The sequence below is a fragment of the Neokomagataea thailandica NBRC 106555 genome (assembly GCF_001598495.1).
Taxonomy (GTDB): domain Bacteria; phylum Pseudomonadota; class Alphaproteobacteria; order Acetobacterales; family Acetobacteraceae; genus Gluconobacter; species Gluconobacter thailandicus_A.
Genome location: NZ_BCZB01000001.1, coordinates 1 through 57,671 on the forward strand (window position 1 = coordinate 1; position 57,671 = coordinate 57,671).

At 52.3% G+C, this 57,671-nt stretch carries 43 protein-coding genes (1 of these 43 running past the window's edge); 26 read left to right on the forward strand and 17 right to left on the reverse strand.

Annotated elements, in window-relative coordinates; translation table 11 throughout:
• Nucleotides 1-260 precede the first annotated feature (260 nt).
• Both NTH01S_RS00010 and NTH01S_RS00015 read left to right on the forward strand, forming a co-directional pair.
• Nucleotides 261-1,130, forward strand: coding sequence for a LysR substrate-binding domain-containing protein (locus tag NTH01S_RS00010; RefSeq protein WP_068167539.1), 870 nt, complete (start codon nucleotides 261-263; stop codon nucleotides 1,128-1,130).
• Between the two features lie 314 nt (nucleotides 1,131-1,444).
• Nucleotides 1,445-2,002: a methyltransferase family protein gene (locus NTH01S_RS00015; protein WP_068167540.1), complete on the forward strand. Its 558-nt coding sequence runs from the start codon at nucleotides 1,445-1,447 to the stop codon at nucleotides 2,000-2,002.
• A gap of 145 nt (nucleotides 2,003-2,147) precedes the next feature.
• Here the strand turns inward: NTH01S_RS00015 and NTH01S_RS00020 are convergent, their stop codons facing one another.
• The gene (locus NTH01S_RS00020) at nucleotides 2,148-4,268 is read right to left on the reverse strand and encodes a M3 family metallopeptidase (RefSeq protein WP_068168075.1); all 2,121 of its coding nucleotides are present in this window, start codon (nucleotides 4,266-4,268) and stop codon (nucleotides 2,148-2,150) included.
• Nucleotides 4,269-4,500: 232 nt separating this feature from the next.
• Here NTH01S_RS00020 and ahpC point away from each other — a divergent pair, with 232 nt between their 5' ends.
• Together ahpC and ahpF are read left to right on the forward strand one after the other, a co-directional pair.
• Nucleotides 4,501-5,064: an alkyl hydroperoxide reductase subunit C gene (gene ahpC, locus NTH01S_RS00025; protein ID WP_068167542.1), complete on the forward strand. Its 564-nt coding sequence runs from the start codon at nucleotides 4,501-4,503 to the stop codon at nucleotides 5,062-5,064.
• 129 nt (nucleotides 5,065-5,193) lie between these two features.
• A complete protein-coding gene (gene ahpF, locus NTH01S_RS00030; RefSeq protein ID WP_068167543.1) occupies nucleotides 5,194-6,750 on the forward strand; it encodes an alkyl hydroperoxide reductase subunit F in 1,557 nt (518 codons plus the stop codon).
• 189 nt (nucleotides 6,751-6,939) lie between these two features.
• Here the strand turns inward: ahpF and NTH01S_RS00035 are convergent, their stop codons facing one another.
• The 8 genes from NTH01S_RS00035 to NTH01S_RS00070 form a co-directional block, all read right to left on the reverse strand.
• Nucleotides 6,940-9,435, reverse strand: coding sequence for a Hint domain-containing protein (locus NTH01S_RS00035; RefSeq protein WP_084366780.1), 2,496 nt, complete (start codon nucleotides 9,433-9,435; stop codon nucleotides 6,940-6,942).
• Nucleotides 9,436-9,644: 209 nt separating this feature from the next.
• Complete coding sequence (gene mdoH / locus NTH01S_RS00040; RefSeq protein ID WP_068167549.1) at nucleotides 9,645-11,810, reverse strand: glucans biosynthesis glucosyltransferase MdoH; 2,166 nt, start codon at nucleotides 11,808-11,810, stop codon at nucleotides 9,645-9,647.
• The gene (locus tag NTH01S_RS00045; protein WP_174523589.1) at nucleotides 11,786-13,333 is read right to left on the reverse strand and encodes a glucan biosynthesis protein; all 1,548 of its coding nucleotides are present in this window, start codon (nucleotides 13,331-13,333) and stop codon (nucleotides 11,786-11,788) included. The genes mdoH and NTH01S_RS00045 overlap by 25 nt, the downstream gene beginning before the upstream one ends.
• Nucleotides 13,334-13,511: 178 nt before the next feature.
• Complete coding sequence (gene bioD, locus NTH01S_RS00050) at nucleotides 13,512-14,150, reverse strand: dethiobiotin synthase (RefSeq protein ID WP_068167553.1); 639 nt, start codon at nucleotides 14,148-14,150, stop codon at nucleotides 13,512-13,514.
• The gene (locus NTH01S_RS00055) at nucleotides 14,147-14,923 is read right to left on the reverse strand and encodes a methyltransferase (RefSeq protein WP_068167556.1); all 777 of its coding nucleotides are present in this window, start codon (nucleotides 14,921-14,923) and stop codon (nucleotides 14,147-14,149) included. Before NTH01S_RS00055 ends, bioD begins: the two co-directional genes overlap by 4 nt.
• On the reverse strand, nucleotides 14,917-15,558 hold the full coding sequence (locus tag NTH01S_RS00060) for an alpha/beta hydrolase family protein (protein WP_068167558.1): 642 nt from the start codon (nucleotides 15,556-15,558) through the stop codon (nucleotides 14,917-14,919). Before NTH01S_RS00060 ends, NTH01S_RS00055 begins: the two co-directional genes overlap by 7 nt.
• The gene (locus NTH01S_RS00065) at nucleotides 15,555-16,727 is read right to left on the reverse strand and encodes an aminotransferase class I/II-fold pyridoxal phosphate-dependent enzyme (RefSeq protein WP_068167560.1); all 1,173 of its coding nucleotides are present in this window, start codon (nucleotides 16,725-16,727) and stop codon (nucleotides 15,555-15,557) included. The genes NTH01S_RS00060 and NTH01S_RS00065 overlap by 4 nt, the downstream gene beginning before the upstream one ends.
• Nucleotides 16,724-17,989: an adenosylmethionine--8-amino-7-oxononanoate transaminase gene (locus NTH01S_RS00070; protein WP_068167562.1), complete on the reverse strand. Its 1,266-nt coding sequence runs from the start codon at nucleotides 17,987-17,989 to the stop codon at nucleotides 16,724-16,726. Before NTH01S_RS00070 ends, NTH01S_RS00065 begins: the two co-directional genes overlap by 4 nt.
• Before the next feature lie 203 nt (nucleotides 17,990-18,192).
• Here NTH01S_RS00070 and NTH01S_RS00075 point away from each other — a divergent pair, with 203 nt between their 5' ends.
• On the forward strand, nucleotides 18,193-18,408 hold the full coding sequence (locus NTH01S_RS00075; RefSeq protein WP_068167565.1) for a hypothetical protein: 216 nt from the start codon (nucleotides 18,193-18,195) through the stop codon (nucleotides 18,406-18,408).
• A gap of 7 nt (nucleotides 18,409-18,415) precedes the next feature.
• Here the strand turns inward: NTH01S_RS00075 and NTH01S_RS00080 are convergent, their stop codons facing one another.
• Complete coding sequence (locus NTH01S_RS00080) at nucleotides 18,416-19,873, reverse strand: protein adenylyltransferase SelO (RefSeq protein WP_068167566.1); 1,458 nt, start codon at nucleotides 19,871-19,873, stop codon at nucleotides 18,416-18,418.
• Between the two features lie 337 nt (nucleotides 19,874-20,210).
• Between NTH01S_RS00080 and NTH01S_RS00085 the strand changes: the two genes are divergently transcribed.
• The 6 genes from NTH01S_RS00085 (at nucleotide 20,211) to NTH01S_RS00110 (ending at nucleotide 31,084) form a co-directional block, all read left to right on the forward strand.
• Nucleotides 20,211-22,361: a peptidase domain-containing ABC transporter gene (locus tag NTH01S_RS00085; RefSeq protein WP_068167567.1), complete on the forward strand. Its 2,151-nt coding sequence runs from the start codon at nucleotides 20,211-20,213 to the stop codon at nucleotides 22,359-22,361.
• A gap of 4 nt (nucleotides 22,362-22,365) precedes the next feature.
• Complete coding sequence (locus NTH01S_RS00090) at nucleotides 22,366-23,814, forward strand: HlyD family type I secretion periplasmic adaptor subunit (protein WP_068167569.1); 1,449 nt, start codon at nucleotides 22,366-22,368, stop codon at nucleotides 23,812-23,814.
• Nucleotides 23,815-23,882: 68 nt separating this feature from the next.
• A complete protein-coding gene (locus tag NTH01S_RS00095; RefSeq protein ID WP_068167570.1) occupies nucleotides 23,883-25,649 on the forward strand; it encodes a tetratricopeptide repeat protein in 1,767 nt (588 codons plus the stop codon).
• Between the two features lie 24 nt (nucleotides 25,650-25,673).
• Complete coding sequence (locus tag NTH01S_RS00100; RefSeq protein ID WP_157070804.1) at nucleotides 25,674-28,646, forward strand: glycosyltransferase; 2,973 nt, start codon at nucleotides 25,674-25,676, stop codon at nucleotides 28,644-28,646.
• 189 nt (nucleotides 28,647-28,835) lie between these two features.
• Nucleotides 28,836-29,744, forward strand: a complete 909-nt coding sequence (locus NTH01S_RS00105) for a hypothetical protein (protein ID WP_068167572.1) — start codon at nucleotides 28,836-28,838, stop codon at nucleotides 29,742-29,744.
• A 101-nt stretch (nucleotides 29,745-29,845) separates the two neighbouring features.
• The gene (locus NTH01S_RS00110; protein ID WP_068168077.1) at nucleotides 29,846-31,084 is read left to right on the forward strand and encodes a glycosyltransferase; all 1,239 of its coding nucleotides are present in this window, start codon (nucleotides 29,846-29,848) and stop codon (nucleotides 31,082-31,084) included.
• A gap of 59 nt (nucleotides 31,085-31,143) precedes the next feature.
• Here the strand turns inward: NTH01S_RS00110 and NTH01S_RS00115 are convergent, their stop codons facing one another.
• On the reverse strand, nucleotides 31,144-32,283 hold the full coding sequence (locus tag NTH01S_RS00115) for a glycosyltransferase family 32 protein (protein WP_068167574.1): 1,140 nt from the start codon (nucleotides 32,281-32,283) through the stop codon (nucleotides 31,144-31,146).
• A gap of 279 nt (nucleotides 32,284-32,562) precedes the next feature.
• Between NTH01S_RS00115 and NTH01S_RS00120 the strand changes: the two genes are divergently transcribed.
• Nucleotides 32,563-32,925, forward strand: a complete 363-nt coding sequence (locus NTH01S_RS00120; RefSeq protein WP_245642002.1) for a hypothetical protein — start codon at nucleotides 32,563-32,565, stop codon at nucleotides 32,923-32,925.
• Nucleotides 32,926-32,976: 51 nt separating this feature from the next.
• On the opposite strand, the gene NTH01S_RS00125 is transcribed toward NTH01S_RS00120, so the two are convergent.
• From NTH01S_RS00125 to NTH01S_RS00135, 3 genes are all read right to left on the reverse strand, one after another.
• Nucleotides 32,977-34,290, reverse strand: coding sequence for a glycosyltransferase family 32 protein (locus tag NTH01S_RS00125; RefSeq protein WP_245642004.1), 1,314 nt, complete (start codon nucleotides 34,288-34,290; stop codon nucleotides 32,977-32,979).
• A 231-nt stretch (nucleotides 34,291-34,521) separates the two neighbouring features.
• Nucleotides 34,522-35,025 (reverse strand): DNA starvation/stationary phase protection protein Dps, encoded by a 504-nt coding sequence (dps, locus tag NTH01S_RS00130; protein WP_068167578.1) that lies wholly within the window; start codon nucleotides 35,023-35,025, stop codon nucleotides 34,522-34,524.
• 31 nt (nucleotides 35,026-35,056) lie between these two features.
• Complete coding sequence (locus tag NTH01S_RS00135) at nucleotides 35,057-37,612, reverse strand: glycosyltransferase family 2 protein (protein ID WP_068167580.1); 2,556 nt, start codon at nucleotides 37,610-37,612, stop codon at nucleotides 35,057-35,059.
• A gap of 308 nt (nucleotides 37,613-37,920) precedes the next feature.
• Between NTH01S_RS00135 and pstC the strand changes: the two genes are divergently transcribed.
• Genes pstC through NTH01S_RS00165 form a run of 6 tightly spaced genes read left to right on the forward strand, consistent with a single transcriptional unit; the run spans nucleotide 37,921 to nucleotide 43,341 of the window.
• Complete coding sequence (pstC, locus tag NTH01S_RS00140) at nucleotides 37,921-38,895, forward strand: phosphate ABC transporter permease subunit PstC (RefSeq protein WP_068167583.1); 975 nt, start codon at nucleotides 37,921-37,923, stop codon at nucleotides 38,893-38,895.
• The gene (pstA, locus tag NTH01S_RS00145) at nucleotides 38,892-39,764 is read left to right on the forward strand and encodes a phosphate ABC transporter permease PstA (RefSeq protein ID WP_068167584.1); all 873 of its coding nucleotides are present in this window, start codon (nucleotides 38,892-38,894) and stop codon (nucleotides 39,762-39,764) included. Before pstC ends, pstA begins: the two co-directional genes overlap by 4 nt.
• A 17-nt stretch (nucleotides 39,765-39,781) precedes the next feature.
• The gene (gene pstB, locus NTH01S_RS00150) at nucleotides 39,782-40,564 is read left to right on the forward strand and encodes a phosphate ABC transporter ATP-binding protein PstB (RefSeq protein WP_068167585.1); all 783 of its coding nucleotides are present in this window, start codon (nucleotides 39,782-39,784) and stop codon (nucleotides 40,562-40,564) included.
• 5 nt (nucleotides 40,565-40,569) lie between these two features.
• Nucleotides 40,570-41,292 carry a phosphate signaling complex protein PhoU gene (gene phoU, locus NTH01S_RS00155; RefSeq protein ID WP_068167587.1) on the forward strand — a complete coding sequence of 241 codons (723 nt, stop codon included), beginning with the start codon at nucleotides 40,570-40,572 and terminating at the stop codon, nucleotides 41,290-41,292.
• Nucleotides 41,289-42,014 (forward strand): response regulator, encoded by a 726-nt coding sequence (locus NTH01S_RS00160; RefSeq protein ID WP_068167589.1) that lies wholly within the window; start codon nucleotides 41,289-41,291, stop codon nucleotides 42,012-42,014. The genes phoU and NTH01S_RS00160 overlap by 4 nt, the downstream gene beginning before the upstream one ends.
• Before the next feature lie 4 nt (nucleotides 42,015-42,018).
• On the forward strand, nucleotides 42,019-43,341 hold the full coding sequence (locus NTH01S_RS00165) for a sensor histidine kinase (protein ID WP_068167591.1): 1,323 nt from the start codon (nucleotides 42,019-42,021) through the stop codon (nucleotides 43,339-43,341).
• A gap of 12 nt (nucleotides 43,342-43,353) precedes the next feature.
• Here NTH01S_RS00165 and NTH01S_RS00170 read toward each other — a convergent pair whose 3' ends face one another.
• Both NTH01S_RS00170 and NTH01S_RS00175 read right to left on the reverse strand, forming a co-directional pair.
• Nucleotides 43,354-44,766 carry an amino acid permease gene (locus NTH01S_RS00170; RefSeq protein WP_068168084.1) on the reverse strand — a complete coding sequence of 471 codons (1,413 nt, stop codon included), beginning with the start codon at nucleotides 44,764-44,766 and terminating at the stop codon, nucleotides 43,354-43,356.
• A gap of 215 nt (nucleotides 44,767-44,981) precedes the next feature.
• A complete protein-coding gene (locus tag NTH01S_RS00175) occupies nucleotides 44,982-46,091 on the reverse strand; it encodes a lytic transglycosylase domain-containing protein (protein ID WP_245642006.1) in 1,110 nt (369 codons plus the stop codon).
• 93 nt (nucleotides 46,092-46,184) lie between these two features.
• Between NTH01S_RS00175 and NTH01S_RS00180 the strand changes: the two genes are divergently transcribed.
• From NTH01S_RS00180 to NTH01S_RS00200, 5 genes are read left to right on the forward strand one after another with little or no spacing between them, the layout of a single operon-like run.
• Nucleotides 46,185-46,631 carry a flagellar basal body-associated FliL family protein gene (locus NTH01S_RS00180; protein ID WP_068167593.1) on the forward strand — a complete coding sequence of 149 codons (447 nt, stop codon included), beginning with the start codon at nucleotides 46,185-46,187 and terminating at the stop codon, nucleotides 46,629-46,631.
• Nucleotides 46,628-47,749, forward strand: a complete 1,122-nt coding sequence (gene fliM / locus NTH01S_RS00185) for a flagellar motor switch protein FliM (RefSeq protein WP_245642008.1) — start codon at nucleotides 46,628-46,630, stop codon at nucleotides 47,747-47,749. Before NTH01S_RS00180 ends, fliM begins: the two co-directional genes overlap by 4 nt.
• Before the next feature lie 15 nt (nucleotides 47,750-47,764).
• Complete coding sequence (locus NTH01S_RS00190; protein ID WP_068167595.1) at nucleotides 47,765-48,229, forward strand: DUF6468 domain-containing protein; 465 nt, start codon at nucleotides 47,765-47,767, stop codon at nucleotides 48,227-48,229.
• A 6-nt stretch (nucleotides 48,230-48,235) separates the two neighbouring features.
• Nucleotides 48,236-48,910: a MotE family protein gene (locus tag NTH01S_RS00195; protein ID WP_068167597.1), complete on the forward strand. Its 675-nt coding sequence runs from the start codon at nucleotides 48,236-48,238 to the stop codon at nucleotides 48,908-48,910.
• A 35-nt stretch (nucleotides 48,911-48,945) separates the two neighbouring features.
• Nucleotides 48,946-51,390: a hypothetical protein gene (locus tag NTH01S_RS00200; RefSeq protein WP_068167599.1), complete on the forward strand. Its 2,445-nt coding sequence runs from the start codon at nucleotides 48,946-48,948 to the stop codon at nucleotides 51,388-51,390.
• Between the two features lie 2 nt (nucleotides 51,391-51,392).
• Here NTH01S_RS00200 and NTH01S_RS00205 read toward each other — a convergent pair whose 3' ends face one another.
• A complete protein-coding gene (locus NTH01S_RS00205) occupies nucleotides 51,393-52,070 on the reverse strand; it encodes a TetR/AcrR family transcriptional regulator (RefSeq protein ID WP_157070805.1) in 678 nt (225 codons plus the stop codon).
• Between the two features lie 115 nt (nucleotides 52,071-52,185).
• On the opposite strand from NTH01S_RS00205, the gene NTH01S_RS00210 reads away from it, so the two are divergent.
• The 3 genes in view from NTH01S_RS00210 to NTH01S_RS00220 are tightly spaced (at most 6 nt apart) and all read left to right on the forward strand, a layout consistent with a single transcriptional unit that may run on beyond the window.
• Nucleotides 52,186-53,394, forward strand: coding sequence for an efflux RND transporter periplasmic adaptor subunit (locus NTH01S_RS00210; RefSeq protein WP_084366782.1), 1,209 nt, complete (start codon nucleotides 52,186-52,188; stop codon nucleotides 53,392-53,394).
• A 6-nt stretch (nucleotides 53,395-53,400) separates the two neighbouring features.
• On the forward strand, nucleotides 53,401-56,577 hold the full coding sequence (locus tag NTH01S_RS00215) for an efflux RND transporter permease subunit (RefSeq protein ID WP_068167603.1): 3,177 nt from the start codon (nucleotides 53,401-53,403) through the stop codon (nucleotides 56,575-56,577).
• Nucleotides 56,574-57,671 carry the 5' portion of an efflux transporter outer membrane subunit gene (locus tag NTH01S_RS00220; RefSeq protein ID WP_068167605.1) on the forward strand. It continues 375 nt past the right edge of the window, so the window shows 1,098 of its 1,473 coding nt (coding positions 1-1,098); it begins with the start codon at nucleotides 56,574-56,576; its stop codon lies beyond the right edge, outside the window. Before NTH01S_RS00215 ends, NTH01S_RS00220 begins: the two co-directional genes overlap by 4 nt.

Sequence of the window (57,671 nt, forward strand, 5' to 3'; positions counted from 1 at the left end):
GCTATGCCCATAGGTTGGCGCGCTTCAGCGATGGAAATATCCACATTAAAACGGGCAAAGCTATCAACGAAGGCTTGCATGGGCGCGCGGGACCCGAAATCAATGAGCGTGCCGGCCCAGTCAAAAATAACAGCATCAAAAACAGACGATATCATGGCGTTTGGCTCCAAGGGCAAGGTGGTGCCAGTATCAGCTAGGTGACCTGATTAAGAAAAATCGTTAATAACGATAAAAATATCAGTTTTTTCGATGGGTCTAAGATGCAATATGTTCAACTTCGTGCCGTACACGCCGTGGCGGTACATGGCGGCTTTTCTGCCGCAGCAGAGGCTTTGGGGGTAACGCAGCCTGCGATTTCGGATCAGGTACGTAAGCTTGAGCAGGAATATGGGTGCGTGTTGTTCCATCGACGTGGCCGTGTGGTGGAGTTAACGGAGCTGGGGCGGCGGCTCTTGACCGTTATTCAGCCTATGTTTGACGCACAAAAACAGGCTGAGATGTTACTCTCCCAAGCGGAAAGTATTGAATATGGTTCGCTGTCTGTGGTGGCGGATGCGCCAGATTTGGCTGTTGGGTTAATTGCGGCCTTTCGTGCGCAACACCCCAATGTACAGGTCACGCTTTCCATTGCGAATGCCGAGATATGTTTGGAGCGCATTAATAATGCCGTTGCTGACGTGGCAATTACGGCGGCACCGTCTGTAGATTCGCGGTTGTATACACAAACATTGCGGCGTGAGCGCTTGATGGCGTTGGTGCATAAGCGTAACCCCTTGGGACAGAAAAAAAAGCTCACTTTGGGTGCGCTTGCCGCTTCGGGGCTGGTCTTTCGTGAGGCGCGGTCGGTGACGCAGCGTTTGTTAGAGGCGGAGCTTCAGCAGAACCATATTGTTTGTGAGCCAGCTTTGGTGGTGGATGGCCGTGAGGCTATGGTGGAAGCTGTTGCGGCGGGGCTGGGCGCTGGGGTTATTGCCGCGAGTGAATATGGTGGGCGGCGCGGTGTACGTGCTGTGCCGATTGCGGATTGCCGGGCGCGGATGACGGTGTCTTTGGTGTCACTCAAGCAGCAAGCAAATACGCGGCTGGTGGCTGAGGTGTTTAAAATCGCTGCTGCGGATGCGGTTGGGTAAGGGAGAGCAAGGTGTAGTATTGTTCATATGATTATCGGCCACAGTGGTATAATAATTATGTGATGGACATTAAAATTAGAGCGGAAATATCAGTTTATTACACATGGTATGGTTTTTGATCATTTGTATTTATTAAATTATCATATGGCATCGTATCTTGGTTTAGAAATTTGGTCACGTTTGGTTTGTATTGTGCAATAGTGATTTTTGTCATATTCGTGACATGATATAGGTAAATTTTTTAAAATTACTTTTTCGGTCACACTGCAATCGTTGAAAAAAATCAATGAAATGCGTTTGAAAGGTGACCGTTTATGCTCAATTTAGCGACATTTTTTGTGGTTGTTTTCTCGTTCGGGGAAATTGCTCTTCTTTTACGGCGTCGGTCAGTAGACACGACGAACCGTGATCAAAGCACGCTGCGTTTGTTTTGGAGTATATTGCCTGTTTCCATATCCGCAGCATTTCAAGCGCAGAGGTTCTTCCTTGTGTGGATGCTACCTAAAACGGAGGCTGTTGTGGCTTTCGGGGCTGTATTGGCCGTTTTAGGGCTGATATTACGCTGGTATGCTATTTATCGTTTAGGGCGCTGGTTTACGGTTGATGTTTCTCTGTCTTCCGAGCAAGTGTTGCTGCGTGAAGGGCCTTATCGCTTCATCCGTCACCCTTCTTATACAGGGGCACTTTTGACGTTGATGGGCATTGGTGTGCTGATGGGAAATGTGGGTGCGATTGCGCTGATGATGCTTCCGGCGCTGGCGGCTTTTTTATACCGTATTCGTGTTGAAGAACGTGCGTTGGCACAGGCGTTCAGAATGCAGTGGAGCGATTATTGCGCGCAAAGCTGGCGTCTGGTGCCGGGGGTTTATTGATCTTTGGTATGGGGCGCTTGCGTGTGCTTTGACGATTAATGAGCATCATTATAACAACTACATCATACTTAAATAATAAGGGTGCAGGGATCAAGATCCCTGCCGGGTCCGGGCAGCGCCCGGATGGTCCGACAGGGGGGGGTTATTATTGCGCCGTCAAACCGCGATGCGCGAGCATCGGCTCGATTTCGGGGTCTTTGCCGTAGAAGGCGCGGAACATGGGGGCGTAATCCATCGTATGGCCCTTGGACAGGATCATATCGCGGAAGCGCTGGCCGTTTTCACGGGTGAGGCCACCATGCTGCGTGAACCATGCAAAAGCGTCTTGATCCAGCATTTCGGTCCAAAGGTAAGCGTAGTACCCGGCGGAGTAGCCGTTGGACCAGATATGCAGGAAGTAGGTTGAACGATAGCGTGGGGGAACGTGTGTGACGTCTAGGCCCATGCTGTTGAGGGCGTCACTCTCGAACTTATCAACATCTTGACGTGGGGCCGAAGCGGGCAGGCTGTGCCACTTCATATCCAGTTCAGATGCTTCCACGATTTCACCCAGCGCGTAGCCTTGGTTAAAGCGTGCGGCTTTTTTGATCTTCGCGACGAGGTCCTGAGGCATGGGTGCGCCGGTTTTATAATTCCGTGCGTAATGCGCTAGAACTTTCGGGTCAAAAGCCCAGTTTTCGTTGAACTGAGATGGGAATTCGACGAAGTCACGGGCAACGCTTGTGCCGGAGAGGGACGGGTATGTCTGGCTTGCGAACAGGCCGTGCAGCGCATGTCCAAATTCATGGAACATGGTCGTTACGTCATCAGACGTGATGAGCTGTGGCTGGCCCGGTGCGGCTTTTGCGAAATTGGCCACGTTATAGATGACAGGCTTTGTGCCAAGCAGCTTGGATTGACCAACGAAGTTAGACATCCATGCGCCACCAGATTTGGTGTCACGTTTGAAGTAATCAAAATACATCAGACCAAGCTGTGAGCCGTCTTTGTCGAACACTTCAAATACCATGACATCCGGGTGGTAGACGGGGATGTCTGTGCGGGGTTTGAAGGTCAGTCCGTAAAGCTGATTTGCGGCAAAAAAGACGCCATCGGTCAGTACGGTCTTGAGTTCGAAATAGGGTTTTACGTCGTCTTGATTGAGGGCGTATTTTTCGCGGCGTACCTGCTCGGCATAGCGTTGCCAGTCCCACGGCATGAGAGAGAAGTTCTCTCCATCACGGTGAATGGCATCTTGCAGAAGGTTAACTTCGTTCTTCTGTTCTGCGGCAATGGCAGGCACCAGTTTTTGCATGAAGCCGTTGGCTTCTTCTGGTGTTTTGGCCATTTGATCATAGAGCGTGTAAGCGGCGTAATTCGGGTAGCCGAACAAGGCCGCTTTTTGGGCGCGGAGTTGTGCGAGTTCTGCGATGGTGGAGCGTGTGTCGTTCGCGTCACCACGCTCTGCGCGGTTCCAGCTATGGTCATACAAAGCTTGGCGTGTGGCGCGGTTGCTGAGGCCTTCTAGAGCCGGTTGCTGCGTGGTGTTTTGCAGTGGGAGGACCCACTTCCCTGCGAGTTTGCGGCTTTCTGCGGCTTTAGCGGCACCGGCGATGCTGCCATCATCCAGACCTGCGAGGGCGTCTTTCGAGTCGACAACCAAAGCGCCATCACGTGCGGCTGCGATCAGTTTTTGTTGATACGCGGATTCGAGATTTGCCAGCTTCGTGTTGATCGCGCGAAGTTTGATTTTATCGCCCTTGGACAGCTCTGCGCCAGAGTGGACGAATTGCTGATAATAAACATCGAGAAGCTGTGCTTGTTCAGCATCCAGATTTAATGTGGCACGTGAATCATAGAGCGCTTTGACGCGGGCAAAGAGGCGTGGGTTGAGGTTGATTTCATCTGAATGTTGGGAAAGGCGGGCCGCTTCACGGCTTTCGACCTTATCTAGAGCGGGGTTGCTGTTGGCTTGGTAAACACCAAAGAAGGTTTCTTGAACGCGGTCCAGCAAGCGGCCTGATTTTTCGAGGGCAACAATGGTGTTCTCGAATGTTGGTGCGGCTTTGTTGTTTGCAATTGCGAGGACTTCACGCATGTGATCGGCCATGCCGCGCTCAAAAGCGGGGGCGTAATCACTGTCTTTAATGAGGTCAAAGCGGGGTGCTTGATACGGTAATGTGCTGGCGGTGAAAAAGGGATTGGTCGCTGCTGCTTGCGCTTGTGTGCCTGCGAGAGCGGTAAAAGAGAGCGCATAAACGGCGCGCACCCAAGACTTTGTATTCATGACATTATCCTGATTTTGTAATGACGTATTGAGTGTAGGGGAGAAGTGTTCGAGCGTCCATGAGTGCGCTGGGAGTGTGGTATTGGTCTGATCGATAAAATTTCTCATTAAAAATATATTATTCGGTTAAACCGATTAGTCATATTGACAGTAACTGTTTCCTGTTTTTTTCATTCTGTGGGACATAGACTCCCGTCTCTAAACGTAGAGCGACAAAGCAGGAGATTTTCTGATGGTTCGCATTAACTCGACGCTGGCTCCTTTCAGCACTGATGCTTTCCGTGATGGTAAGTTTTTGACGGTTACGGATTCTGACGTTCGCGGCAAATGGTCCGTGTTCTTCTTCTATCCGGCTGACTTCACATTCGTTTGCCCGACTGAGCTTGAAGACCTCGCTGACCACCAAGCTGAGTTCGACAAGCTGGGCGTTGAAATCTACGGTGTGTCTACCGACAAGCACTTCACGCATAAGGCTTGGCACGACACGTCACCAGCAATTGGCAAGATCAAGTACACGATGCTTGGTGACCCAACAGGTGCGATCTCCAAGGCATTCGATGTGTACATCGAAGAAGCTGGCATGGCTGACCGTGGTACCTTCCTGCTCGACCCAGAAGGTAAGGTTCAGTACATCGAAATCACCTCTGGCGGCGTAGGCCGTAGCGCGACGGAACTGCTCGATAAGGTTCGTGCAGCTCAATATGTTGCGGCTCACCCAGGTGAAGTTTGCCCAGCAAAGTGGAAAGAAGGTTCAGAAACTCTGAAGCCATCTCTCGACCTGATTGGCAAGATCTGATCCCTGCGATCAGTATCGGGGTAGGGGCTTTCGGGCCTCTACTCACTCCAGTGTTTTTGTTTTAGCAATACCGGTAGAATAGCAGGCGGTTATTGCTTCTGTTTCCGATGATAAAATGGGAGAAAAACCATGCTTCAGGACGACCTGAAAACCCAGATGCGCGCCTATATGGACTATCTGCGCGAGAACGTCGTTCTGGAAGCGACGCTCGGAACAGATGCGCGTTCGAATGAGATTCGTGATGTTTTGGCAGAGGTTGCTAGCCTTTCAGACAAGGTGAGTTTTTCAGATCAAGGCACAGATGCACGCAGCCCATCCTTTGTGATCCGTCGTGCGGGTTCGCGGGAGCAGGTGGCGTTTGGTGGTCTGCCGATGGGCCATGAGTTTACATCTTTTGTGCTGGCGTTGCTGCAAGTTGGCGGGCACCCACCGAAGATTGATGCCGACCAGATTGAGCAAATTCGTGCGCTGGATGGTGATTTCCAGTTTGAAACGTATTTTTCACAATCCTGCCAAAACTGCCCAGATGTGGTGCAAGCGCTCAATGCGATGAGTGTACTGAACCCGAAGATTAAGCATATTGCGATTGATGGTACGGATTTCCAAGCTGAGGTGGAAGAGCGCGGTATTCGTACGGTGCCGCAGGTTTATCTGAATGGTGTGCCGTTCTCATCCGGTCGGATGGATGTGGCGCAGATTCTGGCGAAGCTTGATGAGTCTTCCGTTGAGCGTGCTGCGGCGAAGCTGGGTGATCTTGCGCCGTTTGATGTGCTTGTTTTGGGCGGTGGCCCTGCTGGTGCATCGGCTGCTGTGTATGCGGCGCGTAAAGGCTTGCGTACGGGTATTGTGGCGGATCGTTTTGGTGGTCAGGTCATGGATACGGCAGGGATTGAAAACTTCATTTCCGTAAAGGAAACAGAAGGCCCACATCTGGCCGCAGCGTTTGAAGCCCATGTTCGCCAGTATGATGTTGAAGTGATTGCGTCACAGCGTGCGAATAAGCTGGTGCCGAAGCAAGATGAGGTCGGGTTGCACGAGGTTGTTTTGGAGAGCGGTGCAAGCCTGCGGTCTAAGACGATTATCTTGGCCACGGGTGCGCGCTGGCGTCAGCTTGGTGTGCCGGGTGAGAAAGAATACATGACCAAGGGCGTGGCGTATTGCCCGCATTGTGATGGTCCGTTCTATAAGGGCCGTCCGGTAGTGGTTGCTGGCGGTGGTAATAGTGGCGTTGAAGCGGCCATTGATTTGGCGGGTATTGTGTCTCACGTCACGCTGTTGCAGCGCGGTGCACAACTGAAGGCGGATAAGGTTCTGCAAGATAAGCTGCATAGCTTGAAGAACGTTACGGTGCTGACCAATGCTCTGACGGTGGAGATTCAGGGCAATGGCAAGGAAGTGACCGGTCTGACTTACCGCGATGTTGATGGCGTATCCCAAGAGATTAAAGCGGATGGTGTCTTTGTGCAGATTGGTTTGTTACCAAACACGGAATGGCTGAAAGGCGCACTGGACCTGTCCCCGTATGGTGAGATCGTGATCAATGATCATTGTGCGACGTCTGTTCCGGGTGTGTTTGCAGCAGGTGACGCGACGACCGTGCCGTATAAGCAGATTGTGATTGCGACCGGTGAAGGCGCAAAGGCATCCTTGTCAGCCTTTGATTATTTGATTCGCTTACCCGTCTGACGGGTTTTATTACGCGCAAGATGGGTGCTGAATGGCCTCATTTTGTGTGATTGCAGGCGATGAGCTTCGGCTGCTGGGTGAAGGCTTGGATAGGAATACTGTGCCGAGATGGAGCCTGAGAGGAAAGCGCCTTTACAGCCATTTTTAATGGGCTGTAAAGGCGCTTATGGCTGCGTGTTAACGTGCCATTTAATGTGGAAGGATGTGTTCAGGGGTTACACGGTAAAGTGCGGTATTGATGATTTCAATGCTCAGTAATCTCTCGTGTTCGTGCATATCGGACAAAGGAAGATAGGCGTTTCCATTCGTCCAGCGCATATTGGGCGCTTCAAGGCCGTGCCATCCTGGTAAATGAGCGGCGGTTAGATGGTGGTTTAGGTGTTGAGATGTATCACCGGTCCAGATTTGGATCGCGCCAACCAGAAGTCCCAGCATACGACGGTCATCCATAAATGGGCCAATGGCTTGATCTTGCCGATCGGCCTTTGAGATAAGGTGCACGTGGCGTGTTTGAGCGGGGATTCTAAAAATAGCGTATCGGCCTGTTCTGCGTACGAAGGTCAGGGGGCGGCCATCCTCTGCGGTGATTTTAAGAGCCGTGTCGCGTGTTGTTTCGGGTTGCAGCGCCGCAGCGCCGCAGCGTGCCGCTAATATATGAAACATTGCCTCGACGAATGGTCGGTCAGTGCGCAGGCGCAGACTATCTTTGGCTTTGGTGTAGGGTTCGGGCTGAACATCCTGTCCTGCAAATAAGCGGCGTATGTTATGGGCGTCGAGATAGCTTTCGCTTAAAGCGCCGCAGGCACGAATGAGGCTGTGTTCATCGCATTGGATATGATGGTACCAATACTCTGTGATGTTCCGATCGTACCGGATTGAAGAGCCATTGACGAGCATTCTTGCGGGGACAAGGGCACCGTCAAGGTAAAGTCCATGATCGGGCGTGACGAGAAGATCTGTATAAGGAATATTATCCCCTAATGCCCCTTTGACGATACGAACTGGAGCGCGGGCGCGCTCTGGATCGGCTTCGTTCGGGTCTGTGCAGATAAAACGTGCTCCACTCCAGATGACAGGCTGGAAGATACGGCCCTCTTTTTTATAGACGGCGACTTGTGCTCCAACGGTAATTGTTTCAATGGGCACGTCGCCATCGGGTGTCTCTATGAGAGTGCCAGCGAGGAAACAGTGGTCATTATCTGTATTTAAGACCTGTTGATCTCCCGGAAGGGGGCCGACGCCGAAATGATCGATATTCACTTGACCATTACTGACGGTAATTTCTGGCGTACCAATTTTTGACGTTGGGAAAACCAGGGAGGTCATGGACAGGGCGACATTATTGAAAATGACTTCAATTCCGTTCTTATTAATCAGAGCAAAGACTGTAACTTTATTGCCAAAGTTTAGGAATGCGTTGCGGGGACTTTGCCATTCGCTGCTCATATCCGGCGTATAGCCTGATTCTGATCGCTGGAGCTGAACAGAGTTTTGTTGAGGCGAGAGAATGAGGGTAATGGGTGTGCCTGCACCGCTTTGGAGCGTGATGGTAATTGTATCCGGCCATTCATTCCCCATCCGAGAAAAAGACGCAAAGAACAGTGATGACGACGTACTATCTTCGCTCATTCGGTCCAAAAGCTGCGGTGTTGAGGGGGTTAAAGGGCGGTCAAAGACCTCGCTGCCAAAGACCTGATCAAATACAAAGGGTTTGCCATGCCATAAGACATCGTTGAAGAGCTTTTGCCCTTGGTCAGTCTGGTGAAATGTTAAAACTCGTGTACGGGTCATATCGCCGTAGTAACCGGCTCCGGTTACTTTATTGGCGTATTCCCAGTTATTTTTCCATGCCGTTGCGTAATAAGAAGTTTGTGGTGTCGAGGTTATGCCCTTCTCGGCGTAGACAGTTGCTGCGTAAAAATCTGATCCGCTATCGAGCCAAGAACCGCGTGTATCATCTGCTACGAATGTGCCATTGACCATCTCCCCGCTCCAATAATGAGCTCCGGTGGTAAATCCTGTCTGGTAGCCATTGGCGCTGCACATCAAAATCCATTTGCTACCAATGATGTTTCCATTGGCATCTTGCAGCGCGATGGGAAATAAGGTTGGGCACTCTATGGCCCCCAATGTGTTGAGGGTATCGTTTGTGAATCCTGACTGGTAGTGCCAGTTTTGTAAGTCTGTACTCGTATAAAAACTGATTTTGTGATTTTCAGCTAAGGTCATGACCCAGCTTTTGGTATCGGCCATCCAGGTTACACGCGGATCTCTGAAGGCCTGTGCATTATTGGCGTTTGACGTGTTACTGTAGGGGTTAGGCATGACGATTTTATCGAAATAAAAACTCTTGCCGTTGTCTTGAGACACCCATAACGCGGTTGATTGGCCTTCCCCTTCTTTTCCAGAAACGGTTGTAAGAGCAATAATAGCATTGCTGCCAAAGCCTGCTGTGTTCTCTGTATCGGCGATAATGGTACCGCTCCATGGGTCACCATATTCATTGGTATATTTTTGGATGGCTGTACCTTGGTTGGTCCAATGAGTGAGGTCGGTCGAGGTCCAGCGACTCCAACTGGTTCCATTTCCGTTTGGGTAGTTACAGTCGGTCAAAGCATAGAGTGTCCAGACGCCATTTTGATAAAATGCAGGCTGAGGATCATTCATAAATGTCTGATTTGTCATGTATTTTATTCTCACATAACTTTAATTTAGATTATTTTATCAAAAAGATAACAAATTTTGAAGGGGTTGTGTTAAAAAATGTAACATGACTGAAAGATCTGCAGGCCGACTGATGGTGGGGCTGACGCACTCCCAAAAGTGTTACCATTGTAAAGGACGGGTTTTTTATGGTGAGCGGTGGCAGAACCTGCCACCGTGATTAGAGCCTCCTAAGAGGGGAGGGCACAGATCAGGGAGACGCCTTCAGTGGAACCCAAAACAGCCGCTTTTTCAGCGCGGCTGAGATGTTTGAGGGCAGCGTCTAGAGTGGAGGCCTCGCGCAGTTTAACCAGCCCGACCAGTAGGTGAGCGTCAATATTGCTACCCGGTTGGCGTGGCGCTGGGAGAGCATCAAGGTGTGCTTTCAACAGCGAGGGGTTGGTTCGAAGGGCTGCAAAAGCTTCTTCTGGTGGGCGGTCAGGTGCATTTTGGGCTTGGATCCGCCGTTGTTCATTGGCACTGGCAAGTTGCAGAATGGCGGGGGGCGCTGTTTCTTCGGGAATGAGCAAAAGGCCAAGGCGTCGTAGGCCCAGCCCGACATCCCGGCTTGCCGTAAGGGCTGCAAGAGGGATGGCGAGAGCGAGGCCGACCAAAACCGGTAGCATCCACAAGAAGAGTGCTTCGGAAACGGACCATGCGGCAACGGCAAGCGCAATGCCAAAAACAGTATAGACCCAATAGCCGCGTGCGACCTCTTTCAAGGATACGCGGTCATCGTCACGGTTCTGTGCGTTCCAGCCGGAATCGCGCCCCAAGAGGATGGAAAGAATCCCGGATGTTTGGATCAGCATGGCGATGGGGGCGATCAGGCCGCCAATCAGGGTTTCGAGCACGATGGATATGGCAAGGCGGATCAGTCCACCGGCGCCACGCCGTGTTTCCCGGTCAAACAAGGCAGCGATGAAGGATAGGCCTTTGGGGGCTAGAAGGATCATCATCGTACTGATGAACACGTATTTGGCTTGAACCGGGTCAACCTGTGGCCAATGAGGATACAGGGTCAGGCCGTTACCAAAGTAATTCGGATGATAAAAATGTGCCTGAAGGGAGATAAGAATCCCTACTAGTAGGAACAGCAGCCATAAAGGAGACGTGACGTAGGAGCCAATGCCCATGAGCATGTGGACGCGGCTGACCCAATGCATGCCTTTTGTGCCCAAAAGCTTGGCGTGTTGGAGGTTCCCTTGGCACCAGCGCCGGTCACGGATTGCAACATCGGTGAGGGATGGGGGGCTTTCTTCGTATGAGCCAAACAGGCCGGGAACCATGTGAATGGCCCAGTTCCCACGCCGCATGAGGGCGGCTTCCACGAAGTCATGGCTGAGGATGTGCCCGCCAAAAGGGGGTTTGCCGGGTAAGTGCGGTAGGCCTGCTTGTTCAGCAAAGGCTCTGGTTCGGATGACCGCGTTATGCCCCCAGTAATTGCCTTCGGAACCGTGCCACCATGCGACGCCATGCGCGATGAGAGGGCCGTATAAACGCCCAGCAAATTGCTGCATGCGGGCGAATAATGTGCGGCCACCGATAATGACGGGGAGGGTTTGGATTAGGGCCACATTGGCGTGGTGTTCCATAGCGGAGACAACGCGGACAATCAGGCTCCCATCCATGACGCTATCGGCATCAAGGGTAAGCATATGGTCATAGGCACCGCCATATTGCGTGACCCATTCACCAATATTGCCTGCTTTGCGGTCTGTGTTGCGGTGGCGGCGGCGGTAGAAAATACGCTGTGCGTCGCCCGTGCTTTCACGCAGGGCGAGAAAGGCACGCTCTTCTTGCACCCAAACGTCTGGGTTGGTTGTGTCTGCGAGAATGAAGAAATCGAAAGCGTCGATCTGTCCTGTTGCGTTGAGGCTATCATAAATCGCACGCAGGCCACCCAGTACGCGTTCTGGGTCCTCATTATAGGTTGGCATGAGGACGGCGGTGCGGCTTTTAAGAGTAGGTAATGGGCCGGTACGGTGAATGCCGAGGCCTAATCCGCCACGTCTTAAGAGTGAGACGAAACCGCCAAGGCTGGAGGTGAAGGAGAGGGCAATCCAGAACCCCAGCACCACAAACAACACCATGATCATGATGCCTAAGGGGGTGACGCCCATGGCATTGAACACGCGGTTGATGTGCTCAGCCCCAAAAGCAGTCAGTGCAATGGCACCACCAAAAACAAAGACTCTACGCAGCCACAAAAGAGCGGGTGTTGTGGGCAAGCGCGGACCGGAGCGGCCATAGCGCTCTGGTGCTTTGTGGAGGTTTTGTGCCTTCATACCCAGTGGGGCGTGCTGGGGCATGAAGGGGGTGTGCGTGTCGGTTAGAGTGTCCACCGATACATCCATTTTTCAGAAATAGGGCCTTGATCATTCGCAAGTTGAACTTGAAGTTCAGCCGCTTTGGCGTCTGCGGGGTCAAATTCAAACATGGCGCGCCAGCCATGAATGGGAGGGTTGGCTTCCACGACCACGTTACGAATGGTGCCTTGCGTTGATTGCGGCAAGAGATGGAAATGCGTGTCAGGCGGGCAGTTTACGAAGGGTTCGCCTGTGAAGTCGATGACGAAAAGCTGTGCGTTCTCGCTGCCCGGCACGCTGCCAATGCGTGTGGCACCAATACGGGCGAGGTGTGTGGGGGCAGGTGTGTCCCAGCCCCATGTGATGCGATAAGTGTAATCATATTGTTGCCCAGCTTTGAGCGGGCGCTCCGAGCGCCAGAAGGTCACGATATTATCGTTGACCTCATTGGGTGTTGGAATCTCAACGAGGTCGATTGCGCCTTTCCCCCAGTGGCCGATGGGCTCGATCCATGCGGATGGGCGTTTTTCATAGTTTAGGGCAAGGTCTTGATAATCCGCGAAGGCGCGTTTGCGCTGCATGAGGCCGAAACCTTGTGGTCCGTCATCGGCAAAGGCGGAAAATTGTAGATCGGTTGGGTTGGCCAAGGGGCGGTAGAGCTGCTGGGCGGTGCCAGTCCAGATTTGTAAGGCTTCACTGTCATGGGCGGCAGGGCGCCAGTCATTGACGCGGGTATGGTCGTTCGTATCGAAGTAGAACATACCGGTCAGGGGGGCGAGGCCAGCTTCGGCCATGTCTTGACGTGGGAAGAGTGAGGATTGGACGTCAAAGACGGTGGCGTCACCCGGGCGAATGGTGAAGCGGAAGGCGCCTGTGACCGATGGGCTGTCGAGCAGGGCATGCACGACGAGTGAGTCCGCGCCGGGAGCGGGTTTTTCGAGCCAGAAGGCCCGGAAAAGAGCAAATTCTTCTCCGCGAGGGTCGCCGGTTCCGTTTGAAAAACCACGTGCAGAGAGGCCGTAGGTCTGCCCTTTTGCGATAGCGCGGAAGTACGACGCACCTAAGAAAACGGCAAATTCTTCCATGACGCCGGGTGTGTTGATGGCGTAACGCAGGCGCAACCCACCGAAGCCGACATTGTCGGTCGTACGCAGGAGGGGGTCTGCGTAGTTAAATAGGTCTGGGTCATATGGGACGGCACTTGCTTGCCCGTCGACCACTTCATGCATTTCGATACGCGGGCGGTAGAGGAATCCGCGTGGGAAGAACTCGACCTCAAAGGCAAGGTTCTGCCCTCGCCAGAGGGCTTTGTCCGTATTGTAGGTAATGCCCCGATATTGATCGAAGCTGAGAGAGGACAAAGGGGCAGGCAAGGACTGAGGAGGAGGAGAATATGCTGAGCGTGCCAAGTTCCGCGCCATATCCCGTACCGTATCTTCAGAGAAGGCGGTGGCTTTGGGCTGTTGGGGCTGTGGGGCGGTGGGTGGCGTTTGGGCGCGGGCGGTCCAGCCTGTCCCGAGAAGTGACAGGCCGGCTCCTAATTTTACCAGATCGCGGCGCAGCATAGTCATAGTTGTGTTTAGAACCTTTAAAATGCAGTGGACCCAGAATGCTCTTTTCTTGTGAGAAAAGGAAGAAAAGCATGGGTGCCTGAGGGGTTAACGTAAGATCGTCCTGTTGAGGTGCACGTTACACGGTGCAGACATGGCATTTCGATGGCGGCGTTTTGCAAATTACATTTAATGTTGGTCAGGCTTTGTGGACGAGGCTGTGAAATGTTGGAACGTTTTTGGCATGGTATGTGACGCTTTGGGGCGAAATATGCGCTATGTGAGGGACTGTAAACAGCGTTCTTACACCGCTAAAATGTTCAATCATTCGCATATTATCAGGGTTTTCCTTCCCGCTAAATACAACGCCTAAAATTTCAATCCCACGCTGTTTTAGGGCCTCAATAGTCAACAAACTGTGATTAATGGTGCCAAGGCCACTGCGGGCGACGAGAACGACCGGCAGAGCAAAGCGCACCATCAGATCAATCATCAACACGTCATCATATACCGGCACCATCACGCCCCCCGCGCCTTCTACGACGAGCGGTGCAGCAACATTCGGTAGGGTTAAACGGTCAGGATCAATGTGGATGCCCTCTAAGGCGGCGGCGGCCGATGGGGCCAATGGTTCCTGCAGTGCGTATGCGGGGGGAATGAGGCGTTCTGGTGTGAGGTTGGCCAGGCGGCTGACGGTGGGGCTATCGCCTTCTTCTTCATTAAGGCCGGTTTGGAGTGGTTTCCAGTAGGTTGCTTGCCATGCGGTGGTGAGGATGGCTGAGGTGAGGGTCTTGCCGATCCCTGTATCGGTACCGGTAACAAAAACGCCGCGTGTCATGCTGTGTGTCCTTTGTGAAAAATACCGATTCCGATGCGGTAGGTGACGCCTTTATGCTCTGCGTCAAAGCGTTTCATCGCGCGGCGTAAAGCTGCGCCCGTGGCGGGGCGAGCATCATCGCGCGGGAGGGAAGCGCCGATTTGACGTAGGCCGCGTAAGAAAGCGCTGGCGGAGGGGGTAGGGTCAATGAGGTCATGGCTTTGCCAGTGTCTCTCTCCGGGAATAGAGCTTGGCCAATCTTGCGTAAGCTGTTCTTCGGTCGGGTAATGCGGGACGCCGCAAGGCGCGTGTTCAGCCGCGCACGCATTGACCCATTCTTGCAAGCTTCCGGAAAGGAGCGTGGCGACAATCAATCGTCCATTGGGGGCAAGGCGTGCGCAGAGGCGCTCTAGCGCTTGTGGACGGTTTTGGAACCATTGCATGCAGAGGCTTGAGGCAATGAGGTCAAAAGGCCCGGAGACATCGGGGTTTTCACCATCCATCATGTGATAGCGGATGTTATTAGAGCCAAGTTGCGTCTCTGCGCGGGCAAGCATGCCGGGAGCGAGATCTGTGGCAAGGATGGAAGCATGTGGGAAAAGCTGCCGTATGTGATGCGTTAAAAACCCCGTACCGCAGCCGAATTCGAGAATATTTTTGGGCGTATGCTGGCCGGTGGCTGCGATCGTGTTTGCGGTGAGTTGTGCACAGCGTCTTTGGATATGGGCCGCTTGATCATATGTATCCGCCGCACCAAAGCGCGCCATGAGGGCTCGTTTTCGGGCATCTAGCATGATGCTTGGCCTGTGATGTGTAGGGCTTGGCGGATGAGTGCGGCGCATTCTTCTGGATATTCTTGTGGTAGGCAGTGGCCGCCGGGCAGGGATGAGCCGTTGCCAGTTTGGAAGCCAACTCGTGCTGGGGTGAGGGGGTCATGATCTCCTGTGAGCCAGAAGAGGCGTTCGCCCCACTGGGTGGCTTTCGCGCGGGCATCACGGGTTTCGAGTTGGTCGAGGCCGTGGTCAAGTCGGATGACGTTGGGTGTGTTTGGTACGGGAGTGTGATCACCGCATTGTTCACGGAAATTAAGGAGTGTCTTGGTCGGGTCTTTGGTGAGGTGGTGGCGCATACGGGTGATGATGCGGGCAGGGATGCCATGGGAATGATCGGGGGCGGCACTAAAGCGCGCAAAGCCATTAAAGGACACGATCCCAACGCAATGGGGGAGAGGGTGCGTTAGAAGGTCCAGCACACCGGCGGAATGGCCGATTGCGAGGAAGGGTGTGGTGGGTAAGCTCGGTGTGAGGTCTTCACCATAATAGCCAGAATCGGTGCATATGGCTGTGTATTCTGGAAGGTGCTTTAGCATCTTCTGCCAGAAACTATGGTCATAGCTCCAGCCATGGACGAGGTAGAGTGGCAGGGTCATGAGATGGCCTCTTGCAGAATAATATCCGCTAATGTGTTCAGGCTGTTGTGGTCCAAAGCGCTATGCAGGGCTAGGCGTAGACGGGCTGTGTCTTTGGGGACTGTGGGTGGGCGGATTGCTCCAACGAGGAAGCCGGCGTCTTCTAGCGTCTGTGCAATGGCGAGTGTGCGTTCTGGGCTGCTGAAAACAACCGGTATGATTTGGGTGCTTGAGTCGAGGGTGGATAAGCCCGCCGCGTGGAGGCGTGTGCGTAGGTGGGCTGCGTTGCTTTGGAGTGTTTCTCGGCGTTCGTTTAAGGATGGAAGCAGGTCTAGCGCGGCATCAATGGCGCCGAGAACGGCGGGTGGTAGTGCCGTGCTATAAATGAGGCCAGAGGCATGATTGATCAGATAATCGCGCAAAGCATGTGAGCCCGCGATGAAGGCCCCCATGCCGCCCATGGCTTTTGAGCATGTCCCCATAATGATGTCAGCTTGTCCGTCTGCAAGGCCGCGTCCATCTGTGCCGAGCACGCCGGTTGCATGGGCCTCATCGATATAAAGGAGCGCGTTATAGCGGTCCGCCAAGGCGCGGAGGGCAGGGATGTCAGCGCGGTCTCCATCCATGGAGAACACGCTTTCGGTCACGATCATACGCAGGCCGGGTGTGTCCGCATGGCGTATGAGAAGCTGTTCGAGATGGGCGAGGTCATTATGGGCAAAGCGTTGCTGGCGAATATCGGCGGCGGCGAAGCCATGATGCAAGCTGGCATGGTTTAGGCGATCTGTGAACGCCAGCATTTTGTGCCCTGTTTGGGCGAGAGAGAGTGCGCAAAGTGCCGGGATGACGGCGGCATTGGCCTGCCAACCACTGGCGAAGAGCAATGCGGCCTCAGCTTTTTTGAACGCGGCGATTTTGTGTTCTACGGCGTCATGCAGGTCGAGCGTGCCGGTGACGAGGCGTGAGGCACGTGCGCCGGTGCCAAAACGTTGGGCCCATTCGGCGGCACGTTCGCGCAGCAGTGGGTGGTCTGCCAAGCCGAGATAATCATTTGATGCAACATCCGCGAGGTGCCGCCCGTCACGTTGTATTGTGCCGTTATGGCGCGTGATGGGGCGCAGGGTACGGCGGGTGCCTTGAGCGGCCCGTTCTGACAAAGCGGCTTCGAAATATGTGTCAAACCGGGTCATGTGTGGCTCTGTAAAACGCTGTGGATGCTGCGTGTCAGATGGGTGAGTTCATCTGGGGTGATGGTGAAGGCGGGCGTGAGATAGACAATCGTACGGAAGGGGCGGACCCAGACCTTATGCTCTAAAAAGGCACGTTTGAGCCCTTCCGGGTCAGGGATGGCCGTGAGTTCGACCACGCCAATGGCGCCCATAACGCGGACATCGCGGACATTCGGCAAGTCTCGGCAGGGTTCGAGTTCTTTGTGGAGTTGTTCTTCGATCTGGGCGACGTGTTGGAGGCATGGCTCCTGTTCAAAAAGGTCTAAAGAGGCATTGGCGACGGCACAGGCTAGTGGGTTCGCCATGAAGGTGGGGCCGTGCATGAGGGCCTTTCTGGGGTCGTCTGAGAGAAATGCTTCAAAGACCGAGCGCCGGGCAACGGTTGCCGCTAATGCCATGGTGCCGCCGGTGAGGGCTTTGGAAAGTGCGACGATATCGGGGGTGATTTGGGCCTGCTCACAGGCAAACATGGTGCCGGTGCGCCCAAAGCCCGTAAAGACTTCATCAAGGATCAGTAGGAGGCCAAAGCGGTCACAGAGCGTGCGAAGCGTTTGTAGAACGGCGGGTTCGTGGAAGAGCATGCCGCCTGCGCCCTGCACGAGGGGTTCTGTTACAATGGCCGCGATTTCGTCACCACGCTCAGACAGCAACTGTTCGAGCTTGTGGGTGCTTTCGGCATCGGTGGGGAGGTCTGCGATGATGTGTTCTGGTAGGACACCGGCGAAGAGGCTGTGCATGCCTTCTTCGGGGTCACAGATAGCCATCATGCCGAGCGTGTCCCCGTGATAGCCCCCGCGAAAAGAAAGAATCTTGGTGCGGCCTGTGTGGTTGTTGTTGAGCTGAAATTGGATAGCCATTTTCACGGCCACTTCCATCGCGACTGAACCAGAATCGGTGAAAAAGACGCGCTCTAAGTCTCCGGGGAGGAGGGCCGCCAAACGGGCGGCGAGGCGTTTGGCGGGTTCATGGATCATCCCGCCAAACATGACATGCGGCATGGTTTCCGCTTGTGCGACCAGTGCCGCGCGCAAATGGGGGTGATTATAGCCATGGCATGCGGTCCACCATGAGGCGATACCGTCAATCAATATGCGCCCATCATCCAATGTGATGGTGCTGCCTGCGGTTTTCGCGGCGGTGACGGGCCATGCGGTCGTCTGCATTTGGCTATAGGGCAGCCAGAGATTGGGGAGGTCAGCAGCGCGGTGATGTGATGTGGTCATGAGTGGTGTGTCTCTTACCGCCTATGGCGAGGGTCATTCTTTATCGTGTGAGTGCCGGGCCAGCATACTGGATATCGGGCGATGCCATGAAATAGCCTTGCGATATCATAAAACGGTCACTCGACTGTAGGGAACATTATGGCATGACGCGTGTTCAGAAGGGAGCCCGTGCTTTTGGGCGGTTTTATCTAAGGTCGAGATCCATGTTGAGTTCCAAGGTCATTCATGTCGATGGTGTGTTTTTAGGCACTGCGATTATGGCCGACGCCGGAGCTGTGTTCCGGTTTTATGCGACCCACGACACGGTGCGGGAGTTGCATGGTATATCCATGCCTGATTTATCGCTTCTCGTGGAGCGGGCGCGACGCCTGTTTAAGAATCGTCGTCCGGTTCTGTCTCCGGTGCCAAGCGTCGCTTGAGAGGTCGTTAAGTTCCACAAAAGGTATGAAGGACGCGTTCTTCAGGGCGTGGCGGGGCGTTAAAGCTATCATCCGCGTCATGATATGGCGTACGTAATGCTTCTTGTAGGTGTTCGAACGGTTTGAAGTCCCCATCATAAGCGGCATTGATGGCGTGTTCGACTAAGTGGTTTCGCGGGATAATACGAGGATTCACTCGCTGCATAGCGTTGAAGCGATCGTCTTGAGAGATGGCCTCCTGTGCGATGCGTTCTTGCCATTGTGTGTACCAGTGTTGGCCTTCGTCGCGGTTTGAGCAAAGGGCTAAGAAAGGCTCAGGGTTTTGTGTGCGTATCGTGGTGTTGAGTGCACGGAAGCTTTGTGTGAAGTCGAGTTGTTGGCGCTGCATGATGTCGAGTAATTGGGCGATGAGCCTTGTATCGGCTGGTGCTTCGGTGAATAGGCCCAATTTTTTGCGCCACCCGGTTAGATAATGTTCTGAGAAAACACGATCGAAGTCTTTGAGGCCGGCAGTGGCCTGCTCAACCGCCATATTATCATCTGAATGAATGAGCGGCAGGAGGCATTCAGCAAAGCGCCCAAGATTCCAAAGGGCCATATCAGGCTGGTTGCCATAAGCGTAGCGCTTGCCACGGTCTATGAAGCTAAAGCAGGCTTCGGGGTCGTAAGCATCGAGGAAGGCGCAAGGGCCGTAATCAATGGTTTCTCCGGCGATAGACATATTATCGGTGTTCATGACGCCATGCACGAATCCAATATGCAGCCATTGGGCGACGAGTCGAGCGTGTTTGTGAATAACGGTTTGGAGCAATGCCAAGGCTTTATTGGGGGTATTGGCGAGGTCTGGATAGAGGCGTGTGATGACGTGATCCAGCAGGACCGCAAGTGCTTCATGGTCTTGGCGGGCGGCAAAATATTGAAAAGTGCCGATTCGAACATGACTGCGTGCCGTACGGGCGAGTACGGCACCGGGTAGAGCGGTGTCTCGTTGTACCGTTTCGCCGGTGAGTGTGGCGGCAAGGCTGCGCGTTGTGGGGATGCCGAAAGCTGCCATGGCTTCACTGATGAGCATTTCTCGTAAGACGGGGCCGAGAGCGGCTTTTCCGTCGCCATTGCGTGAGAAGGGGGTACGGCCCCAGCCCTTGAGGTGAAGGTCATGTTTCTGACCGTTTTTGGTTGTGAGTTCACCAACAAGAACGGCGCGCCCATCACCGAGAGATGGGACAAAATGTCCGAATTGATGTCCTGCATACGCCATGGCGATGGGTAAATGACCATCTGGCGTGGTGCCTTGGGAGAGAAGATTTATGCCAGCGTGTGTGCGTAACCACGCAGGCGAGAGGCCTAATGTTTCCGCCCAGTCGCTGTTGAGAGTGATGAGCTGAGGGCGCTGGGAAGACAATCTCGGGGCAATTTTTGCGGAGAAATGCTCTGGCAGGAGAGCGTAATCGTGGGAGAATTGCATCAGGTGCCCAGTTCGTAACGTGTCATGTCGTAATGATAGAGTGTTTTTTGAATGATAAAGCGCAGATTAGTGGGGAAAACCATTATTATAGGCAAAGAGTTAAATATATTGATTGAGTTGTAAAACTTTTTCTTATGTGAAGAAATATAGACATATTGATGAGAGGGAGGTGACGAAACAGTTTGTCTTGACTATTCATTAAGTATGAGTGGGTATGGCAGACTACGATGCCGCCTGTGCGGGACCGCAGCATAGAGGATTTTTCGTGGAGCAGACGCATCCTGTGTCAGGGCCGGGGATAAAAGTGACTCCGGCAGTAATCCGACTTTATGCCGCTATGGCGGCCGCCCGTTTTCACGGGGTCGAGTTGGATATTCAAGATTTTGCCGCTGAACCCGGTGAAGAATCGCCTTCTCCAGCCTCATTGGCGCGCTGGTTGAATGATCAAGGGGCCGTCGCTAAGGGGATGCGTCTACGTTGGCGCTACTTGGTGCGTATGGGGAATACGCCGCCAGTTGTTCTGATGTTCCGTGATGGATCCGCCGGTCTTATGGTCGCGAGTGACCCCGAGAAAGGTGTGGTGTGGCTCCGTGACCCAATGGGCGGTGATGGTGATGTCCCTGTTGCCGTGGATGAAGTCCGCCTTAGCCAAGTCTGGACCGGGGATGTCTTGCTCGTAAAACGCCGCAAGGATGAAAGTGAGGCCGATGCCCGCTTTGATATATTGTGGTTTGCGAAGATGGTTTTGCGCGAAAAGAAAATTTTGCGCGACATCTCTTTGGCGTCTATCGTCTTGTCAATTCTGCAAGTTTTTCCTGCTTTGATTGTGATGCAGGTTATTGACCGCGTGGTGAATTACCACTCGATGGCGACGTTGATTTCAATGGCCGCCTTCGTCGTGGTTTTGAGTTTTTATGAAATCTTGATTACCTATGGTCGGCGTGAGCTTTCACTGGTTCTGTCGTCACGTCTTGATGCGCGTATTTCTTTGCATGCGTTCAACCGTTTGCTGGCTTTGCCGCTTGAGTTTTATGAACGTGAGCAAACAGGCGAAGTTCTTGGCCGGTTTATGGCCATTTTTAAGGTGCGTGACTTCCTGACTGGGCAGCTCATGACCACGTTCCTAGACCTTTTCACGCTGCTCGTTATTTTGCCCATCTTGTTTATGCTGAGCGCGACCTTGGCGTGGATGACCTTGGCTGGTGCAGGGTGTATTGGTCTGATCGTGATTGTGTTCTTGCCGTTAGTGACGCGTGTGATGTCGCGTCAAGTGCGTGCAGAAATGAAGCGTAGCTCGGTTTTGTATGAGAGCATTGCGGGTATTCGTACCGTGAAGACGCTGGCTCTTGAGCCAACACGCCGCGAAGAATGGGACCGGGTGACCGCGAATGTGGTGCGCTGGAAATTGGCGGCTGGGCGTATGGCAGCGTGGCCCCAGACGCTGATTATGCCGTTTGATGCGTTTATTAACCGTGGTGTGATTTTGATTGGTGCTTATTTGGTGCTGACAAATCATAGCAACCTATCCGGCGGTGCGTTGGCAGGCTTTATGCTTTTGGGGGGGCGCGTTGCATCACCTCTGGTAGGTATTGCCCGATTGCTGGAATCGTTCAATGAAGTGATGGTTTCGCTTGGTGAAGCTGGTGCAGTCTTGAACCAGCCGACGGAGACGAAAGCTCTGACAACGGGTATGCGCCCGGTTGTGAAGGGGGCTTTGTCCTTCTCGAACATTAACTTCTCTTACCCTGGTTCTACGACGCGGGCCTTGAAGGATGTCAGTTTTGACATTCCTGCAGGTACGATGCTGGGGCTGGTTGGCCGCTCTGGTTCTGGTAAGTCAACGATTACGCGTCTTCTCCAAGGTGTGAGCCGTAATTATACCGGGTATTTGCGCTTGGATGGTGTTGATATTCGTGAAATTAACCTAACGCATCTACGTCGCTCTTTTGGTGTTGTTCTGCAAGATAACTTCTTGTTCCGTGGGTCGATCATGGAGAATATTACTGCAGGACGTCCAGGATTGACGATTGAAGACGCTATTCGCGCGGCTCGTTTGGCTGGTGCTGAAGAATTCATTGAACGCATGCCAGCCGGGTATGATACGTGGATTGAAGAAGGTTCGACTAACATTTCGGGCGGTCAGCGTCAGCGTCTAGCGATTGCCCGCGCGGTGATTAGCGATCCGAAATTGATGATTTTGGATGAGGCGACCTCAGCGCTTGATCCAGAATCAGAAGCATTGGTGAATGCAAATCTGAAGCGTATTAGCCACGGGCGCACGATGGTGATCGTGTCTCACCGACTATCCTCACTGGTGGATTGTCATCAAATTGCGGTTATGGATCAGGGTGGGTTGGTCGATATTGCCCCACATGATGTTCTTTTGGAGCGTTGTGAGATTTACCGTACCTTGTGGCTGCAACAGAACCGTCATTTGAACAGAGAGTCCACGTCGCATGATGTGAAGCCACTGGGTGAGGGAGAATAAGCGCATGAGTGCATCTAATATGACTCCTCATAATGGTGCGGGTGATGAAGTGCCTATGACGGGTACTCCAGAAGGTCCACGTCCTGCGACGGATCCGTTCGCTCCGGGTGATATGCCGCTAGCGCTTTTGGAGTTCCATTCTCCAACGCAAGGCTATGTTAATCTCCCCGCCACGGCGTCGGCCCGTTACATGATATGGCTGATTGCTGGGCTCTTCTTCGCGTGTTTGGCGGGAATGACGTGGTTCCCCCTTAATCGGGTTGTTTCGACGACGGGTCGGTTAACGTCTACGCAGCCGACTATCCTTATTCAGCCTTTAGAGACTTCTATTGTGAAGTCTATTGATGTGCATACTGGTGATTATGTTCATAAAGGGGACGTAATTGCGCATTTGGACCCGACATTGACAGAAGCCGATGTTGTCAATGTACGGCAGCAAATGATTGCATATCAGGCGGAAGCTGATCGTTTGCGGGCGGAAGCTGACGGGCGTGATTATAAGCCTGATATGCATATTCTGGCGTCGGTCGAGCAAGGGGCAGCATTCCAACGTCGTACGGCTGAGTATCGCGCACGTATGGAAGATTATGATCAGCAAATTGCTAGTTTGCAGAGTGATATTCAGGCCAGCCGTGCAAATGCTGCTATGTATGGCGGTAAGGCGCATCTTTACACGGAAGTGCTAAAAATGCGCCAGCGCGAACAGGCGGACCAAGTGGGGTCACGTTTGTCAACGCTTTCTGCACAAAGTGACTTGATGGAAGCGGAGCGTGCAGAAATCTCAGCACAGCAAGAAGCGAATAGCGCATCGAGCAAGCTGCTGGCGACACGTGCTGAGCAAGAAAGCTATGCGGCGAACTGGAAAGCACAAATTTATACGTATTTGTCAGATACGCAGCACCGGCTGGACGAATACCGTAGTCAGTATCAGAAGGATCATTTGCGGCATGATTTGATCCTGCTACGCGCACCGGAAGATGGTATTGTGCTGACGCTAGCGAAGGTATCGGTAGGCTCCGTCTTAGAGACAGCACAGTCTTTTGCGACGCTGGTTCCTACGGGAGCAGGGGTTGAGATGGAAGCTGTTATGCAAGCGAATGATGCCGCCTTTGTTCAGGTTGGTGATCGTGCGCTCGTGAAATTTGCGGCTTTCCCTTACACGCAATATGGCGGTGCTGAAGCGACGGTCCACGTGATTAGTGCGGATTCCTTTTCGGCGGATTCATCATCGTCTTCTGCTGGGCCATCCCCCTCGTCTTCTGCGGCAGGGCAGATGTTCTATCGTGTGCGTCTGCGTATTGATCGTTATACGTTGCACGGGCAGCCTTCATTCTTTCACCCAGCGCCCGGTACGCCTGTCACGGCAGATATTAACGTTGGTAAACGGACGATCATGCAATATCTGTTTAACAGCATCGCACCTCTTATCAGCAATGGTATGAGAGAGCCTTAAAGGCTTGAATATGAGGGCGCCCAATCTTGTTATGGGCGCCCTTGTCGTTTCTGGTGAAATGAGTGGCTATGTCTTTAAAACAGCGTTTTTCAGCCTTTTTAAACCCACAGGCAAAATTGGCATATGCGCTTCAGCTTCTTGAGAGCAAGAATGCTGCACGTGGCGTCCAATTATTGGGGCAATTGGCGAAAGATGGGGTGGTTGGGGCGCAATTTCGGCTAGGGCGCATTTACCTAGATGGTCAGGTGGTGCCTCCCAGTCTTGAGGATGGTGCGCGTTGGATGCTTCAAGCGGCGGAAGCTGGGCATGTTGAAGCGGCTTTTATATTAGCGACGCTCTATACGGTTGGGTTACCAGAAGAACTTGAAATTCGTGCTGAGCGTAGTGCGCTTGATTTAAGTGTTCGCCCTGAGCAAGGGCCGCGCATTTCAGATTTTCATCAAGGCCGGTATTGGGCGCAGAAAGCGGCCATAGAGCATTCTGCGGATGCTCAGGCGTTGCTTGGTTATATTTTAACGAATGGCCCAGAAGATCTAAGAGATCTTCCGCAGGCACGGGAATGGTATCAAAAATCAGCGCAGTCGGGGTGTTCTCAGGGGCATTTGGGGTTAGCCCTTGCTTTGCTCAATGAGGCGGAGACGGATGAAGAGCGTCAATATGCGGCGCGTCATTTTATCGAGGCGAGTAAAGGCGGTCTTGGTACGGCATATGAATTTCTAGGCCGTATGAGTGAGGCGGGGATTGGCCTGCCGCAAAGCATGAGTGCAGCCGCAGCGTACTACCGCCAAGGCGCTGAACAGAATGTCTTATATGCTCAGGCCCGTTATGGGTTGATGTTGCTCGAAGGCGTTGGTGTTGAGCAAGATCACGGGCAAGCAGAAACGATACTCCGCCGAGCGGCTATGGGCGGTGACGCGGAGAGTGCGGCAGTTCTTGGTGATTTGCACGCTAACGGCGGTGATCTGCCGCCGAATATGCTGGAAGCTGCAAAATGGTATCGTCTCGCGGCGGAACAGAAACATCCAGGAGCAGCGCGTGCTCTGGGGCTTTTATATTTAACGGGGAATGGCGTTCACAGGGATGCGGATATTGCGGCCCATTGGTTTAAAATTGCCTCTGAATCAGGGGATGCACAGGCTGATGCAGATTTGGGCAACCTGATTTTAACGGGCTCCAAAGCAACAGATTCTGAAAAAGAAGCTTTGCGGCAGCGCTTTGAGCGTTCGGCTGAAAAGGGGGATTTGGTCGGCGCGTTTAATCTTGGTGTGTGTTACGCGGAAGGAGTCGGGCATACGGCTGATAGTCGTGAAGCGGCCCGGTGGATGCAGCGCGCGGCTGATGGCGTTGTTAATGCGCAATACTGGTATGGGCGTATGTTGTTGGATGGGCGGGGTGTGGCTCCCGACCCGACACAGGCGCTGCATTGGATGGAAAAAGCGGCTGACGCAGGAATGGCAGAGGCGCAAGCTGTTGTGGGGCAGCTTTTGGTAACGGGCCAGATTAACAATCGTAAGGATCATGCGAAGGCTTTGAAGCTGTACGCTGCGGCAGCAGAGAGCGGCAATGTTGATGCGATGTTCTCTTTGGCTGCGATGTTAGGGGGCGGGCATGATGTGCCGGAGAACCGCCCTGAAGCACAGAAGTGGTTTCGTAAAGCAGCGCAACGGGGAAATGGTTTGGCGCAGTTAATGTTGGGACGGTATCTTATACGTGGCCTTGGCGGCGTGCAGGATCCGGTGGAAGGGCGTATTTGGTTGGAGCGTGCTGCAGGGCAAGGCATTGATGGTGCAGAGCAAGAACTGGCAGCATGTGACGCCGTGCTGGCCCCAAATTAATCACTTTAGGCGTTTATGTGATTCGTGGCTGATGATTCTAAAGTGGTGACGCTGACTGACCGCGCAGGTTCCGGCTATGCGGGGTATGGTAATGTTATAACCGAAGCTGATCGGGCGTTGTGGCGTAAGGTTTATGCAGAGCGTGCCCAAGACGCATTCCAACGGGGTGAGCGTGCTTTAGCATGCAATGACCTTGCGGCGGCGCGCTTTTGGCTGGAACGTGCAGGACGCATGGCGCGTATGAGCCCTAATGTTACATGGGCTTTGGCGCTTGTGGATATGCGGACGGGTCATTTTAATGACGCACTGCATAAAATGAAGGATTTAGAAGAGCGTTTTCGCTTGCGGGAAGCTGCCTTTTTGGCCGTTGTTTGTCTGGTCCGGTTGCAGCGATGGGAGGAGGCGTTACAGAAATTACGCCATGCCTTATCCGTCTCTGTGATTATGCCTGACCTGCATCACATTGCAGATCATGTGGTGCGGGTGGCCCAGAAGCCAGGTTGGTGTTTCGCGTCAAATGCGGGGTATGTCCATGTTGTTGCCGAAGGGCGTGTGACGGTTACGCTTGACGGTGAGTGTGTGAGTATTGGCCAATCTGGCCAGCATAAATTACCTTCTGGATGGGGGAAGGCGCGCCATATTGCTGTGAAGCTGCGGGGGCGTCATCTTGTGGGTAGCCCTATTGATATTGGGGCATTGACGCGTTTTGAATCGCTGGCGACGGTTGATGCTGGGTGTGTGTGTGGTTGGGCATGGTTTCCTTCTGAGCCGGAGCATGATCCACGGTTGCGCTTGTGGGACGGTACTCTGTGCGCGGCTAGTGGCAATGCAGAGACGATTGAGAGTGACGTGCCGTTGGCTCGCCCGCGTGCGTTTCGCGTGCCGATACCCGCCGCATTGGTCCATTCTGCTACTCTTTTAGCGCTTTATGATGATCATGGGCGTATGCTGACAGGAGCGCCATTGCGGGCGGATCTTGGGTCCTTAATGGAGGGGCCGTCAGATGCGCTATTGTCTGATATGCGGCCGTATCCGGTGCAGCAGGTGGAACGTTGTGTCGGTGTTGAAAGAGAGCCGGTACAGGGGTGTTGCGTCGTGATTCCGGTGTATCGGAATTATAGAGTCACGCTGGATTGTCTGGAGAGTGTGCTGGCAACCGTATCGGCGCAGACACGGGTCATCGTGGTGGATGACGCGACACCGGAAGAAAAATTAGCGCGTGCGTTGGATGATTATGCTGAGCAGGGGCGTATTGAGCTTGTACGTTTAGAGCAGAATCGTGGCTTTCCCGTTGCTGTGAATATGGGGTTGGCGCGTGCGGTTGGGCATGATGTTGTTTTATTAAACAGTGACACGGTTGTGCCGCCAGGGTGGTTGGAGCGTTTGCTGCGGCGGTTACATGTTCATGGGGTTGGGACGGTTACGCCATTCAGTAATGATGCGAGCATTTTTTCGTATCCGTCGGTTGATGAACCAAATCCTGTACCGTCGGTACGTGAAGCCTTTGGGTATGATCGATTGTGCCAAAAACTCTTTCGAGAGGATGAGGCGAATGATGATGCGCCGACGGCAAATGGGTTCTGTATGGCCATTTCTGCCCAATGCTTGCGTGAGGTTGGCTTTTTACGTGAGGACGTGTTTGCGCAGGGATATGGTGAAGAAAATGATTTTTGTTTGAGGGCGCATAGGCTGGGTTTTCGGCACCGTATGGCGCCTGATGTATATGTTTTACATCGTGGTTCTATTTCTTTTGGAGCCGGTAAGCGCTGGCTTATGGCGCGTAATTTAGACATCCTGAATGCTCTGCATCCCGGCTATGAGGCATATGTTGCTGATTTTCAGCAGCGTGACCCTTTTCGGGGGTGGAGGCGGCGTTTGGATCAGGCGCGGTTAGGGCGTGACGTTTCGGCGCATGGTCCTGCGGTGGCTATGATTGTTCATGCTGGTGGTGGAGGGGTAGAGCGCGTTGTGCGCGAACGCGCCGCAGCGTTTGAAGGTAAAGGTCAGGCGGCTTACGTGCTGCGCCCTGTTGAGCGGGGGTGTCATGTGACGCGGCCGATGGCTACGCGGGATACGAAAAAAGTTGAGCCGCTTAATTTTGTGTTTGATTTGCCGGATGAAGAAGCGGATCTGGTCGCTGCGTTGTCTGCTCTTGGTGTTCAGCACATCGAATGGCACCAATTAATTGGACATGCAGAGTGCGTTCGGACGCTGCACGTCGCGTTGGGTGTGCCGTATGATGTGTTCGTGCATGATCATGTATGGTTTTGTCCGCGTGTTTCCTTGTTGGACGGGCATGGGCGTTATTGTGGTGAACCTGATGTGGCGGGGTGTGAGCAATGTGTGGCGCGTTGGGGGGACGTTTTGAATGAAGGGCTGTCTATTGGAGAGCGCTTAGCGCGTTCAAAGTATGAATTTTCAAAGGCGCGGCGTTGTATCACGCCATCACACGATACGGCGCGTCGGTTCAAACGTCATTTTCCGTCTACGAATTTTATCGTGGAACAATTGGAACAAAATGCGGCTTTTGAGGGGAATTCTGAGAGAAATATACCCGGCCCTGTGCCTGGGCGGGTATTAAAATTGTGTGTTGTCGGTGGGATAGGGCAATGGAAAGGCTATGATGTTTTATTAAACATGGCCCGCGATATTCGGTTCCACTCTCTTCCTGTGAAGATAATACTTGTTGGACATACTCCAAATGATGATGAATTAATGTATGAAGGTGTAATTGTTACTGGTGAGTATAAAGAGGATGAGGTTTATAATCTTATTAAAGAATATAATCCTGATATTGGATTTATCCCGTCAATTTCACCTGAAACATGGTGTTATGCGTTGAGTATCCTTTGGAAGGCGGGTTTGGAGGTGATGTGTTTTGATATTGGAGCGCAAGCGGAGAGGGTGAGAGAGAGAAAGGGGGTTATTCTTCCGCTCGGTGCATCTTCATTACAGCTTTTGCATTTTATTTTATCGCGTTGGTATCGCTTAGTTTGAAGAGAATGGGTTTACCCGACTGTAAAGACAGTTAGACTAGGGTGGGTAGATGTGAGAGTTTCATTTTCTGGAGAGATACATCTCTTTGAATATGAAGTATTTCATGTGTGTCTATCGCTTTTGGCTTTAGTGTGGCTGCTTGAGTTCCGTAATGATGCCCGGATGTGTGGGACCTATTGGGAGTAAAGAATGACAAATTCTGAAGAAACGTCTGGGCCAAATCGGGTTGTTGACCTGAAAGCCAGTGCTCGTCTTATGGTGTTAGACGCAGGCGTATTTTGTATTTTCCATCCTCCTGGGCAGCCCGATTCGGGGCCAAGCGGTTTGCCTGGCGTACGTATTTCACGTGCACCAGCGACACCTGCTGGTTTGGTCAACATCAGCACGTTTGATGAAGATGGCTGGATTGGTGGGAGCAAGGGGGCTGCCCTTGTACGGGTCTTGCGTGGTCCGGCCGCAGTGTTGGTGACGACGTATCAAGATCCAAACCATGAGGTTGGTGCGCCTCAGTTACAGGTTGTGCAGTTGGCTGGGGCGACGGAAGTGGCTTCCACCCCTGTTGCGGCTGAAGCGCCAGCGTCTTCTGCCGCAGCTTCCACTCAAGAGCTTGAAATATCGGCGCATATTCAACGCCGTGGTGATGTGGGTGGTGTTATTGGTGAGTGGATGGGTACTCCGGAGAGCCAGTCATGGATTGAAGGCTTTGCTGTTGCACCTGTGGGTAACATTCCGGCAACGGATATTGAATATCAGGCAGTGCTTGGTAAGGGTTGGCTCTCCCCTTGGGCAGAGGGTGGTCAATACTGTGGTTCACGCGGTATGGCCTTGCCGATTTTGGGGCTGCGTGTAAGGCTTAAAAATGGCTCGGCAGAAACGCATGAAGTGCGTCTGACGGCGACATTTACCGATGGTACGCGCTTGGGCCCAGTTGACGGTTCTACAGCCTTGGAAGCAGAAAGCTTGGCACCTTTGGAGGCCTTCTTATTGGAAATTGTTCCGTCGTCAGCCGCTAAAAAAGCTGGCAGTGCAACCACTGAGGAAGCACCAGTGAAGAAGCCGCGCGCGTCCGGGCGACGGAAAGCTGCTTCTAGTAAATAATCTGTTCTCCCCAACGTGCTCTTAGGTGTGCGTTGGGGTTTATGATGTACGGCTTTATGTAAAGAGGCAGGCCTTGTTTGCTTCTTGGTCAGGACATTTACGTGCGGTACCTTTTTGTTCATCAAAATTTTCCGGGACAGTTCCTACATTTTGTTCGTCATTTGAGTGCGCAGGGCGAGCATGAGATTGTTTTTATTTCTGAAGCAAATCAGGGGGATATTCCTGGCGTCAGGCGTGTGATTTATCGTACTGAGCGTGAGCCTGCGGAAGTGACGCATCCCTATTTGCATGAATTTGAGCGCGGTTTACTGCGGGCTGAGGCGGTTGCGCGCTCTGCGCGGACGTTAAAAAGTCTTGGCTATGTGCCTGATATCATTATTGGTCATCATGGTTGGGGCGAGCTTCTTAATCTGGTTGACGTTTTCCCAGAGACGCCCATTTTAGGTTATCTTGAGTTCTTCTATCATTCTGACCGGAATGATGTTGGTTTTGATCCTGAATTTCCGTCGAGTGGGGATTTGCCGTCGCTCGTGCGGATCAAAAATTCGATCAACCTTCAGGCGTTAAATTTGCCGAACAGTGTTGGCCAAACGCCTACGGTGTTTCAAAAGCAGACATATCCGACATGGGCGCAGTCCCAATTAGCACTGCTGCATGAAGGGGTAAATTTAGACGCTTGCAAACGTGATGGGCGTTTGAGAAACCGTAATTTGACGATTGCTAATGTCACCATTGGCGCTAAAGAGCCAATGGTGACTTATGTGGCGCGGAATTTGGAGCCTTATCGTGGCTTTCATATTTTCATGCGTGCTTTACCCCAGATACAGGCTGAATGCCCTGACGCACGTATTATTCTGATTGGTGGAGATGGGGTGAGTTATGGTAACCCACCGGCGCGTCACACGAATTGGCGCGAATATATGCTGGCGGAATTGTCGGGCCAAATTAATCTCGACAAGGTACATTTTGTTGGTCATCTCCCTCACGATGATTTTCGCACGCTGATTAAGCGTTCGGATGCCCATGTTTATCTGACATATCCTTTTGTTGCTTCATGGTCATTACGGGAGGCTATGGCGGCCTCGTGCCCTATCGTTGCTAGCGATACAGCGCCTGTTCGTGAGTTTATCGAAGATGGTGTGACGGGGTGTTTGGTGCCGTTTTTAGAGCCGCAGCGCGTTTCAGGAGCCGTTGTTGATCTTTTACAAGATCGCAGCGCGGCCCGTCGTTTAGGGGCGGCGGCGCGTCGTTTTGCTGAAGAAGAGCTCTCAATGGAGCGGTATATCGCACGTTATGACGAGTTGGTGCGTCAGATTTTAGCTGGGAAACGTTCCTTCTAAGAAGGATGACCCGGCCCGGGAGGAAGTGGGCTGGGTCATTTTATGTGGGCGAATACACGCTATTGAGCGTGCCAAGACGCCCCATTGTTTTTGTATTGCACGTCATACTCTTCTACAAACTGGTCAAAGCCAGCCTGATTATCAATACGCATTGACGGCAGTAGAGCATCAAGTTGAAGGCTTTGATAAAGCGCACGGCTTACGGCGCGGTTTAGAACGCCAGGGCCTGTTTTGAAGGCAATATAGAGACCCGGATGGCGGAACATATTAGCCCAAGCGGTCATCATGGCGTTGGTGATGATAGGGCTGGTTGGTGCTGCGCCGAAAAAATCATTATGCAGGACGTAATTGTCCGTCGTGAATAATTGGCAGCTCGTTTTGATATCTTTAAGCGCTTCCCAGGAGGGAGAGGATTTTACTCTGAGATCAGCATCCAGCCACCAGCCGCCATGGGTCAGGATAACGTGTAGGCGGAGCAGATCTGCACCTTCAGCCGGGTGGCGGACGTTCAAGAAGAGGTCTTTTGCTTCTTGTCCATAATGGTCATACAGCCAGTCGGCAGCGCTGCTTTGGTCAAAAATCGTAAAAGCATTACCAAGCAATTCACGATGGTATTGAATGTTAGCCTGAATTTCGGGCGGTGGGTTTTTGTCCCAGTACATGTACAGATGATGAGGGATGCTCGGAGTAGAAGAAGGGAAGCCTGTGTCTCCGAAAGAACGAATCCAGCCTAAGGCAACCTCAAGATAGAGACGATCAATTTCTTCGCCTGAGTGGAATTCTTCAAAAGCATTCCCTATGAGCGCGAGGCTTTTTTCTGGGTTATGCTCCTGCCAAGCCGCATGGATCCCTCGGATGTAGTTTGCCATGGCAGGAGAGTACGATGTTAATTCTTCGACTTCGTGTTCAGGTAAAGGCTGTGCAGCTTTTAGGAGGCATAATAGGCGCACCTGCAATAATGATTGTGGGAGTGGATATTCGGTTTGGGATTTGCCGTGCAGGTCAAAGGCGCGGCGGTAAAAAGAGGAGGCTTCAAAAACTTTATTGTGGATATGAAGAATGTTGGCAATTGCGAAGGAGTGCTCGACAGTATCTGCGCCATGGCGTTCCAGATAGGCGGCTGCCTGTCCATCTCCGGCAAGGTCTGTCGGGCTTGGAGAGGAAGATTTGTGCAGGCTTTGGTCGTCATTTTCGCTCATGGACTAATCTTCTTCGAGTGTATGCGTAATTATGTTTTTTGAAGTTAGCAGATAATTCTTAAAAAAGCTTGAGTGCAATAAAGAGTTCTTTGAATTTTTGAGGCTATCTCGGCATAGATGATTCGGTCATGATGCAGTCACGTGTTAAATTTAACTCTTCCGGCACATAAGGCGGGTCTTGCTTTCCTGTCGCGGTGTTATGGGGCTGAGTGGGCGAGGGGAATTTTGATGTCTCAAGAATTACTTCCTGGATTTAAAGAGGTGCTGCAGGAGTGGATATTGAAAAAAGCACCAGATCGTGCTCCGCAGCGTGTCACGGACGCTGATGTAGAAGATATCGCACGCGCTTCGATTGAAGCGTTACATCAGCGCGTTGTTGGAGATGGCTGGGGCCGCCTTGAAATACTGACGCAAGGTTGGTTGGTGCAGCGTCAGAAGGGGCAGAAGCCTTCGGCTCTGGGAGAAGAAGATTTTCGTGCCTTCACGCTCATCGTTTTGCACGGATTGAGTGCGCCTCGGGGGATAACGCCAGTGGCAGCGCATGGTGTTGAAGGTGATGAGCCTGCTGAGGTCACGGCTCAAGACGGTGAGGCTGAAGATATGTTCCGTTTTGCGCGGGAGCATCTTGCGCGTGCATTATAAAGTCACGGCTTTATAGATGGGCGGCCCATAATGTGGGCCGCCTTTTTTTATTTACGCAGTGTACCAAGAGGGAAGCTGTTGTTTGTACGGCGTGTCGAATTCTTCGATCATGTCATTGAATTTATGATGATCGAAAATTTCAATTTTCTTTGCGGGTGGGTTTCCAAGTAAGCTGCGATGAGCGATGCGGTTTAGTGCGCGGTTGAAAACGCCAGGGCCTGTTTTATACGCGATGAACAATCCGTGGTGTAGATAACAATTGCGGTAAAGTGACAATAAGCAGTCCGTCAGAACATCGTTATTGGCGACTGACCCGAAGAAATCATTATGTACGACGTTATTGTTGGTCAGGAAGAATGTTGCGCCTGCAGTGCGGGTTGCCATGAATTTGAGCGCATCTGAGTTTTTGACGCGGATATCAGCATCCATCCACCATCCGCCGAGCAGTTGGATGACATGGACGCGTAAGAAATCGGCGGCTTCAGCCGGGTGGCGTGCAGAGAGGAAGATGGTGCGCGCTTCAATACCGTAGTGCTGATAGAGCCATTCCGCCGCTTCTTCTTTGTTGAAAAAATGTGTTTCAAAATGCGGGATGTTTCTGTGGAGCTCAAAGTTTTTCTGAATTTCTTCAGGTGGGTTTTTATCCCAATACATGAAGAGCTTGCGCGGTATCTGCCCATAAACACCTTCATCAGCATTGGGCTCGAAGGGGGAGGGTGAGGCTCGACGGGCGATTTCGAGCGCGATGCTATCGATTTCTTCGCCAGTGTGGAACTCATCATAGGCATTGCCGATGGTGTTCAGAGCGTGTTGCGGCTCTGCTCCTGACCATGCTTGCGCTGTGCCGTCGATATAGTTGGCGAAGGGGATATTGAGCGCGCGCAGTTCCAGCAGTTCTTCTGGAGGGATAGGAAGCCCTGCTTTCAGGCGGCAGAGCAAGCTGACTTGCAGCAATGTCTGCGGGAGTGGGTAATAATTTGGCTCTTTGGGGTGAAGATCATATGCTTGGTGGTAGGCGCGCGAAGCTTCTGACACATTGCGGTTTGTGTGCAAGATATTCGCGAGAGCAAACGCTGTTTCAACGGTGTCTGCGCCATTTTGTGTGAAAAATTCGCGCGCTTGGTGATCCGCTTCGGGCAGGTCGTCTAATGTCAGGCGCTGTGGAAGAGATGGCTCTGCTGGTGCTTCGGCAGGCGCTTCAGTATGGGGTTCCACGACTGGCTCATCGGCCGGGGAATGATTGTCTGATGGGATGGACGTGTCTTGATGGGAGACATCTGTTGCTGCGTCATCGCGCAACGCGTCCCATTCAGAGAGATCCCAATTGGAATTGTTATCACCAAAACCCGCTGCAGAGACGCTCATGCGTGTTTTCCCGTCAAGTGTTTGTTAAAGTTCGAAGCATTCAAAGAACGCAACGGACTGATAAGTTTATTGGTAACCCTCAAAAGAGAGCGGGGCAAGATTATGAAAAGGCGGATAGAGCAAAACTCTACCCGCCTTTTTATGGTGACATACAGAAAGTGTTTCTAAAAGAAGAAGAGCGTTATTGTGTGCAGTGATTGATAATTTTTCTTCTTTTAGGGGAAAGACACTTTATGCAGAAGGCTCTTGTACGTGTGCTTCTAAGAACCAAAGGTCTTTATCGAGACCGCGTGACACTTCCGTGAAAAGATCGGCGGTATCATCATCACCTGCTTCGGCGGTGATAGTAATGGCCTCACGTACGTTGTTTGCTACGATGGCATAGCGCTCGATGAGTGCTGAGATATGGTCGGAAATTTTGTAAATATCGGTTGGGTAGGCTGGGCATGATGATGATTGAGCAACATTTTGCACAGTGCCGAAGGCCGTTCCGCCGAGTTGTACGGCGCGTTCTGCGACAGTATCGACAAAACCGTCGACGCCGGTACGAAAGCCATCGAGCATTTCGTGGACGCCAATGAATTGTGGGCCTTTGAGATTCCAGTGTGCTTGCTTAATCACGAGCGCAAGGTCAATCAGATCCGCTAAACGCGCGTTGAGCAGTTCAATGGAAACGTTTTTGGTGTTGTCCGCAGTATTGTTCTTCGTGGCGTGACGATAGGAACTGACAGTCATGGTACGTTGTCCTTTTCAAGCTGCAATACACTTAAACACGTTGTGTTGTTTCACCAGAGGTCAAGGTCTCTGGGTCTTCCAGTTCAAAGAAAGGCTGTTGATCAACCCGGAAGAAGCGTGAGTAAGCGGGGTCTTGTTTGAACAGTGGTTCATGCTCCCAACGGGTGAGCATGGTTTGAGTTTCTAGGAAGAAGCGTGTTTCATGCTCGGGACGGTCATCGCTGCCGCGGCTTAAGCTTTCATGGTGCACAGCAATAGAGTCGGCACTGAAAATGATGCGGTAGCCTGCCTTGCGAATCTTTAGGCAAAGATCAACGTCATTGTAAGCAACGGTGAGATGTTCATCATCAAAACCGCCGACAGCGTCAAAAATATCTTTGCGTACAAGCATTGCTGCCGCTGTCACCGCAGTTACTTCATGCGTTAACATGGCTCGGCCGATATAGCCGTAGTCGTTGGCTGCAATGCCACGTTGAGTATGGACCGCAACAGCAGGAGCACCGACGGCCACGCCAGCATGTTGTACTGTATTGTTGGGGTATAGAAGTTTTAAGCCGACGGCACCAATGTCTGGGGCAGCTAGAGCTTCGCTTACGGCAATGTTAAGCCAATTTTTTTGCTCAACAAATACATCGTTATTTAAGAATAAAATAAATGGTGATGTGATTTTGGATGCGGCTTTATTATTAATGAGGGAATAATTGAACGGTTCTTCGATGCGAAGGGTGCTAACTTTTTTATTTTTTTGAATTTCTTTTAAATATTCTAAAGTTTCTTTTTCTGTTGACCAATTGTCTGCGAGGATAATTTTGAAATTTTTATAGGATGTGTATTGTAAAAGTGCATCAACACATTGACGTGTTGTTTCGACTTGATCACGGAATGGAATAATAATGGTGACTTCAGGTTGTTCGGTGAGCGTGTATTGCGCACGATAAACTGTAAGATTGTTAATCGATGACACTTTTACTTTGTGTTTTTTGCGTGTCAGGTGGTCTTTCACGCAGCGCACACCCGCATCAACAGCATATGTTTTATTGGCTACGGTTACCGCTGTAGAATTGGGGGTTTTGCGCCAGTGGTAAAGCAGCTCTGGAACGTGGTGAATCTCGTCAGGCGTGAGTATTTCGGTAGCTCTAAGAACAAAATCATGATCTTGCGCGCCGTCATATTGCTTTGACAGATGACCGACTTTGCGCATGGTTTCTGTATCGATCATCGTGAGATGACAAATGTAGTTGCAGCCTAGAAGGTAGCGGTAGTTAAAATCAGGTTTGAAGTTTGGTTCTAGATAGTAGCCCGCTTGATCAATTTTATCTTCATCAGAATAAATAAGCTTAGCACCAGTCTTTTGTGCTGCGCGCACCATAACCTCTAGCGCGATATCTTCCATTAGGTCGTCATGGTCGAAAAAGACAACATACTGGCCTTGGGCAGCATCCATTCCGACGTTCGTAGCGTTTGAAATGCCTGCATTTTGGGTGAGTATAATGGGGCGGATGCGCGCATCTTGCTGGGCAAAACTATTGATAGTTTTGGTGGTTTCGGCTGACTTCCCGCAGTCATCAATAATGATGAGTTCCCAGTTGCTGTAAGTTTGGTTGAGAACAGACTGGATGGCGGCCTCAAAATCGCTTTTGAGCGGTCGGTACGTTGGGCATAGCACCGACACGAGTGGTTGCGGTGGCGTCCCGTGTTGTGCTGCATAGTCACGTTCTTGTGCGGCAAGTACGCGGCGCAGTGGATAATAGCGGCGTGCCCAACGATCATAATCTCTGAGTGTATCAGGGCGTTTGGGAATGAGTGAACGGACATCTTTGCGGAGAGTGCTTAACTCGCGGTGCAGGCCATCAATAACATTTATGAGGTTCACCAATCGTGTTTCTAAAGCATCATCTGTGACCGTGCTGATGATGGGGGTGCCGGGGATCGTGAGTTTGTGGGGGAGTGTAATCACTTCAAAGTGGTGAGGAGCACTGCCACGGAAATGCAGCGGAATGGGAAGTTCAAAGCCGCAGTTTGGTGAGCATCCTAACGTGGCGGCAACATCTCCGCGATACAGGTTTGCGCGGGCTTGAGATGCTGGTCTTCCGTCCACGAGGAGGGAGACCGTGACGTCGCCCTCTAGGTCACCGCTTGGTGAAAGGCGCTGTAGTGCCCAGCCACGCACAGTGCCGTGTGTAATGCCGTCTGCGTGGCTGACAATTTCAGGGGTGTAGTCGAGTTTGAAGGTGATTTCGTCATGTGATGGTGCTGCGTCTTCTTCAGTAGGTGACGGTAGAAGAATGGGGCTGCGGTCTGGTAGCCGAAGTGACAGCGTGTGTGGCTGGTTATCGTGAAAGTGAGGGGGGATGGTAATGTTAAGGCCATGGTTTCCATGGGGAAGTTGGAATGCGTTTTGAACGTCTATTCGTGCTTCGTTGCAGGTAACCTGAAGTACTTCTTGCTGATCTATAAGAACATGGACGGTTACTGGTTTGAGTGTTCTTGTGTCAAATGCCCAGCCAGAAATTCTTTCGTTTTTAATTTTATCAATGTTTGATATAAAAATACTAGATATTTGTTGTGGTGAATTATTTTCTATCATGGAGAATTATACCTTCTTTTTTAAATGTATTGTTAACTTTTCGGGTTTTTGTTTTTGCCGATGTTGTTGAGTTCTGATTTTCCCAAAAGACAATAATGATATTTCTATAAGAGCGTCAATTCACGTGCATATACAAATTGATAGGCTTTTTATTGTGAATGGAGGTTATTTTCTAGATGACATAAATCTTTCACTGTGGCGAGCGAACCTTGAGGTTGTGTCTTGTGAGAAGGGGCGGTAATGCCTCAATAAAAGCGGCTTTTGTCGCCAGCATGACGCCTGAACTTAGATGTTAGAGCCTAACCAGCATGACCCTTGCCCCTACTAGGCAGACCGAGACTTCTCCTTCTTCTTTCGAAAAAGAAGAGAAAAAATCGGGCTGGACAGATAGTTTTTTTCACGTGCTCGTCGGTGGGAGCGCCCTTGTGGTGTTGCTCGTGCTGGGTGGGTTGGTGCTTTTGATGGGATATGGCGGGCGAGAAGCTTTTCATATCTTCGGGCTAAATTTTGCGTTTCACAATGTGTGGAACCCAGTGACGAATGAATACGGCGCTTGGGCTCCTTTGTTTGGTACAATTATCAGCACACTGATTGGTGTGATGATTGCGATTCCCTTGGCGTTCGGGACGGCCTTTTGGTTGACGGCTATTGCCTCACCTCGTGTGTCTTCTGTGATCGGGATGGCCGTGCAACTGCTGGCGGCTGTGCCGTCGATCATCTTTGGTATGTGGGGCTTTTTTACGATCGTTCCGTTTGTTGCGCGTCATATACAGCCATTCTTAACGCATCACTTTCGGCATACGCCCATTCTGGCACCGCTCATTCATGGCGCCCCTTTTGGCACGGGGCTATTAACGGCGGGGCTTGTTTTGGCGGTAATGATTGCGCCGTTTATGACGGCTGTGATGCGCGATGTCTTTAGTGCTGTGCCGCCGATGTTACGTGAAAGCGCTTATGGACTGGGCGCAACGCGTTGGGACGTTATGCGTAAAATTGTCGTGCCTTGGTCGCGGTCAGGAATGATCGGGGCTGCCGTTTTGGGCATGGGGCGTGCTTTGGGTGAAACGATGGCGGTAACCTTTGTGATTGGTAATGTCACGGATGTCGGTTGGTCCGTATTTGCCCCACGCAGTACGGTTGCTTCTTTGATCGCGCTTCAATTCCCTGAAAGTCCGGCGGGTTCTGTTCGTTTATCGTCGCTGCTGGCGTTAGGATTCATCTTGATGTTGCTCTCATTCGTTAGTTTGGCTCTGGCACGTACGCTCCGTGGAGATACGAAATGAGCGACATAACTTCTAAAATTGATGGCTGGGCTCCCAACCCTCGTGCGGCGCGCCGCCGTCGTTGTGATATGCTGGCAACGCTGTTTGGTATGGCGGCGGCGGGTATTCTGGTGCTTGTGCTGGCGTCTATTCTCTGGACTTTGCTGTTCAATGGTTTGGCGGGTTTATCTGTCGCGGCTTTGATTAAGCCTATGGGCGCACCGGGGTCTGGTGGTGGCTTGGCCAATGCGATTATTGGTAGTTTGATCCAGACATCTATTGGTCTTTTGATTGCTACTCCGCTTGGTTTGGGCTGCGGCATTTACCTTGCGGAATATGGCTCAAAACTGAATCGTTTTGCATCTTGCGTACGTTTTATTTCGGATGTTTTGATGTCGGTGCCATCTATCTTGGTCGGGCTTTTTGTCTACCAGGTGCTCGTGGCTCCTTTTGGCCATTTTTCGGGACTAGCGGGCTCAGTGGCGTTGGCTATTTTGGCTGTGCCTATTATCGTACGTACGACAGAAGATATGCTGCGCTTGGTCCCAGTGGCCATGCGTGAGGCGGGAGCAGCGCTGGGTGCGCCACGCTGGCGGGTAACGGTTTTTCTGTGCTTGCGTGCGGCAAAGGCGGGCGTAACGACCGGTATTCTCTTGGCTTTGGCGCGTGTGAGCGGGGAAACGGCTCCATTATTGTTCACGTCCCTTGGTAACCAGAATTGGTCGTTGAGCTTGAACAAGCCGATGGCGAGCCTACCCGTTACGATTTATCAATATGCTGGTGCATCTTATGACGACTGGGTGCAACTCGCATGGGCAGGCGCACTTTTGGTCACATTGGGTGTACTTGCGATTAACATTGCTGTCCGTATTTCAGCACGCCGCGGATAATTGAACAGGACACTGACATGACAGATACTCAGCAACCGGCCGCTCCGCAGAATGCTCTTACGGTCCGTAATCTAAACTTTTTTTATGGGCAGCATCATGCGTTGCATGACGTCAATATCGATTTCCCCGCCCGTAAGGTGACGGCGATGATCGGTCCCAGTGGGTGTGGTAAATCTACGCTGCTGCGGATTTTTAACCGCATGTATGACTTATATCCCGGCCAACGGGCCGAGGGTGAGGTCATGTTTGACGGCCGTAATCTTCTGGAAAATGGGATTGATCTGAACATCATGCGTGCTCGGATTGGGATGGTTTTCCAAAAACCAACCCCTTTCCCGATGTCGATTTATGATAATATCGCTTTTGGTGTGCGTCTTCATGAGCGTTTGACGCGTGCGCAGATGGATGAACGGGTGCAGGATGTATTGACGCGCGTTGCCTTGTGGGGTGAAGTGCGGGACCGTCTGCATGCGCCAGCGAATGGTCTGTCAGGCGGGCAGCAACAGCGTTTGTGTATTGCGCGCTCTATTGCAACACGCCCTGAAGTGTTGTTGTTGGATGAGCCAACTTCTGCGCTGGACCCAATTTCTACGGCGCGTATTGAAGAACTTTTGGACGAGCTTAAGGAAGAGTTCACAATTGTTATTGTGACGCATAATATGCAGCAGGCTGCGCGTTGTGCAGACCAAGTTGCATTCTTCTATATGGGGCGTCTGGTTGAAGTGGATACGGCGGATCGGATCTTTACCAATCCACGCCAGCAACAGACGCAAGATTATATTACCGGAAGGTTTGGATAATCATCATGGTTGACAGGTCCCATATCGTTAAAAGCTACGAGCAGGAGCTGGGACAGCTTCGTTCGATGGTATCACAAATGGGTGGTATTGTTGAAAATCAGGTGGCGCTGGCGCTGTCTGCGATTGCTGAGAAGAATGAAGAAGCCGCGAGCAGTGCAACGCAGCAAGACCCTGCTGTAGATGCTCTTGAGCGTGATGTGGAAGCTCTTGCTATTCGTCTCTTGGCGCTGCGAAGCCCCATGGCGAGTGATCTGCGTGAGATCGTAGCTACGTTGAAGATCACGGGGGATTTGGAGCGTATCGGGGATTATGCATCGTCCATTGCGCGCCGTTCATTGCGTATTCGTAGTGCGAATGAGCAGATCACATTGACGGGTCTGCGCTCTATGGGGCGTTTGGTGCAGGACAATTTGCGCCGCTCTATTGATGCGATCACGCAGCAGGATTCGAGCCGCGCGATGGAGGTCTGGCATTCAGACCGCGCTGTTGATGAGTATTATACAGCTCTGTTTCGTGAGCTCGTCACCTATATGATGGAAGATCCGCGTAATATCCGTTCTTGCACTGAGCTTTTGTTCATTGCGAAGAATTTGGAGCGAATTGGTGATCATGCGACCAACATTGCTGAGCGTGTTTTTTATGCGGTGACGGGTGAAAACCTTCCGGCAGTTCGCCCTCGTGGCGGGATTGCGACGACGGAAAACATCGTGGATGTAACTGACCGGTGAGTGGCTCAACAGCTCTGCGTGCCAAGGGGCTCATTCTTGTTGTTGAGGATGACCCTGCGCTGTCTATGATGATGCGATATAACCTTGAGCAGCGAGGTTATCGTGTTGAAATGGCATCTGATGCGGAAAGTGCATTGGAGTTTTTAACGACGTCTCGTCCAGACGCTGCTGTGTTAGATTGGATGCTTCCCGGCTTGTCCGGGTTGGACTTGTGCCGTCGGATTCGTAGTAATCCGGCATTGCGTGACCTGCCTGTGTTGTTGTTGACGGCACGCTCTGAAGAGCAGGATGCGATACGTGGTTTGGATACTGGGGCAGATGATTATCTCATTAAGCCGTGCAGTATCGATACTTTGGATGCGCGTTTGCGGGCGTTGTTGCGTCGTCATCAATCTTCATATGATGTTTTGACGTTTGCTGACATTACATTGGACCCTGAAACGCATCGTGTGGAGCGTGGCGGGCGGCTCTTATCTTTGGGGCCTACGGAGTATCGGCTTTTGGATCTGTTGATCCGTAATCCCCGTAAGGTGTTCTCTCGGGAAGATTTATTACGGCGGATTTGGGGGCAGAATATCCACGTCGAGATTCGTACGATTGATGTGCATATCCGGCGTCTGCGCAAGGCCATTAATGGGCCTAATGAGGCGGATCTCGTGCGGACAGTACGCGCTGCGGGTTATGCGTTGGATGACGGGCCAGTCGTCCAAGAAGGTGGTTGATTAAGTGAAACCGCATGGGTTGTCTCTCGCTCTCAGCAGTGGTGACCCGCTGTGGTTTGGAATTGTTCTACTCACCCTGGCAGCGCTCATAGGCTGGGGTGTGGCGTTTTCTACGCTCCGTCGTTTGCGTTATGTGCGTGGGTGCCTGACGGCGCAGCAAGAAGTCATGCAGAATAACCGCGATGAGGAGCTGCCGGAGTTACCCATTGATGGTTTCCCCGGGGCCGTTTTGTTGTTGGACACATTGGGGGCGCTGATACAGGCGAATCGGGAAGCTGTTTCTCAATTTGGGGATAGTATAGGGGCAATTTTGCGCCACCCTGCTGCGCGTGGCGCTTTGTCTGCGGCATTGCGCGCGGAAGCGCATGCGCCAGAGGGCACGCCGCCTGTGTGCTCGACAACGTTTACTCTGGATGTTCCCATTAAGCGTACGATGTTTTTGGCGTTACGGCATATTCCGAGTTCTAAACGTTTGAATGACCGTATTTTGGTCGTGTTGACGGACCGGAGTGAAGCGCATGCGCTTGATCGTATGCGGATTGATTTTGTAACGCATGCAAGCCATGAGCTACGGACGCCTCTTGCATCATTGAGTGGCTTTATTGATGCCTTGCGCAATGGTGGTGCGAGTACAGATGATGCTGTAAGGCAGCAATTTTTGGACGTTATGGCGCAGCAATCTGCGCGTATGAAGCGCTTGATTGATAGGTTACTGTATTTGTCTCGTGTGCAAGCGCATGAGCATCAGAAGCCACAGAATGTTGTGGAAGTCTCTGATCTTATGGCGTTGGTGTTGGATGAGGTTGCCCCACGTTTTGAGGGGGAAGGCTACGCTCTTAATTTTGATATTGAAGACGATTTATTCATTCACGCGGATGAAGATGAATTGGTTCAGGTGATGCTGAACCTGATCGAAAATGCGCTACGTTATGGCAAACATGATGATAAAACCCTGACGGTCACGTTGTTGGCGCGACGGGCTATTGAGCAGGATGACCGTTGGCCTACAGAGGGTGGTGTTGTTTTGAGCGTGAAAGATGATGGGCGCGGTATGGAGGCGCATCATTTGCCGCGTTTGGCGGAGCGTTTTTACCGCGTTGTTAACGCGGAACAAGCCAAAAGAGCGCAGGGCTCTGGGCTAGGCTTGTCCATTGTGCGGCATATTATTGACCGGCATCAGGGGCGTATGCATATGGCGAGTGCCCCTAATCAGGGGACGTCTTGTCTTGTGTGGCTGCCGCCTTCGGTGGGGGATGTAGGGGCTGATCGCGTCTCTTGTTCGGTCGGCTCTGCCAGTGCGGAAGACGGTGAACTGGCAGAGGTTTAGAGCTCTTTACGTTTACTGTGTGCGTGAGCGCTGAATAATCCACCAGCCGCCGGCTAAAAGAAGGGCGATGAGCGGAATACTAGCGACGGTGTAAGTGCCTGATGGGTAATCAAAGGCCATCATGACCACGACAAAGCCAAGGAAACCAAGTGTAGCCCAGTTACTGATGGGGGCACCTGGCATGGCGAAGCCGGTAGGGGCAATGGTGCCTTGTTTGATGGCGGCACGGAGGCGCATGTGTGATAGCAGGATGCTGGCCCATGTGCCGATAATGCCGATGGCTGCAAGATTAAGGACGATTTCAAAGACTTGAGACGGGATGAAGTAATTCAGAAGAACGCCTACGAGATAGACGCATAATGTCGCGAGAATGCTGAAATAGGGGACGGAACTTTTATTCATCCGCGCAAAGGCTTTTGGGGCTGACCCGCCAAGGGCGAGTGCACGGAGGATGCGGCCGGTTGAGTACAGGCCAGAATTAAAGCTGGAGAGAGCGGCTGAGAGCACCACGATGTTCATGATGGTACCAATGCCGGGGATACCAAGCTTTTGAAAAAACGTAACAAAGGGGCTAACGCCGGCGTGGTATGCGGTCCAAGGCAGTAAGCAAACGAGCAGGACAACGGATCCGACATAGAAGAGGCCAATGCGCCAAATGACGCTATTGACGGCTTTAGGCAGCACACTGCGTGCGTCCCGGCATTCTCCTGCTGCGGTACCGATTAACTCAATGGCGGAATATGCGAAAACAACGCCTTGCATGAGCATTAATGCAGGGAGAATTCCGTGAGGGAATAAGCCGCCATTGCTGGTGATGAGGTGTAGGCCCGTATCTTGCCCCGCAACGGGGTGGCGGCTGCCGAGAACCACAATGCCAACAATTAAGAAAATGACGAGGGCGACCACTTTAATGAGGGAAAACCAGAATTCCATCTCACCAAAATATTTCACGCCGATCATGTTCATGGTGCCAACGATTGCAAGAGCACCAAGGGCAAAGACCCATTGAGGAACGACAGAGAAAACAGCCCAATAATGCATATAAAGGGCGATAGCGGTGATATCGACGATGCCGGTTGTCGCCCAATTGAGAAAGGAGAGCCAGCCAGAGACATAGGCGGCTTTCTCGCCTAGAAACTCGCGGGCATAGGTCACAAAGCTGCCGCTTGTGGGGCGGTACATGACCAGTTCTCCCAAGGCGCGCAAAATCAGAAAGCAGAAGGCACCGCAAACGGCGTAAGCGATAGCAAGCGAAGGTCCTGCCATTTGAAGCCGAGAGCCTGCGCCTAAGAAAAGGCCGGTACCGATGGCCCCCCCGATGGCGATCATCTGGATGTGACGGCTGCCCAGATCCTTATGGTAGCCCTCTTCACTTATGGAGTTATCGGGCATTGTATTGGTAGGCGGAACGGGGTGAGACGTCATTTGTTCATCCTGCTGTGAACACGTAGGGCAATGAGAGTGCATGCGGCCGGTTTCCTGCCGGTCATGCTTGGCTGATATGCTTCTAGCGCATGAACCATAGCCGAAATGATCTCATTGCGCGTGGTGTACGATCAAAAAAAGAACCTATTTCACGATTTTTTTTATGAATTGTGTTCTATTTGGCTCCAAATAGGCAGAAAAATTATAACTCAATGTTATTGGCCAGGGCCTTTTGGAATGCAGGCAAAATTTTGTGTGCTGAGCTGATGGCATGCGGTCGTCGCGCTATGGGCATCAAGGCCAGAGAGGCGTGAACGCCAGAGTGTACGGCCATTGATGTTAATGGCTTGGACTGTGGCTTGTGTTGATTGAAGCGTAGAAAAGGCGGCTTGTCGGGCCATTGTTGCGGCAAAACGGGCCTGTCCTATGCTGTTAAAGGCACCAACTTGTATACTCCATGTGCCGTAATGCGAGGCTGGGGACGTGTTTGGTGTGGTGTGTGATGGTGTTGGCGTAGTGGTGGGGCCTGTTGCTGCATAGGTTGGTGGGAGGACGGGTGTTGCATTGCTGGGTGTTGGGGTCGGCGGTGCGAGTGTAGGAAGGGGAAAGGAGCAGCGATCTGACGAATCATACGCGGCATTAGGGTCACACTGTACGGTGGAGACGGGGGCTGGGAGGTTGTCTGTCTCGGCAGGGGTAGAGGCGACGGGTGTATAGGAGCGCTTTGCCCATGCGGTGCGGACGGAGTTTGTATTGTCGTCTGGGGCGGTATTGACCGTTTCCGAGGTGACGGGGGGAACGTCATTCAGGTGTGGGCTGATGGCTGCGACATAGGCCACCGTTTCATGGGGGAGGGGGCGGGATTGGTTGAGATAGGCTTCTAATCTTTGGGGGCCAGCATTATAGGCTGCGAGGAACGCTGGTGAGCCATATTTGCGTGAAAGAAGAGCGATATATTCTGTCCCGGCGGCGATGTTGTCATGGGGGTCGTAAGGGTCTGCCCCAAGGTTAAGGCGGTCCTGCATGTCGGCATAAGTTTGGGGCATGAGTTGCATGAGGCCCATGGCGCCTGAGCTTGAGGTGATGGGTTGACCGTCTAGGTATTCGTGCCCTCCGGATTCTTGGTGCATGACGGCACGTACCCAGCTTTCTGGCACGGATGAGTGCTGTGACGCTTCGTGGATGTATGGTCCCCACGGGTCTGCAGCAGTGCCGGGGGCGCGATAAGTGGGGTTTGCCATGCTGTAGCGGTCATAAGGGGAGCGGTGGCTTGCGCAGCTTGTCAGCAAGAGGACCGACAAAAGACCAATATATGATGCGTGCAAGGAGGTGATTGTATACCTAAAGTTAACCTTTCCACCGCATGATAGGGCTCTGTGCAGTGCAAGGGCGAGCAAGCGGTGGCGATAGGTCCAGACATGAAAGAGCAAAGCGGCGCGTCGAACACAAAACGCAAATTTGCCGTTATTAGCGCGTGCGTTGTCGTGTTGCTGTGTGTGCTTGGAGTCTTGGGTTTTCAAAAAATGCATCAACCACCGCCTGCGCGAGATGTCAAAAAGTCAGCCTTAACCATTCTGTCTATTCCCACGATTATGTCGAACCTTGATACGGGCGATGGGCGGGCGCGCTATGTCAAAATTACAGCACGCGTTCAAACCGAAGGGACGCCAGATGCTGCAAAGATGGCTCTTGTGATGCCGCAAATTCAGGATGCTTTCCAGACATGTCTTCACGGTATGAGGCCAGATGAGATGGAAGGGGTTGGGATTTATCGTTTGCGGGAAACCATGTTGGTGCAGATTGAAAACATTATGGCACCGCTTCCGGTGAAGGACCTCTTCTTTGTAGAGGTTTTGGTTCAGTGACGGACCAAGGAGAAGAGTTTCCCATCGGGCAGGGGGATGCTGAGATGCCCGTGCCGCGTAATGCGGTTTCGCTCGATGACTTTGGTTTCAGTGATGATGATGAACATGATGGGCGCATCCTGAATCAAGCGGAGATTGATAGCTTATTTGGTGGTGATGCTGCGTTCCAAGGAGATGAGCGTGACGAAACGGGGCTGACTCGTTTGATGAGTTCGTCTCACGTTTCTTATGAACGTTTGCCGATGTTGGAGGTGGTCTTTGACCGCCTATTGCGGATTTTCACGACGAGCTTACGCAATTTTACGAGTGATAATGTTGAGCTCTCAATGGATCGTTTGGGGTCACAGCGTTTTGGGGATTATTTGGATAATGTTTCCCCGCGTTCGACCTTTGTCGTGTTTAAAGCAGAGGAATGGGATGGCTACGGTATTCTCGTTCTAAATTCATCGCTGGTTTATAGCGTGGTGGACTCTCTTATGGGGGGGCGAGATCGTGGCCAGTCCGTGGGGGCGATGCAGGCGGCGGACCGGCAAGAGGGGCGGCATCATACAGCCATTGAGCGGTCTTTGGTTGAACCATTGGTCCGTATGATTTTGAGTGATCTGTCGATCAGTTTTAGTCCGCTTTGTGCGGTGAATTTTCGCTTTGAACGTTTGGAGCTAAATCCACGATTTGCGACGATTTCGCGGGCGGCGAATGGTGTGGTGATGGCGCGTTTTGGGATCGATATGGATGGGCAGGGAGGCGATATTGATCTGATTTTACCGCATGCCACGTTAGAGCCTGTACGCGATATTCTCTTGCAGCAATTCATGGGCGAGAAATTTGGTCATGACGGTATTTGGGAAAATCATCTCGCTCAAGAGTTGTGGCAAACTGATATTACTTTTGATGCTGTGCTCGAAGAGCAGGTTATGGCGTTAAGCGATATTGTTTCACTGTCACCGGGCGATCAGTTGATGATGCGGCGTAATCCTGACGGGAAAGTGCGCTTGCGATGTGGTGATAAAACCTTGTTCCAAGGGCGCGTGGGAAAAAAGCAGGGTAATATAGCCATTTGTATAGAAGATGTTTTTATGGGGCGAGATACAAAACTACAAAATAAAAATTATGTATAGAGTGGTATAAAAGACATGAATTCACTTCAGAGTTTTCTTGAATTGTCTCTTATTTTTATGCTTCTGATCACGCTTTTTGTGTGTTTACATTTGGGGCGTTCGTTGAGGGCATTGCGTCGTGACCGTACAGATTTGGATAAAATGGTACTGAACCTGCGGCAGTATAGCGAAGACGCTCAAAACGGTATTAATCAGTTGCACAATTCTAGTGACAGTGTTGGGCGCGCGCTGAGTAAAATGGTGGAAGCAGGGCAGGTGCTGAAGCATGATTTGATAGGGCTGTGTGAGCGCTCGGAAGCGCTGGCGTCGCAGTTGGAGGGAAGTGTTTTCCAGAGGCGCGGCTCTGACATATCAGGGGATAGTCCCGGGCGTATACGGCATAAGGCTACAGCCATAGGCGTGGCAGAGGGGGCTGGTGGTTTCGGTAAAAGCGCGGCGGAGCGTGAATTGCTGAGGGCATTACGGCAAAAGCAAGGATAACGGGCGATGCTTTTGCGTGTATTGTATGGTGCCAGTACCGTCATGATGCTTTTGATGGGTGTCATGGTGTATGATCTGGCGTCACGCTGGTTGGATGTGGACGCTCTGCCTGTTGTGGCGGGAGCGCGTGCAGAGGGCATTTCAGAAGGTGCATTGGCGTCTGTGCCGTCTTCTGGGCAACGCAAGAGTACTCGTCATGATGTGATGGTGCAGAATGGTTGTGCAGGCGGGGGGTGTTCAGGGCCGTTCACCGCAGCTCCTTTAGATCCGGTTTTGAAAGTGTCTTTGGCGGAGCGTGAAAAAGCACTGGACCGTCGGGAGCGTGCTTTGATGGATCGTCAAGCCGTGATTGAAGTGGCAGAAGCTGAATTGCAAAAGAAAATGGCGGCATTGGAGGAAGCGCGCAGCCGCTTGGATACGAGCCGTCAGCAGACGGCACGTTTGGTGGACCAAGATGCCGATCGCTTGGTCAAAATTTATGAAGCGATGAGTCCTGTGGATGCTGCGGCTATACTGAATATCATGGATCTGAGGATCGGCGTTGGCTTGTTAAGCCGTATGACACCACGGAAAGCCTCAGCCATCTTAGAGGTTATGTCTCCGCAGCGTGCGATTTTGGCGACGCAGCTTTTGGCCAATACGCATAATCAACCTGTACCCCTGACGGCGCATAACGGATGAGGCATATTGGGTGGGTCTTGTGTGGGCTTTTGATTATGTACAATTCACTAGCCTGTGCCCAAGGAGCTTCTTCTTTTAAGCATCATCGTCATCATAAAGTAAAAATCTCTGCCCCTGTTGATGTACCAGAAGCTGCCGTGGCGCAGGTACCGTCTGTGGCTGTACCGCCTCTTGCTGGGTGGCCGTCTCTGCCTGCTGGTTGGACTGTCGTGGGAGGGCGTCAAGCTCCGCCGATTGTAACGGAAGAGAATGGAGCGTTATCAAGCGCGCCTGCGGTGAGTGGTTTGTGGCTGCCATTGGGGGAGCGTACACCGATTGCGATGTTTCGGGATGGAACGCACGGCGTCATTGTTGCGCGTGGTGAGCATGATTTGGATACGTTGGGGGGGCTTGAGGCGGGGTGTTTTGCACCGGTCCGTAGCCATGTTTTGCCGGGTGTAACGATTATTACGTTTACTCTGCCTGAGGGTATCCGGGTGGGTGTGAAGCCACAAGGTGATGGGTGGGATGTTGAGGTCGCAGCAGATATCCAGGCTGAGATGTCTTTGGGGCGCTGGGGCCGAGGTATGAGTTTTGTGCCGCCTGAGCAAGATGCGAGTTTGGAGAGCGTGCAGATTGATGATCCGTTTTCTGGGCGGCGCTTATTGGTGGGAATGGTACGTGCTGGGCATGTGTCTTCTGAGCGTATTGTGCGGGGGGATGGGTATCTGGTTCGGTCGAGTGTGATTGGGCTGGTGGTTGCGGCGGATGACGATTCACTGGAATTGCGCAACCTTACAGGGCGGTTTGTATTGGACCGGTTAGGGGAAGAGGAGGATTCGTTATTTGCGCTGAGAGACCTGCCGGGCTCTGGTGCAGCGTTGAGCGCGGTTTCTTTGGGGCAAGGAACGCCGGAGGCGTTACGCGGCGCGGTGCGTGATGCGTGGTTTGCGGTGTCTGCATCTTCTCCCGGAGAGAGGCTGAACACGCGTATTCATTTGGCGCAAATGACAGCGCGGTTGGGGCAGGCAGCGCAAATGGATCAGATTTTACGGACTATTATACGTGATGAGCCGGAGGCTTCGGCCCGGAGTGATGTCCGGCGTTTGCAGCAAGTGGCTTCCGTGTTGCTGGGGCGTGTGCGTGATGATGTTTTAATGGATGATGGAGGAACGGCGCCGGAAGATCAGTTCTGGCGCGGCATGGTCCGGACACTACCAGATGATCCTCGTTTGGGGCGATTGGGGGTGCCTGTGCGGTTGAAGGATCCGGCAGAGCGTGCGCAAACGGCACAATTGATTGCATCGGGGTTGCCGTCTTTGTTGTCCTATGCGCGGCCTTTGCAAATGGCTTTGATGGGGCCTGCGGCGCTGTGGATTGCGCGTTATGGTGATAAAGAAACACAAAAAGCTTTAGAGGTTTTGCCCCAAACGTCTGATACGGCTTTGGCTTATGCGGTGCGTGATATGCGGTTTAATGCACCACAAGCGGCTCATGAATTGGATATTTTAGCGCATAATGCGTCCCCGCATATATGGCCTGAGGCGCGGTTTTTACAAATTCAGTATGCGCTTGAGAACAAGCAGTTATCCCAAGATGATGCTGCGCATCATTTGGGCCAACTCATGCCAAGTTTTCGGATGGCAGGGATAGGGCGGGAAGCGGAGCATACTCTTGTGGAGGTGCAGTTAAAGTCGGGGCGGATGAGGGCTGCTTTGGAGGAGGTCCTAAGAGCGAGTTATGGGTCTTTTTCTGGCGATGATGATGAGACCTTGCGGTGTATTGCGCGGGGTATGAGGGCGCAATTGCCTGATAGTATTGAACAACGGGCCGGAGAAGCGGGGTTATTGCGGCAGGTTTTGTTGCAACAGGATCAAGTATCGTCGGAAACGAAGCGGATTTTCCGGCAGGCTTTGGTGGAGCGTTATAAGAGTTTGGGCTTGCCTTTTGAGGAGCGGGAGATGCTGCGGCACGTTACAGAAGACGACAATGCGCGTGAGCATCGGCAGCGTTTGGTGAGATTGGTAGAGCTAGACCTCGCTCTTGGTGATGTGGATATGGCTGCGCGAGATCTGGATGTTCTTTCTGCGCAAGAATCGTCTTCGGGGGGGGCGGGAGCAGCTTTAACGTCCGATATTGCGTGTTTAAGAGCGCGTTTATTAATGGTGCAAAAGCGGCCTGCGGAGGCGATGGCTGTGCTGCAACCGTATACAGATCAACGAGCGTCAGCGTTACTGGCGGAATTTGCTGAAGAGACGAAGGACTGGAAAACGGCAGAAGCGGCGCGTTTGAGGCAATTTGCTATGTCGGCAGCCTCGCAGGGAGCGCCGGTTGTGCTTGATGATGTGCAGGCTGCAATTCTCTTACATGCGGCGGGTGATGCGTCTCGTGCCCAAGATATAGTGGTCCAAGAGGGATTATGGACGCGCTATCGTGAGGCGATGATGCGGACATCATCCGCAGGGTTATTCCGCATCGTAACAGGGCATGCTGTCGAGTAAATTTATGGAGGAGAGATATGGGCTGTAATGAAGACTTTTATGCTGCTGCGGATAAAGTCTTCAAGGTCTTTTCCCGTACGTGGGCGTTTGCAGGTGCAAAGATGGGCAAGTAACGTCCCGCCGATAGCGCTGCCGAAAAGCTGGTCTGCGGCGTCATGCACATTGGGTATCTTTAAGGTGCCTTGTTTGACTTGTGTTTCGATCCAGTCTTGGATGGGAAAATTGGCTTTAGAAACTTCAAAAAGTTGCGTAATGCGCTCGGTAATTTCGGGATTCCGTCCACTTTCCGCGATGACAGAGCGTAAGAGGTTAATTTTTTCGGGGTTGAGTAAGGCTTCAGCGCTTTGCAGCGTCAGTTTAAGTAATTGTTCCTCAAGGGTGTCTTTAGGGTCTGGCATAAAAACGATTCGTGAGAAGAGGCGTTCAAGAATCACAGCCTCGAAAAGCGTGCGTTTTGATGGGTAAAAATGATACAGGGTCTTTTTAGACATCCCTGAATAAGTGGCAACGTTGTCCATAGAGGCCGCGTGGTAACCATGCTGACAAATTGCCGTGCAGGCGGCATCCAAAATGCGATTCCGGCGCGTTGTCTCATCCATCGAGTCGTAGCGCCGCCCGCAGCAATGCTGGGTAGAGTCAGGAGAGGTGGGCTCAGACGGTGTGGGGACGGGGCGCGACAAAAAATTAATTCCTTAGGTTCTGTAAGTTGATTGACGAGATTGGGGGAAACCAGCTAGTTTCCGTCTCAATAAAGGAAACTAGGAAGTTTCTCTATCATAGGATTGGCTCAGTATCATGCTTTCTTTTGAAAAGAATTCTTCACGATGTGTGAGGGGAACTGTTGATTCGGGTTTGTCTGTTTTGCGTGCCGTAGGGGGTGTTTCACTCCTGAGTGTACCTTTGATTTTGGCGGGGTGTGACAAGAAGCCCGCCATGCCGCAAATGCCGCCTCAACCAGTTGTTGTGCAGACGGTTAAGACACAGCCAGTGACGTTAGACACGTCTTTACCGGGCCGCATTGATGCAGTTGAACAAGGTGAGATTCGGCCGCAGGTGAGCGGTGTGATTGTGTCCCGTAACTTTGAGCAGGGTACGGACATCAAAGCGGGACAGCAGTTGTTCCAGATTTATGCGGCGCCCTATCAGGCTGCGTATGATCAGGCTAAGGCGCAGTTACAAAATGCTCAGGCGGCGGCATTCCGTGCGCAGGGTCAGTTGCGCCGTTATGCGCCTTTGGTGCGTGCCCACGCGATTAGTGACCAAGAGTATGACAATACATTAGCCGCTGCCCGTGAGGCTGATGCTCAGGTTGCGCAGGCAAAGGCGAATGTTGAATCTGCTGCTGTGAATGTGCGCTATACGCGCGTTTTAGCGCCGATTGATGGCCGTATTGGTCGTACATTGTATACGCCGGGCGCATTGGTGACGGCGAACCAGACACAGCCTATCGCGGTGGTGACGCGGTTGGACCCGATTTACGTTGATGTGAATTTGCCGGCGGCAGATATGCTGCGTTTGCGCCGTGAATTGGCGAATGGGCAGTTGCAGCGCAATGGTGGTGATGCAGCGGTTCATCTTCAGTTGGAAGATAGCTCAGCTTATCCACAAGTTGGTAAGTTGGAACTCTCCGAAGTCACGGTTGACCCGGCTACGGGCACGTTGGTGATGCGGGCTGTATTCCCAAACCCAGACCGTTTGTTGATGCCGGGTATGTTTGTGCATGCCAGCATCCAAGAGGGTGTGGACCCGAAGGGTATTTTGGTGCCGCAAGTTGCGGTTGAGCGTGACGCGAAGGGCAAGCCTTACGTGATGGTTGTGAACGCTCAAAATATTGTGGCGATGCGCTTTGTTGAGACATCGCGTGCCATTGGTACGGACTGGTTGGTGACGCAAGGTTTGGCTGAGGGCGACCGTGTTGTGACGAGTGGTCTGCAAAAAATTCAGCCCGGAGCGAAAGTGTCACCGCAGGAAGCGCCTGCTGCATCCGCGGGAAAGGCGGAGTAAGAGATTATGAGCTTATCACGCTTTTTTATTGATCGACCGATTTTCGCATGGGTTATCGGGTTGATCATCATGCTGGTGGGTGGCGTGGCCATTACCCGCATGCCGATTGCGCAATATCCGAGTATTGCTCCGCCGCAAATCGCGATTAGCGTTATGTATCCGGGGGCATCTGCGGAAACGGTGAACAACACGGTTGTTCGGCCGATTTTGCAGCAGATGTATGGTTTGGATCATCTCGAATATCTGTCAGCGTCTTCTTACGCGAGTGGACAGATGGAAATTGACCTGACGTTTGAGCAGGGGACAAACCCCGATATTGCTCAAGTTCAGGTGCAAAATAAGCTCCAGCTTGCCCAGCCTCGTTTGCCGCAAGAAGTGGTGTCGCAGGGTATTGGCGTTACGAAGGCCACTAAGAACTTTATGTTGGTGGCGGCTTTCATTTCCGAAGATGGCAGCATGAGCGGCCAAGATATTTCGGATTATGTAGCGTCTAATATCTCCGATCCGCTGTCGCGCGTGTCTGGCGTCGGTGACCATACGTTGTTCGGTTCTGAATATGCGATGCGTATTTGGTTGGACCCGGCCAAGCTGTATAATTACAGCCTGACGGTTGGTGACGTACAAAATGCGATTTCAGCGCAGAATATTCAGGTTTCTGCGGGTGAGTTGGGTGGTTTGCCAGCGAAGAAAGCCATTGGCTTTGACGCGACGATCCTTGGCCCAACGCGCTTCAGCAAGCCGGAACAGTTTGAGCAAATTCTGCTGAAAGTTCAGCAAGATGGCAGCCAAGTTCGCTTGAAAGATGTCGCACGGGTTGAACTAGGTGCGCAAAGCTATGCGCTGTCTTCCATGTATAATAACCACCCTGCGGCTGCGATGGCGCTTAAGTTGGCACCGGGTGCTAACCAGCTGAAAACGGCTGCGGCGGTGCGTGAGCGTATTGGTGAGCTGAGCCGTTACTTTCCCCCGGGGTTGAAGGTGGTTTATCCGCTGGATACAGCCCCTTTTATTACGCTTTCCATTCATGAAGTGATTGAAACGTTGCTGGAAGCCATTGCGCTGGTCTTCTTGGTGATGTTGATTTTCTTGCAGAATTTCCGGGCCACGCTGATACCGACCATTGCTGTTCCAGTGGTGCTGTTGGGGACGTTCGGTCTGCTCTCCACTATGGGGTATGGGATCAATACGCTGACGATGTTGGCGATGGTTCTCGCTGTTGGCCTGTTGGTGGATGACGCAATTGTCGTTGTTGAAAACGTTGAGCGCGTGATGAGCGAGCGGGGGATTTCACCACGTGAGGCTGCACGTCAGTCCATGGATGAAATCTCAGGTGCTTTGATTGGTATTGTGCTGGTGCTATCGGCTGTCTTTTTGCCGATGGCGGCCTTTAGTGGTTCGACCGGTGTTATTTATCGTCAGTTCTCTATCACGATTGTTGCGGCTATGTGGCTGTCCGTTCTGGTGGCGATGGTGATGACGCCAGCATTGTGCGGTACGATGTTGAAGCCAACGCATAAAGCACCCGATAAGGGGCCTGCTGCGTGGTTTAACCGTAACTTTGATCGTTTGACCCGTGGATATTTGGGTGGTGTTCGCCGGATGGTGGGACGCCCTGTTTTGAGCATGCTGGCCTTTGTTATTCTTACGGCCGGTGTCGTGTTCTTGTTTAACCGTGTTCCGGGCGGTTTCTTGCCGGATGAAGACCAAGGCGTCATTTTTGGTCAGGTGACGATGCGGGCTGGCGCAACGGCTGAGCAAACGGCTGAAGTGAACCGTCAGATCTCTGATTATGTACTGAAAACATACGGCAAGACGGTGAAGTCTGTCTTCACGATGACCGGGTTCAGTTTTGCTGGGCAAGGGCAAAGTGCGGGTGCTTTCTTCATTCGTATGAAGCCATGGGATGAACGCCCGGGTAAGCAGAATACCACCATGACGGTTGCTAATCAGGTCATGATGCATTTCTGGATGAACCCAATGGCGCAAATCTTTGCCGTTAATCCGCCAGCCGTGATGGAACTGGGCAATGCGACCGGTTTTGATCTGGAGTTGGAGGATACCGGGCATTTGGGGCATGAAGCTCTCTTGAATGCGCGTAACCAAGTTCTGATGGAAGCCGCTAAGAACCCTGTCTTGCAGGCGGTGCGTCCGCTGGGCATGGAAGATGCGCCGCAATTTGCGATGGAAATTAACCGTGAGCGTGCGAATGCTCTGGGCCTGTCCAACGCAGATATTAATACCACCGTACAAGGGGCTTTTGGCTCCACCTATGTGAACCAATTCATGCGTAATGACCGTGTGAAGCAGGTTTATATACAGGGTGCAGATTGGGCGCGTATGACGCCGGAAGATCTGAACCGTTGGTACGTCCGTAATGCATCTGGCACGATGGTTCCGTTGAATGCCTTTGTGGATGGGCACTGGGTCAGTGGTCCGCAAAAGGTTGAAGACTATAACGGCATGAACTCGTACGAGATTCAGGGCCAACCCGCTGCGGGCGCAAGCTCTGGTCAAGCCATGGGCGAGATGGAAAAGATCCTGTCTCATCTGCCTCATGGGATTAGCTATGAGTGGACGGGCTTGTCATATGAGCAGTTGGCTTCGGCAGGTGCGACGGGGCCGCTTTATGTGCTGGCTGCGATTGTCATTATGCTGTGCTTGGCTGCTCTTTATGAAAGCTGGGCTATTCCGCTATCCGTTATGCTTGTACTGCCCTTGGGTGTGTTGGGGGCTATTGCAGCGACGTTGGGGCGTGGCCTCAATAATGACGTTTACTTCCAAGTCGGCTTGCTGACGACGGTCGGGCTGTCGGTGAAGAACGCTATTCTGATTGTGGAATTTGCGAAAAGCTTCTTCGAACAAGGGCGTTCTTTGGAAGAGTCAGTCTTGGAAGCAGGGCGTGAGCGTTTGCGGCCAATTCTGATGACGTCGATTGCGTTTGTCTGCGGTGTGTTTCCGCTTGCGATTGCAACAGGTGCGGGTTCTGCTGCGCGTGTGGCGATTGGGACATGCGTTGTGGGTGGTATGCTCTCAGCGACATTGCTGGCGGTGTATTTCGTTCCGGTCTTCTTCGTTGTCATTCTACGCCTGTTCCGTGTGAAGCCGATCAAGGACCGTAAGGACCCGTACGCTCATTTGGATGAGAATGCTGATATGCCTGCACATGGGGAGCACAGCGCATGAAAATCCGTCTCGGACTGGCAGCGCTTTTGATGCTGTCGAGCTGCAATATGGCGCCTGATTATCACCGCCCTGCACCCATGGTGCAGGATGCCTATCCGGCAGATACGGGGGTAAAAAGCGTTAAAGCTGCGGCACAAACGGCAAATTTGGGGTGGCAGGATTTCTTCACGGATCCACGCCTGAAAGCTCTCATTACGCTGACGTTGCAAAATAACCGTGACCTTGCTGCGCAAGCGGCTGCCGTGGCGGAAGCGCAAGGGCAGTATGAGGTACAACATGCTTCACTTTTCCCCACCATTTCGGCGGGAGGAAGTGGCATGTTCATGTCTCCTTCAGATACGGCGGGTTTTGCGTTTGCTCCAGGGTCTGGGCGCAGCATTGGTACGCTACGCTTCTTTCAAACGTCGATCGGATTTTCGTCTTATGAAGTGGATCTGTGGGGGCGGATACGAAATCTGTCTCGGCAGGAAGCGGAAGCTGCTCTGAGCAGTGCTGAGAACACGCGTAATGTGCTGATTACGACAGTATCTCAGGTGGCGAATACGTATATCCAGTGGTTGGGTGATCGTGAGTTGCTGCGTGTCACGCAGGATACCCTGGCGTCGCAGCAGCATACACTATCGTTGACGCAACTGGCTTATGACCATGGGGAAACCGATGCGCTGACTTTAGCGCAAGTGCGGACACAGGTTGAGCAGGCTGCGGCGAATGAAGCGCAGTATCGCCGTGCGGTTGCGGATGATGAGCATGCGTTGCAATTGGTAGTTGGTATGCCTTTACCGGCAACATTGCCCGCACCGGCACCGTTTGGTGCGCAAACAATGTTGAGTGATTTGCCGGCAGGCTTGCCATCAGACTTAATGCAGCAGCGTCCAGATATTCAGGCTGCTGAACACACGTTGTTAGGCGCTAATGCGAGCATTGGTGCGGCGCGTGCGGCGTTTTACCCACGCGTGACGTTGACGGCCTCTGAGGGGACGAGCGCGCTTCAATTCCGCCATCTCTTCACGCCGGGGGCTGAGACATGGTCTATCGCTCCATCGATCTCCCTGCCGATCTTTACGTGGGGGCAGAACGAAGGGAACCTGCATATT

Coding starts and splice junctions, on each gene's coding strand:
- NTH01S_RS00010 (WP_068167539.1), top strand. CDS start 261: ATGCAATATGTTCAACTTCGTGCCGTACACGCCGTGGCGGTACATGGC.
- NTH01S_RS00015 (WP_068167540.1), top strand. CDS start 1,445: ATGCTCAATTTAGCGACATTTTTTGTGGTTGTTTTCTCGTTCGGGGAA.
- NTH01S_RS00020 (WP_068168075.1), bottom strand. CDS start 4,268: ATGAATACAAAGTCTTGGGTGCGCGCCGTTTATGCGCTCTCTTTTACC.
- ahpC (WP_068167542.1), top strand. CDS start 4,501: ATGGTTCGCATTAACTCGACGCTGGCTCCTTTCAGCACTGATGCTTTC.
- ahpF (WP_068167543.1), top strand. CDS start 5,194: ATGCTTCAGGACGACCTGAAAACCCAGATGCGCGCCTATATGGACTAT.
- NTH01S_RS00035 (WP_084366780.1), bottom strand. CDS start 9,435: ATGACAAATCAGACATTTATGAATGATCCTCAGCCTGCATTTTATCAA.
- mdoH (WP_068167549.1), bottom strand. CDS start 11,810: ATGGATGTATCGGTGGACACTCTAACCGACACGCACACCCCCTTCATG.
- NTH01S_RS00045 (WP_174523589.1), bottom strand. CDS start 13,333: ATGACTATGCTGCGCCGCGATCTGGTAAAATTAGGAGCCGGCCTGTCA.
- bioD (WP_068167553.1), bottom strand. CDS start 14,150: ATGACACGCGGCGTTTTTGTTACCGGTACCGATACAGGGATCGGCAAG.
- NTH01S_RS00055 (WP_068167556.1), bottom strand. CDS start 14,923: ATGCTAGATGCCCGAAAACGAGCCCTCATGGCGCGCTTTGGTGCGGCG.
- NTH01S_RS00060 (WP_068167558.1), bottom strand. CDS start 15,558: ATGACCCTGCCACTCTACCTCGTCCATGGCTGGAGCTATGACCATAGT.
- NTH01S_RS00065 (WP_068167560.1), bottom strand. CDS start 16,727: ATGACCCGGTTTGACACATATTTCGAAGCCGCTTTGTCAGAACGGGCC.
- NTH01S_RS00070 (WP_068167562.1), bottom strand. CDS start 17,989: ATGACCACATCACATCACCGCGCTGCTGACCTCCCCAATCTCTGGCTG.
- NTH01S_RS00075 (WP_068167565.1), top strand. CDS start 18,193: ATGTTGAGTTCCAAGGTCATTCATGTCGATGGTGTGTTTTTAGGCACT.
- NTH01S_RS00080 (WP_068167566.1), bottom strand. CDS start 19,873: ATGCAATTCTCCCACGATTACGCTCTCCTGCCAGAGCATTTCTCCGCA.
- NTH01S_RS00085 (WP_068167567.1), top strand. CDS start 20,211: ATGGCGGCCGCCCGTTTTCACGGGGTCGAGTTGGATATTCAAGATTTT.
- NTH01S_RS00090 (WP_068167569.1), top strand. CDS start 22,366: ATGAGTGCATCTAATATGACTCCTCATAATGGTGCGGGTGATGAAGTG.
- NTH01S_RS00095 (WP_068167570.1), top strand. CDS start 23,883: ATGTCTTTAAAACAGCGTTTTTCAGCCTTTTTAAACCCACAGGCAAAA.
- NTH01S_RS00105 (WP_068167572.1), top strand. CDS start 28,836: ATGACAAATTCTGAAGAAACGTCTGGGCCAAATCGGGTTGTTGACCTG.
- NTH01S_RS00115 (WP_068167574.1), bottom strand. CDS start 32,283: ATGAGCGAAAATGACGACCAAAGCCTGCACAAATCTTCCTCTCCAAGC.
- NTH01S_RS00125 (WP_245642004.1), bottom strand. CDS start 34,290: ATGAGCGTCTCTGCAGCGGGTTTTGGTGATAACAATTCCAATTGGGAT.
- dps (WP_068167578.1), bottom strand. CDS start 35,025: ATGACTGTCAGTTCCTATCGTCACGCCACGAAGAACAATACTGCGGAC.
- NTH01S_RS00135 (WP_068167580.1), bottom strand. CDS start 37,612: ATGATAGAAAATAATTCACCACAACAAATATCTAGTATTTTTATATCA.
- pstC (WP_068167583.1), top strand. CDS start 37,921: ATGACCCTTGCCCCTACTAGGCAGACCGAGACTTCTCCTTCTTCTTTC.
- pstA (WP_068167584.1), top strand. CDS start 38,892: ATGAGCGACATAACTTCTAAAATTGATGGCTGGGCTCCCAACCCTCGT.
- pstB (WP_068167585.1), top strand. CDS start 39,782: ATGACAGATACTCAGCAACCGGCCGCTCCGCAGAATGCTCTTACGGTC.
- phoU (WP_068167587.1), top strand. CDS start 40,570: ATGGTTGACAGGTCCCATATCGTTAAAAGCTACGAGCAGGAGCTGGGA.
- NTH01S_RS00170 (WP_068168084.1), bottom strand. CDS start 44,766: ATGACGTCTCACCCCGTTCCGCCTACCAATACAATGCCCGATAACTCC.
- NTH01S_RS00180 (WP_068167593.1), top strand. CDS start 46,185: ATGAAAGAGCAAAGCGGCGCGTCGAACACAAAACGCAAATTTGCCGTT.
- NTH01S_RS00190 (WP_068167595.1), top strand. CDS start 47,765: ATGAATTCACTTCAGAGTTTTCTTGAATTGTCTCTTATTTTTATGCTT.
- NTH01S_RS00195 (WP_068167597.1), top strand. CDS start 48,236: ATGCTTTTGCGTGTATTGTATGGTGCCAGTACCGTCATGATGCTTTTG.
- NTH01S_RS00200 (WP_068167599.1), top strand. CDS start 48,946: ATGTACAATTCACTAGCCTGTGCCCAAGGAGCTTCTTCTTTTAAGCAT.
- NTH01S_RS00210 (WP_084366782.1), top strand. CDS start 52,186: ATGCTTTCTTTTGAAAAGAATTCTTCACGATGTGTGAGGGGAACTGTT.
- NTH01S_RS00215 (WP_068167603.1), top strand. CDS start 53,401: ATGAGCTTATCACGCTTTTTTATTGATCGACCGATTTTCGCATGGGTT.